58 protein-coding genes, 1 tRNA gene and 1 pseudogene (2 of these 60 only partly in view) are annotated in these 55,284 nt (G+C 61.2%); 41 read left to right on the top strand and 19 right to left on the bottom strand.

The genetic code is table 11. The features are described 5' to 3' along the window. The 4 genes in view from K3179_RS11415 to eno are tightly spaced (at most 44 nt apart) and all read right to left on the bottom strand, a layout consistent with a single transcriptional unit that may run on beyond the window. Positions 1–359, bottom strand: the start of a protein-coding gene (locus tag K3179_RS11415) for a lipocalin family protein (RefSeq protein WP_221565185.1). 733 nt of this gene lie to the left of the window's left edge; the window shows 359 of its 1,092 coding nt (coding positions 1–359); the start codon lies at positions 357–359; its stop codon lies off the left edge, out of view. Beyond that, positions 359–1,417 (bottom strand): phosphotransferase family protein, encoded by a 1,059-nt coding sequence (locus K3179_RS11410; protein ID WP_221565183.1) that lies wholly within the window; start codon positions 1,415–1,417, stop codon positions 359–361. Before K3179_RS11410 ends, K3179_RS11415 begins: the two co-directional genes overlap by 1 nt. A 44-nt stretch (positions 1,418–1,461) precedes the next feature. After that, positions 1,462–1,617, bottom strand: coding sequence for a hypothetical protein (locus K3179_RS11405; protein ID WP_221565181.1), 156 nt, complete (start codon positions 1,615–1,617; stop codon positions 1,462–1,464). Between the two features lie 44 nt (positions 1,618–1,661). Continuing rightward, positions 1,662–2,939 (bottom strand): phosphopyruvate hydratase, encoded by a 1,278-nt coding sequence (gene eno / locus K3179_RS11400; protein ID WP_221565169.1) that lies wholly within the window; start codon positions 2,937–2,939, stop codon positions 1,662–1,664. Between the two features lie 172 nt (positions 2,940–3,111). On the opposite strand from eno, the gene K3179_RS11395 reads away from it, so the two are divergent. From K3179_RS11395 to K3179_RS11370, 6 genes are all read left to right on the top strand, one after another. Continuing rightward, positions 3,112–3,750, top strand: a complete 639-nt coding sequence (locus K3179_RS11395) for a hypothetical protein (RefSeq protein ID WP_221565168.1) — start codon at positions 3,112–3,114, stop codon at positions 3,748–3,750. Positions 3,751–3,771: 21 nt separating this feature from the next. Next, a complete protein-coding gene (locus K3179_RS11390; protein ID WP_221565166.1) occupies positions 3,772–4,203 on the top strand; it encodes a phage holin family protein in 432 nt (143 codons plus the stop codon). Then, a complete protein-coding gene (locus tag K3179_RS11385; protein ID WP_221565164.1) occupies positions 4,196–4,507 on the top strand; it encodes a hypothetical protein in 312 nt (103 codons plus the stop codon). Before K3179_RS11390 ends, K3179_RS11385 begins: the two co-directional genes overlap by 8 nt. Before the next feature lie 60 nt (positions 4,508–4,567). Then, complete coding sequence (locus K3179_RS11380; RefSeq protein ID WP_221565162.1) at positions 4,568–5,077, top strand: hypothetical protein; 510 nt, start codon at positions 4,568–4,570, stop codon at positions 5,075–5,077. A 107-nt stretch (positions 5,078–5,184) separates the two neighbouring features. After that, positions 5,185–5,415: a DUF4170 domain-containing protein gene (locus tag K3179_RS11375; protein WP_100258911.1), complete on the top strand. Its 231-nt coding sequence runs from the start codon at positions 5,185–5,187 to the stop codon at positions 5,413–5,415. A 7-nt stretch (positions 5,416–5,422) separates the two neighbouring features. After that, complete coding sequence (locus K3179_RS11370; protein WP_221565160.1) at positions 5,423–5,899, top strand: GNAT family N-acetyltransferase; 477 nt, start codon at positions 5,423–5,425, stop codon at positions 5,897–5,899. A gap of 12 nt (positions 5,900–5,911) precedes the next feature. Here the strand turns inward: K3179_RS11370 and greA are convergent, their stop codons facing one another. The 4 genes from greA to carA all read right to left on the bottom strand — a co-directional run bounded on the left by greA (position 5,912) and on the right by carA (position 11,437). Beyond that, entirely contained in the window at positions 5,912–6,379 is a 468-nt protein-coding gene (gene greA / locus K3179_RS11365; RefSeq protein ID WP_221565158.1) for a transcription elongation factor GreA, read from the bottom strand. Between the two features lie 112 nt (positions 6,380–6,491). Continuing rightward, entirely contained in the window at positions 6,492–9,815 is a 3,324-nt protein-coding gene (gene carB, locus K3179_RS11360) for a carbamoyl-phosphate synthase large subunit (protein WP_221565155.1), read from the bottom strand. Beyond that, positions 9,816–10,262: a hypothetical protein gene (locus tag K3179_RS11355; RefSeq protein WP_221565144.1), complete on the bottom strand. Its 447-nt coding sequence runs from the start codon at positions 10,260–10,262 to the stop codon at positions 9,816–9,818. Further along, positions 10,262–11,437 carry a glutamine-hydrolyzing carbamoyl-phosphate synthase small subunit gene (gene carA, locus K3179_RS11350; RefSeq protein ID WP_221565142.1) on the bottom strand — a complete coding sequence of 392 codons (1,176 nt, stop codon included), beginning with the start codon at positions 11,435–11,437 and terminating at the stop codon, positions 10,262–10,264. The genes K3179_RS11355 and carA overlap by 1 nt, the downstream gene beginning before the upstream one ends. Before the next feature lie 152 nt (positions 11,438–11,589). On the opposite strand from carA, the gene K3179_RS11345 reads away from it, so the two are divergent. From K3179_RS11345 to K3179_RS11290, 13 genes and pseudogenes are all read left to right on the top strand, one after another. Then, positions 11,590–12,042, top strand: coding sequence for a GatB/YqeY domain-containing protein (locus K3179_RS11345; protein ID WP_221565129.1), 453 nt, complete (start codon positions 11,590–11,592; stop codon positions 12,040–12,042). Beyond that, the gene (locus K3179_RS11340; protein ID WP_221565127.1) at positions 12,039–12,722 is read left to right on the top strand and encodes a hypothetical protein; all 684 of its coding nucleotides are present in this window, start codon (positions 12,039–12,041) and stop codon (positions 12,720–12,722) included. Before K3179_RS11345 ends, K3179_RS11340 begins: the two co-directional genes overlap by 4 nt. Before the next feature lie 32 nt (positions 12,723–12,754). Next, positions 12,755–14,656, top strand: a complete 1,902-nt coding sequence (gene dnaG, locus K3179_RS11335; protein ID WP_221565125.1) for a DNA primase — start codon at positions 12,755–12,757, stop codon at positions 14,654–14,656. 9 nt (positions 14,657–14,665) lie between these two features. After that, entirely contained in the window at positions 14,666–16,672 is a 2,007-nt protein-coding gene (gene rpoD / locus K3179_RS11330; protein WP_221565123.1) for an RNA polymerase sigma factor RpoD, read from the top strand. Between the two features lie 238 nt (positions 16,673–16,910). Then, positions 16,911–17,225 (top strand): annotated as a pseudogene (locus tag K3179_RS13550) (PAS domain-containing protein); the annotation flags it as partial. 111 nt (positions 17,226–17,336) lie between these two features. Further along, positions 17,337–18,278, top strand: a complete 942-nt coding sequence (locus K3179_RS11325; protein ID WP_282098735.1) for a sensor histidine kinase — start codon at positions 17,337–17,339, stop codon at positions 18,276–18,278. A gap of 2 nt (positions 18,279–18,280) precedes the next feature. Beyond that, positions 18,281–18,631 carry a response regulator gene (locus K3179_RS11320; protein WP_221565107.1) on the top strand — a complete coding sequence of 117 codons (351 nt, stop codon included), beginning with the start codon at positions 18,281–18,283 and terminating at the stop codon, positions 18,629–18,631. Positions 18,632–18,699: 68 nt separating this feature from the next. Further along, a complete protein-coding gene (rpiB, locus tag K3179_RS11315) occupies positions 18,700–19,137 on the top strand; it encodes a ribose 5-phosphate isomerase B (protein WP_221565105.1) in 438 nt (145 codons plus the stop codon). A 2-nt stretch (positions 19,138–19,139) separates the two neighbouring features. After that, positions 19,140–20,453 carry a serine hydroxymethyltransferase gene (gene glyA, locus K3179_RS11310; RefSeq protein WP_282098721.1) on the top strand — a complete coding sequence of 438 codons (1,314 nt, stop codon included), beginning with the start codon at positions 19,140–19,142 and terminating at the stop codon, positions 20,451–20,453. A gap of 11 nt (positions 20,454–20,464) precedes the next feature. Next, complete coding sequence (locus K3179_RS11305) at positions 20,465–20,689, top strand: hypothetical protein (protein WP_090482930.1); 225 nt, start codon at positions 20,465–20,467, stop codon at positions 20,687–20,689. A gap of 1 nt (position 20,690) precedes the next feature. After that, complete coding sequence (nrdR, locus tag K3179_RS11300) at positions 20,691–21,161, top strand: transcriptional regulator NrdR (protein ID WP_090482927.1); 471 nt, start codon at positions 20,691–20,693, stop codon at positions 21,159–21,161. Then, positions 21,148–21,879, top strand: a complete 732-nt coding sequence (locus tag K3179_RS11295) for an RNA methyltransferase (RefSeq protein ID WP_221565103.1) — start codon at positions 21,148–21,150, stop codon at positions 21,877–21,879. Before nrdR ends, K3179_RS11295 begins: the two co-directional genes overlap by 14 nt. A 73-nt stretch (positions 21,880–21,952) precedes the next feature. After that, complete coding sequence (locus tag K3179_RS11290; RefSeq protein WP_221565643.1) at positions 21,953–22,177, top strand: hypothetical protein; 225 nt, start codon at positions 21,953–21,955, stop codon at positions 22,175–22,177. A gap of 15 nt (positions 22,178–22,192) precedes the next feature. Here the strand turns inward: K3179_RS11290 and K3179_RS11285 are convergent, their stop codons facing one another. Then, positions 22,193–22,516, bottom strand: coding sequence for a chorismate mutase (locus tag K3179_RS11285; RefSeq protein WP_221565100.1), 324 nt, complete (start codon positions 22,514–22,516; stop codon positions 22,193–22,195). Positions 22,517–22,607: 91 nt separating this feature from the next. On the opposite strand from K3179_RS11285, the gene trpB reads away from it, so the two are divergent. Genes trpB through K3179_RS11260 form a run of 5 tightly spaced genes read left to right on the top strand, consistent with a single transcriptional unit; the run spans position 22,608 to position 26,986 of the window. Then, positions 22,608–23,822 (top strand): tryptophan synthase subunit beta, encoded by a 1,215-nt coding sequence (trpB, locus tag K3179_RS11280; protein WP_221565089.1) that lies wholly within the window; start codon positions 22,608–22,610, stop codon positions 23,820–23,822. Then, on the top strand, positions 23,819–24,064 hold the full coding sequence (locus tag K3179_RS11275; protein ID WP_221565087.1) for a hypothetical protein: 246 nt from the start codon (positions 23,819–23,821) through the stop codon (positions 24,062–24,064). The genes trpB and K3179_RS11275 overlap by 4 nt, the downstream gene beginning before the upstream one ends. After that, positions 24,061–24,852: a tryptophan synthase subunit alpha gene (gene trpA / locus K3179_RS11270; protein ID WP_221565085.1), complete on the top strand. Its 792-nt coding sequence runs from the start codon at positions 24,061–24,063 to the stop codon at positions 24,850–24,852. The genes K3179_RS11275 and trpA overlap by 4 nt, the downstream gene beginning before the upstream one ends. Continuing rightward, the gene (accD, locus tag K3179_RS11265) at positions 24,849–25,697 is read left to right on the top strand and encodes an acetyl-CoA carboxylase, carboxyltransferase subunit beta (RefSeq protein WP_221565083.1); all 849 of its coding nucleotides are present in this window, start codon (positions 24,849–24,851) and stop codon (positions 25,695–25,697) included. Before trpA ends, accD begins: the two co-directional genes overlap by 4 nt. A gap of 8 nt (positions 25,698–25,705) precedes the next feature. Then, positions 25,706–26,986: a bifunctional folylpolyglutamate synthase/dihydrofolate synthase gene (locus K3179_RS11260; RefSeq protein ID WP_221565081.1), complete on the top strand. Its 1,281-nt coding sequence runs from the start codon at positions 25,706–25,708 to the stop codon at positions 26,984–26,986. On the opposite strand, the gene K3179_RS11255 is transcribed toward K3179_RS11260, so the two are convergent. Further along, a complete protein-coding gene (locus K3179_RS11255; protein WP_221565079.1) occupies positions 26,983–27,363 on the bottom strand; it encodes a hypothetical protein in 381 nt (126 codons plus the stop codon). The genes K3179_RS11260 and K3179_RS11255 overlap by 4 nt on opposite strands. Before the next feature lie 56 nt (positions 27,364–27,419). Further along, on the bottom strand, positions 27,420–29,174 hold the full coding sequence (locus tag K3179_RS11250) for an AmpG family muropeptide MFS transporter (protein ID WP_221565077.1): 1,755 nt from the start codon (positions 29,172–29,174) through the stop codon (positions 27,420–27,422). Between the two features lie 73 nt (positions 29,175–29,247). Between K3179_RS11250 and K3179_RS11245 the strand changes: the two genes are divergently transcribed. Genes K3179_RS11245 through rsmD form a run of 3 tightly spaced genes read left to right on the top strand, consistent with a single transcriptional unit; the run spans position 29,248 to position 31,737 of the window. After that, the gene (locus K3179_RS11245; RefSeq protein WP_221565075.1) at positions 29,248–30,411 is read left to right on the top strand and encodes an aromatic ring-hydroxylating oxygenase subunit alpha; all 1,164 of its coding nucleotides are present in this window, start codon (positions 29,248–29,250) and stop codon (positions 30,409–30,411) included. A 19-nt stretch (positions 30,412–30,430) separates the two neighbouring features. Further along, entirely contained in the window at positions 30,431–31,195 is a 765-nt protein-coding gene (locus K3179_RS11240) for a pseudouridine synthase (RefSeq protein ID WP_221565065.1), read from the top strand. Beyond that, positions 31,192–31,737, top strand: coding sequence for a 16S rRNA (guanine(966)-N(2))-methyltransferase RsmD (gene rsmD / locus K3179_RS11235; RefSeq protein WP_221565063.1), 546 nt, complete (start codon positions 31,192–31,194; stop codon positions 31,735–31,737). Before K3179_RS11240 ends, rsmD begins: the two co-directional genes overlap by 4 nt. 91 nt (positions 31,738–31,828) lie before the next feature. Here the strand turns inward: rsmD and K3179_RS13490 are convergent, their stop codons facing one another. Then, a complete protein-coding gene (locus K3179_RS13490; protein WP_247712952.1) occupies positions 31,829–32,422 on the bottom strand; it encodes a hypothetical protein in 594 nt (197 codons plus the stop codon). Between the two features lie 115 nt (positions 32,423–32,537). Between K3179_RS13490 and K3179_RS11225 the strand changes: the two genes are divergently transcribed. Then, positions 32,538–34,850, top strand: a complete 2,313-nt coding sequence (locus K3179_RS11225; RefSeq protein WP_221565060.1) for an ATP-dependent helicase — start codon at positions 32,538–32,540, stop codon at positions 34,848–34,850. On the opposite strand, the gene K3179_RS11220 is transcribed toward K3179_RS11225, so the two are convergent. The 3 genes from K3179_RS11220 to K3179_RS11210 form a co-directional block, all read right to left on the bottom strand. After that, on the bottom strand, positions 34,847–35,674 hold the full coding sequence (locus tag K3179_RS11220; RefSeq protein ID WP_221565049.1) for a sterol desaturase family protein: 828 nt from the start codon (positions 35,672–35,674) through the stop codon (positions 34,847–34,849). The two genes, K3179_RS11225 and K3179_RS11220, sit on opposite strands and share 4 nt — an antisense overlap. Before the next feature lie 43 nt (positions 35,675–35,717). Next, positions 35,718–37,082, bottom strand: coding sequence for a DEAD/DEAH box helicase (locus K3179_RS11215; protein ID WP_221565047.1), 1,365 nt, complete (start codon positions 37,080–37,082; stop codon positions 35,718–35,720). Between the two features lie 110 nt (positions 37,083–37,192). Further along, complete coding sequence (locus K3179_RS11210) at positions 37,193–37,780, bottom strand: hypothetical protein (RefSeq protein ID WP_221565045.1); 588 nt, start codon at positions 37,778–37,780, stop codon at positions 37,193–37,195. Between the two features lie 159 nt (positions 37,781–37,939). Between K3179_RS11210 and K3179_RS11205 the strand changes: the two genes are divergently transcribed. The 3 genes from K3179_RS11205 (at position 37,940) to K3179_RS11195 (ending at position 41,248) form a co-directional block, all read left to right on the top strand. Continuing rightward, the gene (locus tag K3179_RS11205) at positions 37,940–39,382 is read left to right on the top strand and encodes an FAD-binding oxidoreductase (RefSeq protein ID WP_425594759.1); all 1,443 of its coding nucleotides are present in this window, start codon (positions 37,940–37,942) and stop codon (positions 39,380–39,382) included. Positions 39,383–39,465: 83 nt separating this feature from the next. Then, positions 39,466–40,254, top strand: coding sequence for a SapC family protein (locus K3179_RS11200; RefSeq protein ID WP_221565040.1), 789 nt, complete (start codon positions 39,466–39,468; stop codon positions 40,252–40,254). A gap of 4 nt (positions 40,255–40,258) precedes the next feature. After that, entirely contained in the window at positions 40,259–41,248 is a 990-nt protein-coding gene (locus K3179_RS11195; RefSeq protein WP_221565038.1) for a PDZ domain-containing protein, read from the top strand. Between the two features lie 24 nt (positions 41,249–41,272). On the opposite strand, the gene K3179_RS11190 is transcribed toward K3179_RS11195, so the two are convergent. Next, positions 41,273–42,205: an N-formylglutamate amidohydrolase gene (locus tag K3179_RS11190; protein WP_221565037.1), complete on the bottom strand. Its 933-nt coding sequence runs from the start codon at positions 42,203–42,205 to the stop codon at positions 41,273–41,275. A 112-nt stretch (positions 42,206–42,317) separates the two neighbouring features. On the opposite strand from K3179_RS11190, the gene cpdR reads away from it, so the two are divergent. The 4 genes from cpdR (at position 42,318) to K3179_RS11170 (ending at position 45,109) form a co-directional block, all read left to right on the top strand. After that, entirely contained in the window at positions 42,318–42,710 is a 393-nt protein-coding gene (gene cpdR, locus K3179_RS11185; RefSeq protein WP_221565035.1) for a cell cycle two-component system response regulator CpdR, read from the top strand. Between the two features lie 85 nt (positions 42,711–42,795). Continuing rightward, positions 42,796–42,870: transfer RNA gene (locus K3179_RS11180), tRNA-Val, on the top strand. A 212-nt stretch (positions 42,871–43,082) separates the two neighbouring features. Then, positions 43,083–44,144: a GDP-mannose 4,6-dehydratase gene (gene gmd, locus K3179_RS11175; protein WP_247712950.1), complete on the top strand. Its 1,062-nt coding sequence runs from the start codon at positions 43,083–43,085 to the stop codon at positions 44,142–44,144. Beyond that, positions 44,141–45,109, top strand: coding sequence for a GDP-L-fucose synthase family protein (locus K3179_RS11170; RefSeq protein WP_221565031.1), 969 nt, complete (start codon positions 44,141–44,143; stop codon positions 45,107–45,109). Before gmd ends, K3179_RS11170 begins: the two co-directional genes overlap by 4 nt. Here the strand turns inward: K3179_RS11170 and K3179_RS11165 are convergent. After that, on the bottom strand, positions 45,070–46,179 hold the full coding sequence (locus K3179_RS11165; protein ID WP_221565029.1) for a DUF1972 domain-containing protein: 1,110 nt from the start codon (positions 46,177–46,179) through the stop codon (positions 45,070–45,072). The genes K3179_RS11170 and K3179_RS11165 overlap by 40 nt on opposite strands. A gap of 169 nt (positions 46,180–46,348) precedes the next feature. On the opposite strand from K3179_RS11165, the gene K3179_RS11160 reads away from it, so the two are divergent. The 6 genes from K3179_RS11160 (at position 46,349) to K3179_RS11135 (ending at position 54,057) form a co-directional block, all read left to right on the top strand. Next, complete coding sequence (locus K3179_RS11160; protein ID WP_221565027.1) at positions 46,349–47,725, top strand: O-antigen ligase family protein; 1,377 nt, start codon at positions 46,349–46,351, stop codon at positions 47,723–47,725. A 3-nt stretch (positions 47,726–47,728) separates the two neighbouring features. Beyond that, positions 47,729–49,042, top strand: coding sequence for an oligosaccharide flippase family protein (locus K3179_RS11155; protein WP_221565025.1), 1,314 nt, complete (start codon positions 47,729–47,731; stop codon positions 49,040–49,042). A gap of 385 nt (positions 49,043–49,427) precedes the next feature. Then, a complete protein-coding gene (locus K3179_RS11150) occupies positions 49,428–50,597 on the top strand; it encodes a polysaccharide pyruvyl transferase family protein (RefSeq protein WP_221565023.1) in 1,170 nt (389 codons plus the stop codon). Further along, complete coding sequence (locus tag K3179_RS11145; RefSeq protein WP_221565020.1) at positions 50,594–51,793, top strand: Coenzyme F420 hydrogenase/dehydrogenase, beta subunit C-terminal domain; 1,200 nt, start codon at positions 50,594–50,596, stop codon at positions 51,791–51,793. The genes K3179_RS11150 and K3179_RS11145 overlap by 4 nt, the downstream gene beginning before the upstream one ends. 36 nt (positions 51,794–51,829) lie before the next feature. Beyond that, positions 51,830–52,849: a glycosyltransferase family 2 protein gene (locus tag K3179_RS11140; RefSeq protein WP_221565018.1), complete on the top strand. Its 1,020-nt coding sequence runs from the start codon at positions 51,830–51,832 to the stop codon at positions 52,847–52,849. Further along, a complete protein-coding gene (locus tag K3179_RS11135; protein ID WP_221565016.1) occupies positions 52,846–54,057 on the top strand; it encodes a glycosyltransferase in 1,212 nt (403 codons plus the stop codon). Before K3179_RS11140 ends, K3179_RS11135 begins: the two co-directional genes overlap by 4 nt. Before the next feature lie 44 nt (positions 54,058–54,101). On the opposite strand, the gene K3179_RS11130 is transcribed toward K3179_RS11135, so the two are convergent. Together K3179_RS11130 and K3179_RS13630 are read right to left on the bottom strand one after the other, a co-directional pair. Further along, the gene (locus K3179_RS11130) at positions 54,102–55,163 is read right to left on the bottom strand and encodes a glycosyltransferase family 4 protein (RefSeq protein ID WP_221565014.1); all 1,062 of its coding nucleotides are present in this window, start codon (positions 55,161–55,163) and stop codon (positions 54,102–54,104) included. Positions 55,164–55,206: 43 nt separating this feature from the next. After that, positions 55,207–55,284, bottom strand: the 3' portion of a protein-coding gene (locus K3179_RS13630) for an SGNH/GDSL hydrolase family protein (protein WP_425594753.1). It continues 675 nt past the right edge of the window; 78 of the gene's 753 nt are visible here — the last part of the coding sequence; the start codon falls outside the window, past its right edge; its stop codon occupies positions 55,207–55,209.

Genomic DNA, 55,284 nt, shown 5'->3' with positions numbered 1-55,284 from the left:
CGGCCAGTGAAGACGAACTCGGCCGCGATGCCTTCGCTTTCCTCGACGGTCACCTTTAGCGCGTGCAGCGGCTCGACGATTTCGATGGATATCGGCCCGCAACGCAATTCCATGCGTTCCATGCCCATTTCGGCCGAAGCATGGATACAATGCTGTGTATCGCCCCTGACAAAACTGAAATGGGCGTCGACGATATCGAGTTGCGGATAGACACCGAATGCCAGCGCGAAAAAGCCGCTGCCATCGGGGGCATAGCCGTTGAAGAAATACCGGTCATAGAAATTCCTGTCCGTGCCTGAATAGGCGATCGGTTCGGCCGTCTGATGGATCGGATAATCGTCCCCACGCGATAAAACCATCAGCACTCCTCCTTCAACGCACCTATGCTGTCATGCCGCAGGGCCATGGCGCAAGCGCCGCGCGCCATCGACAGGAAATTGGCGTCGCCACGCTCCGTGCGTTCGACGAATGCCGCGCTGAAAACTGCGGTCGAAACACCATGAAGGATGCCCGTCCGCAAATCGGCGTCAATTTCCGCGCGAGTCAAATCCACGCCGCGGGCCTTCATCTCGTAGAGATACAGGTCGAGCAGTTCGTCCTCGTGCTCAAGGCCCAGATCGCCGATCCCGCAGCCCAAGAAATAACCGATGTCGGTCATTGCCTTGCCAATGGTGACTGTCTGCCAGTCCAGGATCGCGACCGCCTCAGCACCGCCGTGGATGTCGAACAGCATGTTGTCGAGACGGAAATCCCCGTGGACCAGGCACTGGGGATCCCCGTTCCTCTGGTGGTACTGCGTCGTCATTTCTGCAAGTTCATCGCAGACCGCCATGTATTCAGGCTCGAGCTGCGCCGCGTAGCGCTCCCGGAACACCGCCTGCGCTTGCGGGTACATGGCGGCAATCTTTTCTCCGAGATCGGGTGCCGGCTGTATCCATTGCGCAGAAAGCAGGTCGCTGTTCCGCCAGCTGGGCGCGTGAATTGCAGCCGCCTGCCTCATCGCCGCTTTCGCGTCCGAGAGCGAGCAACCCTTGATCTGGTCGCCCTGCCGCGCCGGTCCGAGATCTTCGAAGATGAGACAGAACCGCTGCCCGTCGTCGCACACGTCCGCGAAATGCACTGTCGGCACCCGCACATCCAGCTTGGGCGCGGCCTCGCGGTAGAAGTGGACTTCCTTGCGATAGAGCCCGAACAGCGCAGCGGTGGCGCGGCTGGTGTCGTCGGCGGCAGGAAACTTGGCCGCGAGGGTTCGCGGTACCCGCCCGCCCACTTCCGGTCCTTGCAAGGTAATCCGGACGCTGTCGCCGACCTGTCCGGTGCCGATCGGTGTCCAGCTAAGATCGGTTACTTCCGCCCCGAGCAACTCACCCAGCCAGGCCGCAGTAATGTCGTCCGGGTGACCCGGAATATGGTCCATGCGAAAACTGCCCTCTCCCTAGGTAGGAAAGGCTAGCCAGACCATCACCGCATGGCAATGCACATCGAAATATTGCCAACGCCGCCATGCAAGATGCGACGCACGACCGGCAGATCGCCGTTATTCTCGAACAGCTTGAGCACTGCTTGATCCAGCTCGACGCTTTGGGCGTGCGCCAGGCGGCCCTGCGGCTCGATCACGCTATCGAGGAATTGCGCCGCGCCAGAAGGCGCGACCTAACGCCTCAGCCGAAGCAGGAGCGCCCGGCGTAGACTGCGCTGTCGCCCAACTCTTCCTCGATCCGGATGAGCTGGTTGTACTTGGCGAGCCGGTCCGAACGGGCGAGCGAGCCGGTCTTGATCTGTCCGCAGTTGGTGGCGACCGCCAGATCCGCGATCGTCGCATCTTCCGTTTCGCCGGAACGGTGCGACATGACGGCAGTGTAGCCGGCGCGGTTGGCGATGCTGACAGCATCCAGCGTTTCGGAAAGCGTGCCGATCTGGTTGACCTTCACCAGCAGCGAATTGGCCAGGCCCTGTTCGATGCCATCGGTCAGGCGCCGGGGGTTGGTAACGAAGAGATCGTCGCCGACCAGCTGCACCTTGTCGCCGACAAGGTCGGTCAGAGCCTTCCAGCCGGCAAAGTCGTCTTCACCCATCCCGTCCTCGATCGAGCGGATGGGGTAATCGGCACACAGCTTCGCAAGATACTCGGCCATCTCATCACCCGTCAGCGCGAGGTTCTCGCCCGAGATCATGTATTTGCCGTCCTTGAAGAATTCGGTCGAGGCGCAGTCGAGCGCCAGGACGACATCGTCACCGGGCGTGAAGCCGGCCTGCTGGATCGACCCCATGATGAAATCTAGCGCATCGCGCGTGCTCGCGAGATCAGGGGCGAATCCGCCCTCGTCGCCAACCGCCGTCGCGAGACCCTTTTGCGACAGGTTCTTCTTCAGCGTGTGGAAGATCTCCGCGCCCCAGCGCACTGCTTCTGCAAGGCTGTCGGCGCCGACCGGCATGACCATGAATTCCTGGATGTCGATCGGGTTGTCGGCGTGTTCGCCGCCATTGATGATGTTCATCATCGGTACGGGCAGCACATGAGCCGAGACACCCCCGATGTAGGAATAAAGCGGCAGGCCGCGGGCATTGGCGGCTGCCTTGGCCACCGCCATGCTGGTGCCGAGGATGGCATTCGCGCCGAGGCGACCCTTGTTAGGCGTATCGTCCAGCGCGATCATGGCGAGGTCGATGTCGCGCTGGTCTTCGGCATCGAAATTGCCGATGAGCAAATCGCTGATCTCGCCATTGGTGGCGTCCACTGCCTTGAGGACGCCCTTGCCCAGGTAACGGTCCTTGTCGCCATCGCGCAGTTCCACCGCTTCGTGCGCGCCGGTCGATGCGCCGGAAGGCACCGCCGCACGGCCGAAACTGCCGTCTTCGAGCAGCACATCCACTTCGACCGTGGGGTTGCCACGGCTGTCAAGAATCTCGCGGGCGTGGATGTCGATGATGGCGGTCATTTCGGAACAAACTCCTCGGCGGGGTGTTGTAATGGTATAGGACACCACTAGATCGGTGTATGAGCAGCGCTCTATTCGCCGGAACATGTCGGCGCAAGCGACGTTGCAAAAAGGAATACCGGGCCTCGTCTGCAGTCCCGGATGAATACGAATTGACGGGAAGGACGAGGCTATGGCCGAAGAAAACACATCCAAAGGCTCGAAGAAGCGAGCCACTACCGCATCCAAGAAATCCACCACCCGAAAGGCGCCCGTGAAAACCGTGGCCAAGAAGGGTGCAGCAAAGGAGAAAACTCCCGTGACCAACACTGCGACCAGCAACACCACTGAAACCACCAACCCGCACCGCGCGGAAGCCAAGAGCCGCTTCAACGCTGCGCTCGAAGAAGCCAAGGCTGGCGCGGCAGCGCTTCGTGCCGAAGGCAAGGAGCGCGCCACAGCAGTGCGTGGCCAAGCAGCCGGTAAGCGCGAAGACTGGGTCGGTGAGGCCAAGACTTATGGCGCGGAAGCGCGCGTAAAGGGCAAGGAACTCGCCACCGAAGGCAAGGTCAAGACCAGTGAAGGTCTGCGCGCCCTCAGCCGCACCATCAGCGACAACGCCTATCAGGTCGACGAAAAGCTTGGCGCCAAGTACGGCGAATATGCTCGTTCGGCTTCGACCGCGCTCGAAGATTACGCCGGCAAGCTCGACGAAAAGAACGTCGACGATCTCGTCGAAGACGGCCGCGAATTCGTCCGCAAGAGCCCTGGCCTTGCAATCGGCATTGCCGCTGCGGCAGGCTTCGTGCTCTCGCGCATTTTCCGTCGCTGATCGGTGAGCAAGGGGGGCTCGATGCTCGAAGAAGAAGAGCGCGGGAACGCGCCGTATCAAAGCCCGGTCGATTTGCCGGACGAGTATGAGCCCGAAGAAGACGGCGCCGATTCACCCGGCCCTTCCCTTGTAGACGATGTCCTCGCCCTTCTGGACGATGGCAAGACCTATGCCGAGGCCGAAATGGCCTACCAGAAAAGCCGTGCGGGCTTTGCGGCAAACAGGATCAAAGGCGTCGTAGCTTACGGGCTCGGCGCCTTTGGTGTGCTTCACCTGGCCCTGATCGCGATGACAGTAGGATTGGTGATCGCTTTGGCTCCGCTGGTGGGGCCATGGATCGCAACGGCCATCGTGACCCTCGCGCTTGTTGCTCTCGGCATCTTGTTTCTCAATCTTCTGAAATCGCGCATCGACGAAATTCGGGAAGCATTCTCGGAGGATGGCAATGAGTGATCGCAAGGCTCAGATGCTGGCCGACCGTCACCTGCGAAACTCCGCGCGAGCACTGGTCGATGCCGACATCGAAAATCTGAAGGCGACGTTCAGCGGAAAATCCTTGGGCGAACGCGCATTCGATCGGGTCCGCGAAGGCGCCGTCGACGTTTACGAAGAAGCGGTGGAAGTCGCGGAAAATAACAAGGGCGCGCTGGCGGCACTTCTCGCAGCTGTCGTGGTCTGGTTTGCGCGCAACCCGATCCTATCGATCTTCGGCCTCGAGCCCGAAGTCGACGAAGAGACAGCGCAAGACGACGAGTAGGCGGAACGTCCGGCCCCCTCGAACCGTTGACTCCACGAACACAAATTCCGGAGAAAAAACATGGCAGACAACGCCACCACAAACGTCACCCCCATCAGCGCCGACAGCCAGCTCAGCGACGAGCAGAAGCGCGAGCGCCTGCGCAAGCGGATCGAAGCTGGCGAGAAGCGCAATGAAGAACGCAGCTTCGCTGACCAGGCGAAGGACGTAGCAGACAGCGCGGTCGACTTTGCCAAGAAGCACCCGGTCGCAACCGTCGCCGGTGCAGTCGTAGTCGGTCTCGCCATCGGCGCGATGACTCGCAGGGGCCGCGAACTCGGTCGCCGCGGCGGCTCGCTCGCAACCTATGCAGCGGACGCAGCCCTCGCTTACGGCCTCTCGATCATCGACGAAGTCGGCGACAAGTTCGAAGATTACACCGATGCCGCCGGCACGCAGGCCCGTAGGCTCAAGCGTGATGCGGCTTATCGCGCCGATTCGCTCGGTGATGCGCTCAGGTCCAGCGGCCGCAAGGCGAGCCGCAAGTCGTCACGCACTGTGCGCGACCTCAAGGCGCGCGTCGGTCGCTAAGACATAAGTAGCAGTTGAGTGCCAAAGCGGCGCGACGGGTTTTCCTGTCGCGCCGCTTTCGCTATGGGCGTCGCAAATCTCCTCCCCAAGATCGGAAAACAGACATCATGGAAGAAAAAGAGAGCAAGCAGACGCTCTACCTCGTCATGGGCGGCCGGGTGACCGATCCGCGCAGCGTGACGTTCAGCGATCCCGAGAGCATCCACGTCGCGGGCGTCTATTCCACTTATGAAGACGCCGAAAGCGCATGGCGCGGCAATGCGCAGCGCACGGTCGACGATGCCGAAATGAAATACGTCATCGTCCACCTGCATAAGCTGCTCGATCCGGAGGCCTGACAAGGTCGTGGCCTACTCGATCCGGCCCTACCAGGATTCGGATGCAGAGGCCTTGGCCTCGGTCTGCAGGGCCGCGATCAAGGGCATTGGACCCGAAGCCTATTCGGACGAGCAGGTGGATGTCTGGCTATCGCGGCACCCGGGTGCGGCGCTCTATCGCGAGCGCGTGAGCAATGGCGCGACGATCTTCGTCGCCGCCGACGAGGACGACGCCCCGGTCGCCTATGCGCTGCTGGAGCCGGACGGGCATCTGGATCATCTCTACAATGATCCGGCGCACACCCGCAAAGGCCTAGCGCTGAACCTGCTGGCGACCGCATCGCTCTATGCCAAGCATCACGGCATCACCCGCCTCTACACCGAGGCGAGTGACCTCGCCCGCCCCTCTTTCGAGGAAGCGGGTTACGTGGCTACGGAAAAACGCGAATTCGAAATCGACGGGGTGCCGATTCACAACTGGGCGATGGAAAAAGCCATCGACTGATGGCATTTTGCCTCAGATGAATTCGATCTTGTCGATCAGGTAGAACTTGTCGCCCGAGGGTACGGTCACCTCGACCTCTTCCTCTACCTGCTTGCCGATCAGCGCGCGCGCGATCGGCGAGGTGTAGGAAATCCGGCCCTTGGAAGCATCCGCTTCGGTCTGGCCGACGATCTGGTACTTCACCGGCTTATCGTCTTCGTCGAGCAGGGTCACGGTCGCGCCGAAGACGACCTTGTCGCCCGAAAGCGTGCTCGGGTCGATGATCTGCGCGCGGCTGATCTTGTCTTCCAAGTCGCCGATCATGGCTTCCACCTGGCCCTGACGCTCTTTCGCGGCGTGGTATTCGGCGTTTTCCGAAAGGTCGCCGTGCGCGCGAGCTTCCTCGATCGCGTCGACGATCCTCGGCCTTTCGGCACGCAGCACCTTCAGATCGGCAGTGAGCTTCTCGTAGCCCTCGGCCAGCATCGGCACTTTATCCATGGAACCCCAAATCCTTCCTGCTTGCCCTGCCTCCCGGGACAATTCGAACCCACCCGCAGGAAAAGCGGGCCTTGGAATGTTCGTATGTCGGGAAAATGGGCGTGTGTTCTTGTCAGCTATAATAGTCTTGCAATGAACGCACTTCAAGCTGCTCGGTGGAAACCTCCGCAATCGCCCGCGCAGCAGCCAGGCTGGCCGCAGCGGTCGTATAGTACGGGACCTTCTTTTCGAGTGCCGCCACACGGATCGACTGGCTGTCCAGAAGCGACTGCCAACCCTCGGTCGTGTTGAAGATCAGGTCCACTTCGCCATCGATGATCGCATCGACGATGTGCGGGCGACCTTCGGCCACCTTGTTGACCGGTTCGACGTTCAGGCCCTGCTCTGCGAGGAACCGCTGTGTCCCGCCCGTCGCGATGACACGGAAGCCCTGCTCCAGCACGGTTGCGACCGCGGAGAGAATGACTTCCTTGTCGCTATCCTTGACCGATACGAAAAGCGTGCCGCCCTCGGGAAGGATCATGCCCGCTCCCAGCTGCGACTTCAGGAACGCTGCCGGGAAATCGCGGTCGATCCCCATCACTTCGCCGGTGCTCTTCATCTCGGGCGAAAGGACCGGATCGGAGCCGGGAAAACGGCTGAACGGGAAGACGGCTTCCTTCACTGCCATGTGGTCGGGCCGCAGGTTGAACGGCTCGAAATTCGAAAGCGGTTCGCCCGCCATCACGCGCGCGGCGACCTTGGCGACGGGCTGGCCGATGGCCTTGGCGACGAAGGGTACGGTGCGACTGGCGCGTGGATTGACCTCGATGAGATAAACCTCGCCATGCTTCACCGCGAACTGGACATTCATAAGCCCGCGCACGTCGAGCGCCTCTGCCAGGGCAGTCGCCTGGCGCTCCATCTCTTCGACGATGTCGTCGGGCAGGCTGTAAGGCGGCAGGGTGCAGGCACTGTCTCCCGAGTGGACACCGGCTTCCTCGATATGCTGCATGACGCCCGCGATGCGCACTTCATTGCCATCGGCAATCACATCGACGTCGCATTCCACCGCATCGCGCAGGTACTGGTCGACCAGCACGGGGCTGTCACCGGACACATTCACAGCCGTGTTGATGTAGTCATCGAGCTGCGCTTCGCTGTCGACGATCTCCATGGCGCGGCCGCCGAGGACGTAGCTCGGGCGCAACAGGACCGGGTATCCGATTCGCGCGGCGACGGCTGCGGCCTCGTCCCGGCTTTTGGCAATGCCATTCTCCGGCTGCATGAGGTTAAGCTTCGAAACCAGCTTGGCGAAACGCTCGCGGTCTTCGGCAAGGTCGATCGCATCGGGTGAGGTGCCGAGGATAGGGATGCCTTCGCGTTCGAGCGCAGCGGCCAGCTTGAGCGGGGTCTGCCCGCCGAACTGGACGATCACGCCCACGACTTCGCCCCTGGACATTTCGACGCGCAGGATTTCCAGCACGTCCTCCTCCGTCAACGGCTCGAAATAGAGGCGGTCGGAAGTGTCGTAATCGGTCGAAACGGTCTCGGGGTTGCAGTTGACCATGATGGTCTCGAACCCGGCTTCGGCAAGCGCAAAGCAGGCGTGGACGCAGCAATAGTCGAACTCGATGCCCTGCCCGATCCGGTTGGGACCGCCGCCGAGGATCACGATCTTCTTGCGATCGCTCGGCTTCGCCTCGTCCTCAGGCTCCCCGAAGCTGGGCGCTTCATAGGTCGAGTACATATAGGGCGTAACCGCCTCGAACTCGGCCGCGCAGCTGTCGATCCGCTTGAAAACGGGGTTCACGCCGAGCTTCTGGCGCAGCTTGCGCACTTCCTGCTCGCTGGTGGCGCCGGCCATGGCGCGCAGGGCGTCGTGCAGGAGCCCGGAACGGCGGGCCTGCGTTTCCGCCATGCCGCCGGCAACGCCGACCGAGCGGACCGCCAGCGTGGCGAGGCGCTTGTCGGAGAAGCCCATGGCCTTGAGGCGGCGCATTTCTTCGGCATCGCGCGGCAGGCCGTTGTGGCCGAGCATCTGCTCTTCGTAGATGATCGCTTCGATCTGGCGCAGGAACCACGGATCGAACCCGGTGATCGGCTGGATTTCATCGACGGTGAGGCCTTCGCGGAAGGCCTGCGCGATCTTGAGGATACGATCGGGCGTGCGCTGCGAGAGCGCCGCGGTGATCTTGTCGCGGCTCACGCCTTCCAGTTCGGGGACGCGGTTGAACCCGTCGAGGCCGGTTTCAAGGCCGCGCAGCGCTTTCTGCATGCTCTCGGCAAAGCAGCGACCGATCGCCATGACTTCGCCCACCGACTTCATGGCCGTGGCGAGTTCAGCCTTCGCTCCCTTGAACTTCTCGAATGCGAAGCGCGGGATCTTGGTGACGACATAATCGATGGTCGGTTCGAAAGAGGCAGGCGTCGCGCCGGTGATCTCGTTCTGGATTTCGTCGAGCGTATAACCCACCGCCAGCTTTGCCGCGACGCGCGCGATCGGGAAACCGGTCGCCTTCGATGCCAGCGCCGAGGAGCGCGAGACACGCGGGTTCATCTCGATCACGATCAGGCGGCCATCCTTGGGATTGACTGCGAACTGTACGTTCGAACCGCCTGTTTCCACACCGATTTCACGCAAGACCTCGATCGAGGCGGTGCGCATGATCTGGTATTCCTTGTCGGTCAGCGTCAGCGCCGGTGCGACGGTGATGGAATCGCCCGTGTGGACGCCCATCGGATCGACGTTTTCGATCGAACAGATGATGATGCAATTGTCCTTGCGGTCGCGCACCACCTCCATCTCGTATTCTTTCCAGCCGAGGAGCGATTCCTCGATCAGGACTTCGGTGGTGGGCGATGCGTCGAGGCCTTCTCGCACGATCCGCTCGAATTCGGCCTTGTTGTAGGCGATGCCCCCGCCCGTCCCGCCGAGCGTGAAGCTGGGCCGGATGATCGAGGGCAGACCGGTGCGTTCGAGCACCGCAAAGGCCTCGTCCACCGTGTTCGCAATACCGCTGCGCGCGCTTTCCAGGCCGATCTTGTCCATCGCCTCGCGGAAACGCTGGCGGTTTTCCGCCTTGTCGATGGCGTCAGCCTTGGCGCCGATCATCTGGACGCCGTACTTCTCCAGCACGCCCAGCTCGTCGAGCTTGAGCGCACAGTTCAATGCCGTCTGCCCGCCCATCGTGGGCAGCACCGCGTCGGGGCGCTCTTTCTCGATGATCTTGGTGACAATTTCCGGAGTGATCGGCTCGACATAGGTAGCATCGGCCATTTCCGGATCGGTCATGATCGTAGCGGGGTTGGAGTTGACCAGGATGACCCGGTAGCCCTCTTCCTTCAGCGCCTTGATCGCCTGCGTGCCGGAATAGTCGAACTCGCAGGCCTGGCCGATGATGATCGGACCGGCGCCAATAACGAGGATCGAGGAGATGTCGGTTCTTTTGGGCATTTAATTGCTTTCGTCCGGTGCCGCAGTCGGTTTCAGGAGGATCAGTTTGGCTTCCGAAGGCAATGCCGCGCACACTGCCTCAAGTGAATCTTGGGTTGGCGGAGAACGGTACAGAACCAATCCCTCCTCGTCCGTGTAGAGCGTGCCTGCGGGATGGATTCCGCTTTCGATAAAGCGCTGGCGCCCCGCATCGAAATCTGCGGACTGTATCCACTGACTGGGAGCACCCCACCCGTCGGTCACTTCGGTATCCCGGTAGCGGGCGACGGTCGAAGCGGGTGCAGCGCTAAGATCGATGAAGGCAACTTTCCATTCGCTCTCCGCGGCTTCAGCCGTTCCCCCGTCAAAGCACAGATCCTGGTCCAGATCGGTTTCGTTCGCGCAGGCCGACAGTAGGGCCACGCAAAGAATTGGAAACGCGAAGGTTTTCCGATCCGGTGAGAACATCAAAGCATCCCCACGAATTTCTCGAACAGATAGAAGCTGTCCTGCGGGCCGGGGCTGGCCTCGGGGTGATACTGCACGCCGAACGCCTTCTTGCCCTTGATCGAAATGCCGCAGTTCGTCCCGTCGAACAGCGAGACGTGGGTCTGCTCCACACCGTCCGGCAGCGTGTCCACATCGACCGCGAAACCGTGGTTCATGCTGGTGATCTCGACGAGGCCTTCGCTGTCGCCCCACTCGCCGCCGACGCGCTGGACGGGGTGGTTGGCGCCGCGGTGGCCTTGGAACATCTTGGCGGTCTTCGCGCCAGCCGCGAGGCCGAGCATCTGGTGGCCGAGGCAAATGCCGAACAGCGGCACGTCGGCGTCCAGCAGGCCCTTGATCACCGGCACGGCATACTCGCCGGTTGCCGCCGGATCGCCCGGTCCGTTCGAAAGGAACACGCCATCAGGCCTCAGCGCCATCACCTCGTCCAGCGAGGTGCGCGCGGGCACGACGGTAACCTTAGCCCCTGCCTTCACGAGGTTGCGGAAAATATTGTCCTTCGCCCCGTAATCGATAGCGACGACGTGCGGCTTGTCGGCGGTCCCTTCGGCATAGCCGAAGCCGAGCTGCCAGTGGCCGCCCTTCCAGTCTTCCTGCCCATCGCGGGTCACGCCGGGAACCAGGTCGAGGCCTTCCAGCCCGCTCCACTCTGCGGCCTGCTTCTTCAGCGCCTTCATGTCGAACTCACCGCGTGGATTGTGCGCGATGACTGCGTTCGGTGCGCCGTTGAGGCGGATGCGGCGGGTGAGCGCGCGAGTGTCGACGCCCGAAAGGCCGATCTTGCCGTGGGCGGTCATCCAGTCGACGAATTCCTGCTGTGCGCGGAAATTGGACTGCGGCGTCACTTCCTGCCGCACGACGCAGCCGACGGCACCAAGGCCGCGGCTTTCGTGGTCTTCCTCGTTCGCGCCGACATTGCCGATATGCGGGAAAGTGAAGGTGACGATCTGGCTGTCATAGGAGGGATCGGTCATCACCTCCTGGTATCCGGTCATCGCCGTATTGAAGCACACTTCGCCGACGGCCGATCCGGAAGCGCCGAAGCCCTTGCCCCAGATGCAGGTACCGTCCGCGAAGACGAGGACTCCCGTCGCGCTTTTGGGTTGCGCGTGCGAGAATGCGGGCAGGGCCATGGGGGCTCTCCGAGTCAGGGGTTTCCGGCGATGTCGCTAAGCCATGGCCGCTATAGGTGCAGCGCGCGCCCGTCAAGCGGAACACTTGGCTTTGCGGCAGCTTGCCTTACATGGGACCCGAACCATCCACAGATTAGCGTTTACGAGGCCTCATGCTCCGCGAAAAGATCCAGACCGAAACCGTCACCGCCATGAAGGCCAAGGACAAGGAGCGCACCGCCGCGCTCCGCCTGATCGGTGCGAAGATCAAGGATCGCGATATCGAACTGCGCACTGCGGACAAAAAGCCTGAAGACGACGAGCTCGTCACCGACGTGCTGATGAAAATGGCCAAGCAGCGCCGCGAATCGATCGCCATGTACGAAGACGGCGGGCGGCAGGAACTGGCCGACAAGGAGAAGGCCGAACTCGTCGTGATCGAGGAGTTCCTCCCCAAGCAGATGAGCGAGGACGAAACCCGCGCGGCCATCGCCCAGATCAAGGCCGATACCGGTGCCGAGGGCATGAAGGACATGGGCAAGGTTATGGGCGAACTGAAAGCCCGTCACGGCGCGACGCTAGACATGAGCAAGGCCAGTGGCCTCGTGAAGGAGGCCCTTTCGTGAAGCGTATCCTGCTGATCGCCGCGCCGTTCGCCCTTGCCGCCTGCGGTTCGAGCGAGCCCGAACCTGCGCCGACGCCCACGCAAACGCCTGCGCAGCCGCGCACGCTGGTCGCGGCCGATCTCGACCTGTCGACGCTGGGTGCGAAGATCGTCGGTCCGCAAGGGCCCGAGGTCGAAACGGTCCTGAGCGCAGGCAGCGCACAGATCGGCACAATGGTCAGCTTCGTCGCGTGCCCCGAAGGCGTCGAAACCTGCGAGCCGGGCCAGATGCCGGAAGATACGATTTATACGTACGTCCACCAGGTGACGCTCGACGGCGTAAGTACTGCGCAACCCGAAGCCGGTCCCGAAGTGGTCGAAGCGCCGCCTACCCTGTTCAGGACGACCGAGCGCGCCCACGGCTTCAACGGCTCGCTGGGCTATTCGCGCAGCCAGGCGCAGGCCGCTTTCGGTAGCGAGGATGCAATCGGCGTGACGATCGACGATGGCCGTCTCATCTGGAGAGTTATCGACGGGCAGAATTGGCGGGAAAACGCAACCGTCACTGTTTGGTGGCAGTCGACTGAGCCTCCCGCTGGTCCTTCCGATGCGTTCTTGCTGGAAGTCCTGGGCAATCAGGCTGTCGCGCGGGGGCCGTTCCCGGCAGAGGAAAAACCGGCAACGGACACGCCCGCCAACTAGCGGCTTTCGCCTTCAGGCAGTAGGGAGAGGAGATGGCCCTCTCACCCCAATGGCTGGACGAATTGCGCATGCGGACTACTCTGTCCGCTGTGATCGGCCGCACCGTGCGCCTGACGAAGGCGGGGCGCGAGTTCAAGGCCTGCTGCCCGTTCCACAACGAGAAGACGCCAAGCTTCTACGTCAATGACGAGAAGGGCTTCTACCACTGCTTCGGGTGCGAGGCGCATGGCGATGCCATCCGTTGGCTGACCGACCAGCGCGGCATGCCCTTCATGGATGCGGTCAAGGAACTGGCGGCGGAAGCGGGCATGGAAGTCCCTGCCCCCGACCCACAGGCCGCCAAGCGCGCCGAAAAGCGCGCCAGCCTGCACGACGTCACGGCAGCGGCGCAGGACTGGTTCGAAGCGAACCTAAGGGGTGCAGACGGGGCAGCAGCACGTGCCTACCTCTCGCGCAGGGGTTTCTCCGAGAAAACGGTGCGTGAATTCGGTTTCGGTTACGCTCCCCAGGACAGGCAGGCATCGAAAGCCGCCCTCTCGCGGTTCGACGAGAAGATGCTGATCGAAGCAGGTATGCGGATCGAGGTCGAGGGCAAGGATCCCTACGACCGCTTTCGGGCGCGACTGATGCTCCCGATCCACGATGCCCGCGGCCGGGTCATCGCTTTCGGCGGACGCATTCTAGATAGCGACAGCAATCCCAATGCGCCGAAATATCTCAACTCGCCCGACACCCCGCTCTTCGACAAGGGCCGCACCCTTTACAACTTGCACCGCGCCGCACCCGCGTCTCGCCAGACCGGGCGGATTATTGTCGTCGAGGGGTACATGGACGCGATCGCACTGGCGAACGCCGGTATAGCGGAAGCGGTGGCGCCACTCGGTACGGCCCTGACCGAGAACCAGATCGAGCTTCTCTGGCGACAGGTCGAGCGACCGATCCTGTGTTTCGACGGTGACAATGCTGGGCAACGCGCCGCCATGCGCGCCATCGAACGTGCCCTCCCCATGCTGCGTCCCGGGCACTCGCTCTCGATCGTCAGGCTGCCTGCCGGAATGGACCCCGATGACCTGATCCGCGAAAAGGGCGTGTCGGCCATCGAAGAGTTGCTCTCCAGCCCGGCGAGCCTCCTCGACACCCTGTGGGAATTCGAAAAGGCGGCCGCGCCCCTCACTTCACCGGAAGAGAAAGCCGGGTTGAAAGCGCGCCTGATGCATCACGTCGAGGCCATCGAGCATCCCGACATCAGGGCGCTCTACAAGCGCGAACTGACCCAGCGCTTTTCCGACTTCGCCTTCCCGCCCCGCCCCCAGCGCGAATTCAAACCGCGTGGGGAATGGAAAAAGGGGGGCTTCAAAGCACCTTCTCCCCAACTTTCGGCCGAAGCCGAGCGGCGCTTGAAAAGAGCGATCGAAGGCGGGTCGCGTGATACGCTGGCGAGTGCCGTAATCCACGGAATGCTGCGCCATCCGGGCGAGATCGCCCGCCACGAAGCCGCCCTCGCCCGCGTCGCTCAGAGTGACCGAAATGTCGGCGCGGCCATAGATTCGCTGCTTGCCGCTGCGGAAACGCTTGATTCGCACGCGCAATCGCCCATATCGCTACCCGAAGGCCTACCCGCCCCACCGGCAAACATCCGCTTCGCCTTTCTCGATGAAGGCACCGACCCGGTAGATGCGCGCGAGGAATTGGCCGAAGCCGTGTCTCTGCTGGTCGAAAGGCCGGCACTCGAAGCCGCGTTGGCAGCAGCGACCGCGCGTTTCGAGAGCGACCCCGAAGGGGCTTTCGTCGAGCAGCAGCAGTTGCTGAAACGGAAGCTGGAATTCGAGGCGCGACTCGGGCAAATGGCAAGCCGCAAGGCCGCTTCGGCGACCGCAAAAGATTCAGATGCCGCTCAGGACACGGGACCTGGCAGCGGCGCAAGTACGGACTGATTGCTCTTTATGGCCACCAAGACCAAGTCGGGCGACAAAGACGACGCACCGCTGATCGATCTCAACGAAGCGTCGGTCAAAAAGCTTCTAAGCAAGGCGAAGAAAAAGGGTTACGTCACCTATGACGAGCTCAACGACGCCTTGCCCCAGGGCGAAATGAGCTCCGACCAGATCGAGGATATCCAGTCGGCCCTGTCCGAAATGGGCGTCCAGATCGTCGAAAACGACGAAGACGCCGAACAGGACGACGAAGTCGAGGAAATCGCTCCGGCGCCGTCTTCCAGCGAGAAAGAGCCTGCCAAGAAGCCGACCGGCCCCAAGAAGCTGGCCGCGGGCGAGCGTACAGACGACCCGGTCCGCATGTACCTGCGCGAAATGGGCGCGGTCGAATTGCTCAGCCGCGAAGGCGAAATCGCCATCGCCAAGCGCATCGAGTCCGGCCGTGACATGATGATCATGGGCTTGTGCCAGAGCCCGATCACCTTCCACGCCATCATCCAGTGGTCCGAAGCGCTCAACGCCGAGGAAATGCAGCTGCGCGAGATTCTCGATCTCGACGCCATGCTGTCCAAGGAACCCCCGGCGGATAAGCTGAACGACGACGCAGAAGACGATGACGACGACGGCGAAATCTCCGAAGAAACCGCCGGTCCGACCATTCGCGACGAAGACGACGACGATTCCGAGGAATCGGAAGACGAAGACGGCGAAGAAGGTTCGAAGAAGGACGACGAAGAGGAAGAGGACAACACTATGTCCCTTGCTCAGATGGAAGCCGCGCTCAAGCCGGACGCCATCGAACGCTTCGCGCGTATCGCCGACCTGTTCGGCAAGTTCGAAAAACTCCAGGCAGAGCGCGTCGAAGTCCTCGGCCGCGGCGACGATTTCCCCGCCGCCAAGGAAAAGAAGTACGAAGCGCTTTCGGAACAGCTCACCGCGGAAGTGGAGAGCGTCCAGTTCCACGCGACCAAGATCGAATTCCTGGTCGACAACCTCTATGCTTTCAACCGTCGCCTGACCGCTCTCGGCGGCCAGATGTTGCGCCTGGCCGAACGCCACAAGGTCAAGCGTGTCGATTTCCTCGATTCCTACATCGGAAACGAGCTGGACGACACGTGGATGCAAGACAAGGTCAAGAAGGACAAGAAGTGGGCCGCCTTCGCCGAGAAGGAAGCCGACGCGATCGACCGCATCCGCGCGGAAATTGCGGACATCGCCAGCGCCACCGGCATGGCCCTGCCCGAATTCCGTCGCATCGTGAACATGGTCCAGAAGGGCGAGCGCGAGGCGCGTATCGCCAAGAAGGAAATGGTCGAAGCGAACCTGCGCCTCGTGATCTCGATCGCGAAGAAGTACACCAACCGCGGCCTGCAGTTCCTCGACCTGATCCAGGAAGGCAACATCGGCTTGATGAAGGCGGTCGACAAGTTCGAATACCGCCGCGGCTACAAGTTCAGCACATACGCAACCTGGTGGATTCGCCAGGCAATCACCCGCTCGATTGCCGACCAGGCGCGCACGATCCGCATCCCGGTCCACATGATCGAGACGATCAACAAGCTGGTCCGCTGTTCGCGCCAGTTCCTGCACGACCAGGGCCGCGAACCGACGCCCGAAGAGATGGCGGAAAAGCTCTCCATGCCGCTCGAGAAGGTGCGCAAGGTGATGAAAATCGCTAAGGAACCGATCAGCCTCGAAACGCCGATCGGCGACGAGGAAGATTCGCACCTTGGCGATTTCATCGAGGACAAGAACGCGATCATCCCGGTCGATGCAGCGATCCAGGCCAACCTCAAGGAAACGGTCACTCGCGTCCTTGCCAGCCTGACGCCGCGCGAAGAGCGCGTGCTGCGCATGCGCTTCGGCATCGGCATGAACACGGACCACACTCTGGAAGAAGTCGGCCAGCAGTTCTCTGTTACGCGCGAACGCATCCGCCAGATCGAGGCGAAGGCGCTGCGCAAGCTCAAGCACCCGAGCCGCAGTCGGAAAATGCGCTCTTTCCTTGACCAGTAAATTTGAACACCGCCGGGTTTTCCTTCTAGGTGATTGACCGGCGGGTAAAATAACGCTGGCAATTGGCGAAATTCCCGCAACTTCGGGAACCATGCTGTATTGCAATGATTGCGAGCGGTAAGAGGGTGTCCGAGCTGGTCTTGTGACCGGGCGCGCCCTCGCGAGGGTTGGTCTGATACCGCATCACATTTCAGATATCGATTTCAAGGAGTTGCTCGCCAGCTAACCAAACCCCTATGTCCTTCTAAACCGTAATCTCGAACTTGCGTGGATGAACGATGCCTACCTCCACGTCACAATGCGCGAACGAGAGGACATTCTTGGGCGACCGCTGTTCGAGGCATTCCCAAGCGAAGGCGAGAGTTACAGGCAGTTGAGGGAATCACTCGACCGCGTGCTCAGGACGGGCCAAGCCGACGAAATCGCGCACATCCGGTACGACATCGCCAATCCCGACGGCTCATTCGATACGCACTACTGGAGCGCCACACACACGCCCTTGAAAGGCGATGACGGCGAGGTCCGCTATATCCTCCAGCATACGGTGAACATCACTGAACTGGAAAACCTTCGTCGCGCCATCGATGAAGCGAGCGTCGTCGAACGAGCGAAGAAAGTCGAAGAGCGATACCGTCTGGCTTCCGCGGAACTCGATCGTATCCGGATGCTGCTGGAGCAGGCGCCCGGCTTCGTCGCGGTCATCTCCGGTCCGGAACATACTTTCGTTATGGCGAATGCCGCCTACCGCCGCCTTCTGGGAGGGCGCAAGCTGATCGGGCTGACTGTCGCTGAAGCTTTGCCCGAGGTGGTCGAGCAAGGCTTCGTCAAGATACTCGACGAGGTCAGGACCACCGCCGAGCCGTATTTCGGCAATCGCGAGCTGGTCGCCCTGGTCGACCCTGAAACCGGCGTCACCACGGAATCCTACCTGGAATTCATCTTCCAGCCGATCAGCGAGGAAACCGGCGAAGTCAGCGGCATCCTGATCCAGGGGTACGATGTCAGCGAGGAAGTCGAAGCCGAAGAGCGGCAGCAGTTGCTGATCAACGAGCTCAACCACCGGGTCAAGAACACGCTCGCCATCGTTCAAGGCCTCGCCCAGCAGTCCTTTAAATCCGACACCGGACATGCAGGCTTGGAAGTTTTCTTCGCCCGCATCGCCGCGCTTGCCAGTGCGCACGATCTTCTCACCGAGAACACCTGGAGAAAGGCCGATGTCGAGAAAATCGTCAGAGCCTCCCTCGAAGCGACTGCCGGGACGCAATCCGGAAGATATTCGCTGGACGGCCCGAAGGTTACGCTGGACCCGCAATCCGCCGTGGCCTTGGCTATGGTGGTCCACGAGCTGGCGACCAATGCGCTGAAGTATGGCGCTCTGTCCGAGGAAGAAGGCCGCCTGGCCATTACCTGGGGCCGTGAAGCTGGAGAAGACGGGGCGCGCCTGATCTTCGATTGGCGGGAAAGCGGAGGACCGAAAATCAGTGAGCCAACGCGCCGGGGTTTCGGATCGCGGCTGATCTCCCGTGCATTCGGTAATCGCGGGGATTCCTGCGAGCTGACGTATCATCCCGATGGACTGCGCTGTCGCCTGGAGACCAAACTGTGACCATGGATGGACTGCATTTTTTCATTCTCGAAGATGAACCGATCATCGCCTTCGGGCTGGAGGATCTCTTGCTGGAAGAAGGCGCCAAGGTCTCGCTCGCCACTGCGCTCGACGAAGCGGCGGAGGTCATCGAGGGGGCCTCCTTCGATTTTGCGATACTCGACGTGAATGTTCGCGGAGAGAAAAGCTACGGCATTGCAAGGACTTTGCTGGACCGGGACGTACCGATCATGTTCGCCACAGGTTATGGCGACAGCGCGCATTCGGAAGGCTTCGAGAACGTGCCGACGGTGACCAAGCCCTACTCGATGCACCAAATCAAAGATGCCATGAACCGATTGAGCCGCGTTTGATTGCGATCCGCCGTGGATGACGGGATAAGGCGGTAGATTGCTCACCGCGAAATGCGTATGGCCGCACCATGCGTATCGCCATTGCTTCAGACCACGCCGCGATCGACCTCAAGGCCGAACTGCGCGATTGGCTTATCGAACAGGGACACGAGGTCGCCGACCTTGGCCCGGACACGACCGACAGCGTCGATTATCCCGACTTCGGCTATAAGCTGGCCAGCGTCGTAGCCGATGGCACGGCAGAGCGCGGCATTGCGCTGTGCGGATCGGGCATCGGGATTTCGATGTCCGTCAATCGCAATCCCGCCGTGCGCTGCGCGCTTGTGTCAGAGCCTCTCTCGGCTAGCCTCGCTCGCGAGCACAATGACGCCAATTGCATCGCGATGGGCGCGCGCCTCACAGGTAGCGATATGGCCAAGGCCTGCGTGACCGCATTCCTCGAAACCGAATTCGCAGGCGGGCGTCACCAGCGCCGCGTCGACAAGCTCTCCAACCCGGAAGACTGATCATGGCAACCCAGGCAGCACACACCCAACGCGACCCGATGGACCGTTTCTGGCACGACACGCTGGAACAGGCGGATCCTCAAGTTCACGCAGCGATCCGCAACGAACTGGCCCGCCAACAGGACAAGATCGAGCTGATCGCAAGCGAGAACATCGCCTCGACGGCAGTGCTCGAAGCGACCGGCAGTGTCTTCACCAACAAGTATGCCGAAGGCTACCCGGGAAAGCGCTATTACGGCGGGTGCGATTATGCCGATGTCGTAGAAACGCTGGCAATAGAGCGTGCCAAGCAATTGTTCGGCTGCAACTTTGCCAATGTTCAGCCCAATTCGGGCAGTCAGATGAACCAGGCCGTTTTCCTGGCTCTGCTGCAGCCCGGCGACACATTCATGGGCCTGGACCTCAACTCGGGCGGGCACCTCACCCATGGCTCGCCGGTCAACATGAGCGGCAAGTGGTTCAATCCGGTCAGCTACGGCGTTCGCAAGGACGACGAACTGATCGACATGGACGAGGTGATGGCGACGGCGAAGGAGCATAAGCCCAAGCTCATCATCGCAGGCGGCACAGCATATTCGCGCGTCTGGGACTGGGAAGCATTCCGCAAGGTGGCCGATGAAGTCGGCGCGATCCTGATGGTCGACATGAGCCACATCTCCGGCCTCGTCGCCGGCGGCGCGCACCCATCGCCCTTCCCCCATGCCGATGTCGTCACTACGACCACCCACAAGAGCCTGCGTGGCCCGCGTTCCGGCGTCATCTTGTGGAACAATGAAGAGCTGACAAAGCCGCTCAACATGGCCGTGTTCCCGGGCATGCAGGGAGGCCCGCTGATGCACGTGGTCGCAGCCAAGGCGGTCGCGTTCGGCGAAGCCCTGCGCCCCGACTTCAAGGACTACGCGCACCGCGTCGTCGAAAATGCCCGCGCTCTAGCACGCGGCATCGAGGCGAACGGCCTGCGTGTCGTTTCCGGCGGCACGGACAACCACTCCATGCTGGTCGACCTCACCGCCAAGGATGTCACCGGGAAGGCAGCCGAAGCCGGTCTCGACCGCGCCTGGCTCACCTGCAACAAGAACGGCATTCCCTACGACACGCGCAGCCCCTTCGTGACCAGCGGCATCCGCCTCGGCACGCCGGCAGGCACTACGCGCGGCTTCGGACCGGCGGAATTCGAAACCATCGGCAAGCTGATCTGCGAGGTCGTCGACGGCCTTTCGCGCAACGGTCCGGAAGGCGACGGCCAGGTCGAGGAAAGCGTGCGCGCCCGCGTGTCCGAACTGTGTGCGCAATTCCCGGTCTATCCGGGCCGCTGAGGATACAGACGATGGACGACAAGGAACCCAAGCACCAGGACCATGACCTGCTCCCCGACGCGCGGGACGAGCTCAAGGCAATGATGAAGGAAGGGGTCGATCATCCTTCGACCGCGCCCGTTCTGACCGGGGCGGCCATCGGTGCCGTTGCCGGATGGGTCCTGCCTGTGGTCGGACCGGTCATCGGCGGCGTCGCGGGTGCCGGGCTGATGCTCTACAAGCGCCTGAGACCGTAAGATGCGCTGCCCTTTCTGCGCTTTCGACGACACCCAGGTAAAGGACAGTCGTCCGACCGAGGATTCGACCTCGATCCGCCGTCGCCGCCAGTGTTCCAGCTGTGGCGCCCGTTTCACTACCTTCGAACGGGTGCAACTGCGCGAAGTCACCGTGGTCAAATCCGGAGACCGGCGCGAAGCGTTCGAACGCGCGAAGCTCGAACAATCGATCTCGCTCGCCTGCCGCAAGCGCGATGTCGCGCCCGAACGGATCGACCAGCTGGTCTCCGGCATCCAGCGCCAGGTCGAAACCGCCGGCGAAGCCGAAATCGCATCCCAGCGGATCGGCGAGATGGTCATGGACGGCCTGCGCCAGCTGGATTCGGTCGCCTATATCCGCTTCGCCTCGGTCTATCGCGACTTCAGCGAGGCCCGCGATTTCGAAGAATTCGCCAGCACGGTGCAGGAAGCCGCAGCCAATGAGCGAGGCTGACCTGCGCAAACCGGTCATCGTTCTCGTCCGTCCCCAGCTTGGCGAGAACATTGGCAAAGCGGCGCGCGCCATGCTCAATTTCGGGCTCAGCGAGCTGCGTCTCGTCGAACCGCGCGACGGTTGGCCCAACCCTTCGGCCGGCCCCGCCGCATCGGGTGCCGATGCCGTGCTCGAAAATGCGCAGGTCTATGCGACCACGGCAGAGGCCGTTGCGGATTGCGCCCATGTCTATGCTACCACCGTCCGCAAGCGCGGAGTGACGAAGCCGGTCGTGACGCCGGAGGAAGCTGCCTCGCAGATGGCGGTTGCTTCAGGTCGCAGCGCGATCCTCTTCGGGCCCGAACGCTCGGGACTGGAGACCGAGGATGTGGCGCTGGCGCGCGCGATCCTGACCGTTCCGATCAACCCCGATTTCGGATCGCTCAATCTCGCCCAGGCCGTGATCCTTTGCGCCTACGAATGGAGCAAGCACGAGACGCTTGCCCAGCCGACGCAGGAAGATCTCTTGCCCCCTGCCCCGCAGGAGGAACTGGAGGGGCTGATCGGCCATCTCGAAAGCATGCTGGAACCGAACGGGTATTTCCTCCCTGAAGCGCGTGCCGATTCCACGCGCCGTACCTTGCGCGGCGTGCTGACGAAGCCGGGCTGGAATCACCTGGAGGTTCGCACCCTTCGTGGAGTGCTGTCATCGCTTCAGCGAAAACCGCGCGGGGATTGATCGCAAGCCTGTCGACACTACACTGGCAAGCCGTTAGGCGCAGCGCGAAATCCATTCAACTCAAGGAATTACCATGCGTTTAGCCGCGATCGCCGCTGGCCTCACCATCCTCGCCGCTCCCGCTTTCGCGGGCCAGCAGGAAGTGCCCGCAGAGACCCGTGCGGATGCTCCCAAACCAGAGGCGAAAGAGGAAGCTGAAAAAGTCTGCAAGTATATTCGTGCCGACATGAGCAGCCGCCGCAAGCAGAAGGTCTGCATGACCGAAGCGGAATGGATCGAATTCAACCGCGGCAACTGATCCGCGGACTTCGGATCAGCCCCTGAGGCGGTCCCACTCACCCAATTCGTAAGCGATCGAGGTTTCGACCAGATCGTCCCAGATTTGCGCGATCTTCCCGGCCGGAAGGTCGCGCTTTTCTGCATCCGCGCGCGCGTTTTCGATAACTTCGGTCTTGCGCGCCTCGTCCCGGACCACGTTGCGATCGGTCTTGATGCGCGCCGCCGCCCGCATGTAGCCGAAGCGGCGGTCGAGCAATTCCATCAGTTCGCGGTCGGTCGTATCGACGCCGATGCGCACTTCGCGCATGTTTTGGCAGTCTTCGGGCAGTTTGAAATCGGCAGGCTTTGACGTGTCCATGGCCGCGCCGAATGGCGAAGCCAGACGCACTTGTCGAGCGCAAACCAAACCCTCTCTCGACATTGGCAATTCTCCCCGTCATGGAGGCGCCATGGCAAGCACGGCAAACACCTTCCGCAACCAACCCGACGAGCGCGGGCATTTCGGCGATTACGGCGGCCGCTACGTGGCGGAAACGCTCATGCCGCTGGTCCTCGATCTCGAGCGCGAATATCGCAAGGCGCAGGCCGATCCGGAATTCCAGCGCGAGTTCGACGACCTGCTGGAGCATTACGTCGGCCGCCCCTCCCCGCTTTATCACGCGGAACGCCTGACAGAGGCGCTGGGCGGTGCGCAGGTCTGGTTCAAGCGCGATGAGCTCAATCATACGGGCGCGCACAAGATCAACAATTGCATCGGGCAGATCCTGCTTGCGATCCGCATGGGCAAGACCCGCATCATCGCGGAAACCGGCGCGGGACAGCATGGCGTCGCAACGGCGACCGTCTGTGCGCGTTTCGGCCTGCCATGTGTGATCTACATGGGTGCGGAAGACGTGCGGCGGCAGTCGCCCAATGTCTTCCGGATGAAGTTGCTCGGTGCGGAAATCGTACCTGTCACGAGCGGGCGCGGCACGCTGAAAGATGCCATGAACGAGGGCCTGCGCGACTGGGTCGCGAATGTGGAAGACACCTTCTACATCATCGGCACTGCGGCCGGTCCCCACCCCTATCCGGAAATGGTCCGCGACTTCCAGAGCATCATCGGCAAGGAAGCGCGCGCGCAGATGCTCGACCGTATCGGACGCCTGCCGAATCTCGCCGTGGCCTGCATCGGCGGCGGATCGAACGCGCTCGGCCTGTTCCACCCCTTCCTCGACGACCGCGAGGTCAAACTCTTGGGTGTCGAAGCGGCAGGTCACGGCCTCGATGGCGACGAACACGCCGCGAGCCTCCTCGGCGGCTTCCCTGGCGTGCTCCACGGCAACAAGACCTACCTGTTGCAAGACGAGGATGGCCAGATCACCGAAGGCCATTCGATCAGCGCCGGTCTCGATTATCCGGGCATCGGTCCCGAACATGCATGGCTCAAGGACACGGGCCGCGTGGAATATACCGCCGTCACCGACGAGGAGGCGCTTGAGGCCTTCCAGCTCCTCTGCCGCACCGAGGGCATCATCCCGGCGCTGGAGCCCAGCCACGCCATTGCGGCGGTGGCCAAGCGGGCGAAGGAAATGCCGAAGGACAGCGTGATCCTCGCAAATCTGTGCGGTCGTGGAGACAAGGACATCTTCACCGTGGCTGAAAAGCTGGGAGTGGAGATGTGAGCGAAGGTGACCGCGAATATCTTAAAGATTACATCGTGGGTTGGCGAAGGATGGACGCTTGGGAGGCAACGCAACGTGCCTTTATGATTCTTGGGATCGCTATGATTGCGTCGGTTGCTTGGGACTGGTTAGTGCGAAGCGATGTCACATACGATAAGGCATTCTGGTTCAGTCTAATGTTCTCAATTGCCTTCGCCGTGTGCTCAATGATCTTCAAGATTCGTCCTGTATTCCGCAAATGACCCGCCTCACCAACGCCTTCTCCAAATCCCACCCCGCGCTCGTCTGCTTCGTTACCGCAGGCGATGGCGACACGGCGGCGAATCTCGACGCACTGGTCGAGGGCGGCGCGGATGTGATCGAGCTGGGCATGCCCTTCACCGATCCCATGGCCGATGGTCCAGCTATCCAGGCGGGGAATATCCGGTCGCTCAACGCAGGGACCACGACCGCCGACGTGCTGCGTATCGCACGCAAGTTCCGCGAACGGCACCCCGAGGTTCCGCTGGTCCTCATGGGATACGCCAACCCCATGATCAGGCGCGGGCCGGACTGGTTCGCCAATGCGGCGAAGGAAGCGGGCGTGGATGGCGTGATCTGCGTCGACATCCCCCCGGAAGAAGACGATGCGCTCGGGCCGCAATTGCGCGATGCAGGCATCTCCCCCATCCGCCTCGCGACGCCCACGACCGATGCAAAGCGCCTGCCGCAGGTCCTCGAAGGATCGTCGGGCTTTCTCTACTACGTCGCAGTCGCCGGAATCACCGGCATGCAGCAAGCCGCCATCGAATCCATCGAGGCGAATGTCAGCCGCATCAAGCAATCGACCGATATCCCGGTGGCCGTCGGCTTTGGCGTGCGAACTCCCGAGCAAGCTGCAGAGATTGCAGAGGTCGCCGATGGCGTCGTCGTGGGCTCGGCGCTTGTCGAACTGGTCGGAGAACATGGCGCAGATGCTCCCGCCAAGCTGCGCGAGCTTACCGCAGGGCTTGCCAAGGCGGTCCATTCGGCGGCAAAGGGCGCTGCATGAGCTGGTTCACACGCGTCCGTAACTCGATCTCCTGGCTGCCCAAGCGCAGCACAGATGAAAACCTCTGGGTAAAATGCCCCAGCTGCCAGCAGATGGTTTTCGCGCAGGAATACCAGGAAAACGCCTACGTCTGCCCGCGCTGCGACCATCACGGCCGCATCGGCGCAAACGAGCGGCTGCGCCAATTGCTCGACGAGGGTTTCGAAACGCTGCCCGTGCCGGAGGTTCGCGAAGACCCGCTGAAATTCAAGGATTCGCAAAAGTATACGGAACGCCTGAAAAAGGCGCGCGCCAAGAGCCCGCATCGCGATGCATTCATCGTCGGATCGGGTGCGATCGAGGGCAAGCCTGCCGTCGTCGGCGTGCAGGACTTCACCTTCATGGGCGGCTCGATGGGCATGGCTGTCGGTACCGCATTCTGCCAGGGGGCCGAGCGTGCCCTCACCCGCCGCGCTCCCTATATCGTCGTGACCGCCGCTGGCGGCGCGCGCATGCAGGAAGGCATCCTCAGCCTGATGCAGATGCCCAAGGCGACGGTGATGACCCGGCGCCTGAAAGAAGCGGGTCTGCCCTACATTGTCGTGCTGACCGACCCGACCACGGGCGGCGTTACGGCAAGCTATGCGATGCTTGGCGATGTCCACATTGCGGAACCGGGCGCCTTGATCGGCTTCGCCGGACAGCGCGTCATCCAGGACACCATTCGCGAACAGCTTCCCGACGGGTTCCAGCGGGCCGAATACCTGCACAAGCACGGCATGGTCGACATGGTCGTCCACCGCCATGACCTGAAGGACACGATCGCGACGCTGCTGGATTACCTGGCACCCGCCGAGGCGGCCTGACCCCTTCCATGCGGGACTTTGCCCGCTCCGAAAGCGCTGCCGTGCAGGCCCAGCTGGACCGCCTGGCGCGCCTCAGCGTGCCCGATGGTCGGCTCGGGCTCGAAACGATCCGCGCCTTGCTTGGACGTCTTGGCAATCCGCACCGCCGCGTACCGCCCGTTTTCCACGTCGCAGGAACCAACGGGAAGGGTTCGACCTGCGCGTTCCTGCGCGCGATGCTGGAGGCGCAAGGTTACTCGGTCCACATGACAACCAGCCCCCATCTGGTTCACTATAATGAACGCATCCGGGTAGCGAGCGAGTTGATCCTCGATGAGAGGCTGGCGGAATTGCTGGCCGAGGTGCTGGATGCGAGCGAGGATCTGAACCCCAGCTTCTTCGAAGTCACGATCGCAGCCGCCTTCACCGAGTTTGCGCGCGTTCCGGCCGATGCCTGCGTCGTCGAGGTGGGACTTGGGGGACGGTTCGATGCTACGAATGTGCTCGAACCGGAAGTGCTGGCAGCCTGCGGTATCGCAGCGCTCGGCATCGACCATGAACGTTTCCTGCTCGCTCCAGAAGAGGGCGTGCCATCGGAGCCAATTGCCCGGATCGCGTTCGAAAAGGCAGGCATTGCGAAGGCGGGCGTGCCGCTCGCAGTCATAGCTGAGAGCAATCCGCCAGAAGCGGAGGCAATGATCGAAAGCGTAACCAGCAAAGTGGGCGCGCAGCTGATTATGGCAAACTCGTATGGAAATGGGGCTATCGACCCGGAGGCGCAGGATTATCCCGAGCCGGGTATTCGCGGCCCGCACCAGGAGCGCAACGCCGCCCTCGCCCATGCAATGCTTCGTAGCCAAAACCGCATTTTAGTAGACGAAGCCGCGATTGAAAAAGGCATTGCACACGCAAGTTGGCCTGCGCGCATGCAGCTTTTGCAGAAAGGCCCGCTCACCGACTTGGCGGGCGAGCGCCAGGTCTGGCTCGACGGTGGGCACAATCGCAATGCGGGTGATGCCGTCGCAAAGGCATTCCCGGGGCCGCTGCATCTCGTCTTGGGAATGCTGGACAACAAGGATCCACGCGCACTGATCGAGCCGCTCGGAAACAGGCTTCGTTCGGTGACCATTGTGCCGGTCCCGGGACATGACGCCCATCCCGTCGAAGCATTTGCGGAGAATGCACTGGGTGCCGATGGAGTCGAGGAAGCTCTGCGCAATCTGCCAACAGATGATTGCCCGGTGCTAATCGCAGGCTCGCTCTACTTGGCGGGAGAGGTCTTGCGCATAAACGAAGAGATGCCGGATTAGGTGCCTTGATTACCCTGGACGAAGTCGCGGGCGATCGCGCCTAGGTAGGCGCTGTCGTTGCGCCAGATGCGCGGGGCCATCTCACGCGTTTTCTTGATGATCACCGGCCGCAGCGGGACATCGAATACAAGGCCCAGCTCGTCACCTTCGCGCCGACCGATCGACGCATAGGTATCGAAGCCCAGCCAGACGAGAACGCAGTCCTTGATGTTTTCGACCGGCGCTAAAAGCTTCACGCGCGCACCGCCTTGCGACAGGTCGATAATCTCGACCTTCTTGCGGCCTTCCAGAGTCTCGATATGCGCGAGCACGCCGAGTTCGAGGCGCAGGTAATCCCTCCGACCCTCCTCACTCGATGATTGTCGCATAGTGGTCATAATGAGTCACGTAAGGTGAAATAGTTGCGCATTCGCTAACCACTGGGGCGCGCTTGTCAGGCGGCTTGTTCTCCCAATTCCGGTGCGACCACACCTGCCGCCGCTTTTCCCCGGCTTTCGCGATACCATTCGGCCAGGCACAGGATGACCGCGATGACACCGATCAGCGTGGTGAAGATGAAAACAAAGTAGTACCCCCGCTCCTCGATCATCTGCCCCAGCGCGCCGCGGCCCAGCGTGCCGACCAGCAGCGTCAGCGATGCGAGAAGCGCATATTGGACGGCCGCGTATTTTTTCGCGACGATGCTCGACAACCAGGCGATATAGGCCGCTCCGGCGATACCGATCGCGAGGTTTTCCCAGAAGATTGTGAAGGTCAGGCGCGCCAGCCCTTCGATCTCGGACATCTGGAAGACACCGGCGATGAAGTTGACGAGCGCGGTAAACCCGATGGCGTCGCTTCCCGCCTGCATGAGCTCTCCGCCGATGGCGAGATCGGCATAGAGCAGGTTCGTCGCTGCAGCGAGCGCGGCGCCCAGCGTCAGCGTGAACATTCGTCCGAACTGGGTAATGATCCAGCCGCCAAGCGCCAGTCCCAGGATGATTGCAAATACTCCGAAGAACTTGGAAGCGAATGCCACCTGGTCGCCGGAATAGTTCAATTCGCCGAGATAGAACGGGTAGGCGAACACGCCCCAAATCGAGTCGCAAATGCGATATGTCAGCACCAGCGCGAGGATCAGCACCAGCGACCAGCCCATGCGGCCCACGAACTCGACCAGCGGCAGGACGAGCGCACGATACAGGTGGTCGGTGAACTTGACGCGATGCCCTGCGCCAACGCCCGGAGCCGACACGATGACATTCCTTCCGACCTGCTTCTGCTTGGCGATCCAGGCAGCGATGAACGCCGGCAGGACCACGGTAGCAATCACGACCAGGGGACCGAATGTCGTGGTGAATTCCGTCACATCGGGGCGGTTTTCAGGAGTAGCGGTCATCGAGCGGACCATGAAGACCACGACCGTCGCGATTGCCCAGCCCCACAGCAATCCGACTGCCAGCAACGCCCGATTGCGAACCTTCTCGGTAACCTCGCCCGCATTGTAGAGTTCGGCAACTTCGTCCTCGTTCGCGGCAACCGTCGCGGCAGAGCGTTTTTCGACGCTGGCATCGGGCGCAAACAGCCCTGCGATGCCGATGCCGAGCATGATCGCGCCCATAATGACATAGGTCTGCGGCCAGCCGATCCGTTCCGCGATAATGAGGCCCAGAGCACCGCCGATCAGCGCGGCCAGACGGAAGCCCATCTGCGTAATGGTCGACAGGATATCGAGGGTCGCCGTTTCGTCGGCGACGTCGATGCGCCATGCATTTATCGCAATATCCTGCGTTGCGCTGGCGAAAGCGCCGATCGCGGCGAGCAGGCTGAACCAGCCCAGCGCGCTCTTGGGATCTAGTAAGCTCATGATCAGTAAGGCAATGCCCACGATCAACTGCATCGGCGCGATCCATTGCTTGCGCTTGCCGAGCTTGCGCAAGCCCGGAATATCGACCTTGTCGAGCAGCGGGGACCACAGGAACTGGAAGGCATAGGCCAAGCCGACGAGCGAAAAGACGCCCATCGTTTCGAGGTCGACTTCCGCCTCGCTCAACCACGCATAAAGGGTGCCTAAAAAGAGTGCCGGCGGCAGGCCCTGGGCGAAACCGAACAGCGCCATAAAGCCGCTTTTCCGGTTCGAAAGTGCCAGGCCTAGAGCGCGCCAGGTCGATATTTTCTTTTTCTTTTCGTCGGCAACCGCTTCGGCCATTCCCTAGCGTCCTTTTGTTATGGTCTGTTTTTTGCGACACTAGCCGCGAGAGAAGGAGAAAGGAACAGGTCCGATGGGTGTTCCGAACACACTGGCGACAGGTCGGCGACCAACCGACGGAATGCTGCGACTGGCGCGCGATATCGCCGAGAATCGCAAGCAGGAAAACCTGCGCCAATCGAGCGTGCCGGCGAGCGTCTATACCGATCCGGAGCACTGGCAGCGCGAGAAGGCTGCGATCTATGACCGGCTGCCGCAGATCCTGTGCCCCAGCGCGGTCCTGCCCGACCCCGGGATGGCCCTCCCCCATGACGCGACCGGCCGCCCCCTGCTCATCACCCGCGATGCAGAGGGCAAGGCACACGTCTTCCTCAACGTCTGCCGCCATCGCGGGACGAGGCTGGTTGAGGGCGCTGACGTGGCATGCACGAAAAAACTCGTCTGCCCCTATCACGCATGGACGTACTCGGTGGACGGACGCCTCCTCGCGCTGCCGCGACCCGATTCTTTCCCCGAGCTCGACAAGGGCGAGATGGGGCTGGTCGAACTGCCATCGAAGGAAACCGGCGGTCTCATCTGGTTCTGCCCGCAGGAAGCGACCGCCGATTTCGGTCATGCCGACAAGATCGGCGAGGATTTCGACGCGCTTGGCTTGGGTGAACACGTGCTGTTCCGCCGCAAGACCCACGATGTGGCCGGCAACTGGAAGCTTATCATGGATGCTTTCCTCGAAAGCTATCACGTCACGCGTCTACATGCGCAGACCATCGGGCCCTTCTTCAAGGACGGGGTCACCAGCGGCGACATGATCGGTCCCTTCGCCCGCAGCGCCGTCGGCAGGCTGGAGGAGATGGAAGGCGTAGACCTGGAAGACATGGACCAGTTGCGGCGTGTGGTCACGTTCGCCTACCAGCTGCTGCCGGGCGCCCTGATCATCCCAAGTCCGGACTATATCAACGTGATGGTGATGATGCCGCAGGCGCATAACCGCACGCTCGTCGAGGACTTCATGCTGATCCCCGAGCATCCGAGCACCGACAAGGCGCGCGATCACTGGGAGCGTAGCTGGGCATTGCTGGACGGTGGGGTTTTCGCGAGCGAGGATTTCCGCGCTGCGGAGCTCGGCCAGCAGGGGCTGGAGACAGGCGCGGTCCCCGAACTGACGCTCGGCACGATGGAGGGCGGAATCCGCCGCTATCACGAGACGGTCGAGGAAGCCTTGCGCGCCGCCAACTGAGCGCCTAACCGCGCGGGTTATGTCCGACAATCGACTTCCGGAAGAAGGCGACCGTATCGCCAAGCTGCTCGCACGGGCTGGTGTCGCCAGCCGTCGCGAGGTTGAACGCATGATCGCGGACGGCCGCGTTTCGCTCGACGGGAAAGTGCTCGACACGCCAGCAGTCAAACTGACCTCGCTCAAGGGCGTCAGTGTCGATGGCAAGCCGGTCGGCAAGGCCGAAGCCACCCGCCTGTTCGCCTTCCACAAGCCGTCGGGCCTCATCACGGCGGAACGCGACCCCGCGGGCAGGCCGACAATCTATGCAGCGCTGCGCAATGCGCTGCCGAAATCGGCCGGACGGGTCATGCCGGTGGGCAGGCTGGACTTCAACACCGAAGGCCTGTTGCTGCTCACCAATGATGGCGAGTTGAAGCGGGCGATGGAACTGCCGTCTTCCGGCGTGCCGCGTAGCTATCGTGCGCGTGCATTCGGGGATGTCACGCAGGCCATGCTCGACGATCTGATCGAAGGTGTCGAGATCGACGGCATTCGCTACGGGCGTATCGAAGCCGATCTCGAGCGGGGCAGCGGCATGAATCGCTGGATCCAGATGACGTTGACCGAAGGCAAGAACCGCGAAGTCCGCCGCGTGCTCGAACACCTTGGCCTGCAGGTGAACCGCCTGATGCGTATCTCCTACGGTCCGTTCGAACTGGCCGATCTGCCGCGCGGCCAAGCGGCCGAAATTAATCGTGAGGCGGTCGAGCAATTCCGCAAGCAATTGCTCCGAGATATCAAGTGAGGGTCATCGCCGGAGATTGGCGTGGCAGGAAATTGGTGGCCCCCAAGGGTGAAGGCACTCGCCCCACCGCCGACCGCACCCGCGAAACGCTGTTCAATATGCTGAATAGCCGGCTGGGAAGCTTCGAAGGTCTCTCCGTTCTCGATCTTTTCGCAGGGTCCGGCGCGCTTGGCATAGAAGCCTTGTCGCGCGGCGCGGAACACTGCCTCTTCGTCGAACAGGACGCGGAAGCGGTAAAGGCGATCAAGGCGAACATCGCGGCGCTCGATGCCCGCAAGCGATCAACCGTGCAGGCCGGTTCGGTCATGAGCCTTGGCCCTGCCAAGGCGACGCATGACCTCATCCTGCTCGATCCGCCGTACGATACCGGTGCAGGACAAGTCGCGCTCGACCGGATGCTGAGGCTGGGCTGGATAGGCCCTGCCACATGGATCGCTCTCGAAACGCACAAGCGCGAAGAGATAAAGTTGCACGGTCTTGCGATCGAGGCCGAGCGCGCGGTCGGCAAGGCCAAGCTTACCATTCTTCGCCTCGCCGACTGAGCGCATAGGAAAGGGGCAAGGTCACCATGGCAACCTTGCCCCCTCCAAGCGTCTCCGCCGGTTCAAACGGCAGGGACGAAATTATCGTAACTTAGTCGTCACGCGTGGCCGGAAGCGGTCCGTCGATCTCGCTGGCCGGACGTCCGGGCCAGTATTCGAGCGGACGGTTCACACCGGGGCCGCGCTTGCCAGCTTCCCAAGCGTTGATGCAGTTGTCCTGCGCATCGCTGGAACAGATCGGCAGTTCGCCGTCCGGCGGTCCAGCATCGGCGGGAGTGGTCTGGACCACTTCGCTGCGTACGAACCGCGGACCGGTCGTGGCCGAGCTCGATGCCGTTCGCGCTGCGGTCGACGTGGCATTCGAATTCTGCATCTGGGCTGCGATCGCGGTCCAGGCCTGCGCGCGCTGTTCCGTGTTCATTTCGTAGATGCGTACGCGCTGGGCGTCGTTGAGCACCCACCAACCGGCTTCCTGTTCCGGTTCGAGAGTCCAGTAATATTCCTGGGCCCCAGCCGGCCACGCGTCGTAAATGCTGCGGCGGTCACCCGGCCAGCTATCATAGGTCGACTGCTGGTCGGCAGTCAGCACATAGGCCGTGGCTTCGCCATCCATATGATCGTCGGCGATAGCGGGAGCGGCGGTAAAAGCGAGCGCTGCGGCGCTGGCAAAAATGAACCTTTTCAAGGGACTTCTCCTTTTGTCTTCATTGCCGACACTACGCAAAGAGAGTGTGCAAGGTTCCGAAACAGTCAACCGCCCCCTTGTGCTGAGGCCCCGCGTTCCCTAGCTGTTCTGGCAGATGACTACACCCCCTTCCCCGCAAGATCTAACGGAAAATCGCGACATTCCGGCCTATGCCGCGATGTTGAACGAGCCGCAGCGCCAGGCCGTCCTGACCACCGAAGGACCGGTGCTTATGCTTGCGGGTGCGGGCACGGGAAAGACCGCAGCGCTCACAGCCCGGTTGGCTCACCTGATTGCTACACGCAGGGCCTGGCCGTCGGAAATCCTGTGCGTCACCTTCACCAACAAGGCAGCGCGCGAAATGCGCGAGCGGGTCGGCCGGCATATCGGTGACGCGGTGGAAGGTATGCCATGGCTTGGCACCTTTCACTCCATTGGTGCGAAAATGCTCCGCCGCCATGCCGAACTGGTCGGCCTGAAGTCGAACTACACAATTCTCGATACCGACGACCAGCTTCGTCTCTTGAAGCAGCTTATCCGTGATCAGGAACTGGACGAGAAGCGCTGGCCAGCCCGCCAGCTCGCCGCGCTGATCGATCGCTGGAAGAACCGCGGTCTCAATCCCGGCGATCTCGATGCGGTTGAGAACGAGGCTTATGCCAATGGCCGCGGGACGCAGTTCTACAAGCTGTACCAGGAGCGACTGAAGGCGCTCAACGCGTGCGATTTCGGCGATCTTCTGCTGCATATGCTGAACATTTTCCGCCAGCACCACGATGTGCTCGCGCAGTACCAAAAGCGCTTCAAATACATCCTCGTGGACGAATATCAGGATACCAACCAGGTCCAGTACCTGTGGCTGCGCCTGCTCGCGCAGGAGCGCAAGAATATCTGCGTGGTGGGTGACGACGACCAGTCGATCTACTCCTGGCGCGGCGCGGAAGTCGCGAATATCCTGAAGTTCGAAAAGGACTTTCCCGGCGCTGCGGTCGTCAAGCTGGAGCAGAATTACCGATCGACGCCGCAAATCCTTGCTGCGGCATCGGGGCTCATCAACGCCAATAGCGAACGGCTCGGCAAGACTCTCTGGACCGAACTTCCCGCAGGCGAGAAGGTCCGCGTTGTCGGTGTCTGGGACGGTCCGGAAGAAGCGCGCCGCGTCGGCGAAGCGATCGAACGGCTCGAATCCGAAGGCGCCCCGCTCGACGAAATCGCCATACTCGTGCGCGCCCAATACCAGACACGCGAGTTCGAGGACCGCTTTATCCAGATCGGCCTCAACTACCGGATCGTCGGCGGCTTCCGGTTTTACGAACGCGCCGAAATCCGCGATATGCTCGCCTATCTGAGGGTCATTTCGCAGCCTGCTGACGATCTCGCTTTCGAGCGTATCTACAATCAACCAAAGCGCGGCCTGGGTGCCAAGACGCTGGAGATGATGCAGCGCCATGCCCGCCGGACGCAGGCACCGTTGGCCGCTGCATCGCTGGACCTCGCCGAAACGGACGAACTCCCTGCCCGTGCCCGTAATACGCTGGTCGGATTGCTTTCGCAGTTCGTGCATTGGCGCGAACAATCCGAAAAAGTCACGCCTTCCGAGCTCCTGCGCATGGTCGTGGCGGAAAGCGGCTATGAGGAGATGCTGCAGAAGGATCGCAGTGCCGAGAGTGCCGGCCGGTTGGAGAACCTCACCGAACTTGCGCGCGCGATGGAAGACTACGAGACGCTCGGCGACTTCCTGGAGCATGTCGGGCTCGTGATGGACAACGATCGGGCCAATGACGGTGAAAAGGTCACCATCATGACGATGCACGCCGCCAAGGGGCTGGAGTTCAATCACGTCTTCCTGCCCGGGTGGGAGGAAGGCGTCTTCCCGAGCCAGCGCGCAATCGACGAGGGCGGCCTCGCCAGCCTCGAAGAGGAAAGGCGCCTTGCCTACGTGGCGATCACCCGCGCGAAACGGCGCTGCACGATCTACCATGCCGCCAATCGGCGCATTTACGGGCAGTGGACCAGCTCCATTCCCAGCCGCTTCATCGAGGAACTGCCCGACGACTATGTCGAGAGCGAAACCACGATGAGCGGCGGTGCGTCCCTGTGGCGCGCGAACTGGACGGAGAACGAGGATCCCTTCGCCCATGTATCCAGTAATCGACCCGGACGCTCTTCAGCGCGCGGTCCCGGGTGGCAGCGCGCACTTGCTTCGGGCTACGACACCACGCCCAAGCGGCTCGCCGAACCCGGCAAGAGCGCCGCGAGCTTCGCCGCCAAGCCGCGAACCGACGTGGCGGTCGGTGCACGCGTGTTTCACGACAAGTTCGGGTACGGATATGTGATGGACCAGGAAGGCAACAAGCTGACCATCGAATTCGAAACTTCCGGCGAGAAACGGGTCCTCGACAGCTTCGTAAAGCCGGTGTCCGATTAGGCGACGGCTTCCCTTTCCTCTTCTCTCGCGACGGGTTTGCGGCGCCAATAGCGTTTCTCGAAGGGGCGTGCGAGCTCACCGGCAATGCCGCGCGTCCCTTCCTCGATCCCCGTTTCGCAACCAACGTAGGGCGTTGGATCGCAAAACGTCCCGAACATCCGGTCCCAGGCGGTCAGCGTATTGCCGAAATTCGTACCCATCAGGCGTTCGTCGCGGATGTGATGGAGGCGGTGAGCAGCCGGTGAAATGAGCCAGTGGCGCAGCGGGCCGAATGTCCAGTCGACGTCGCAGTGAACCAGGAATCCCCAGAAGGTAATCCCGAGGCCGGCAGTCCCGATCGCCCATTCGGGGATACCCATGAGCAGCAAGAGGCTGAGATCGACGCACACGCTGAGCAGCTTGCTCAACGGGTGCTTCCTCTGCACCGACAGCCAAGACAGGGCCGTGTCGGCATGATGCGTGGCATGGATGCGCCACAGCAGGGGCGAATGCTCGAACCGGTGGCGCCAGTAGATCACGAAATCGAACGCCACGAAGGCGATGATTACGGTCAACCACCCGGGCACGTCGTCCCAGAAGCCGGCGAAGTTTTCTGACATGCCGATGAAATCGCGAACCGCTCCGCTGGGTAGAGCGAGAAACGGCGCGAGGATCACCAGATTGACGAAAGTCAGCGCGAGGTTGGTGGTGAATTCCCTGCGACCGCGCTTCATCGCATCGAAGATCCTGCCGCGCTTCATGATGAGCGCCAGCGTTCCAAAGAACAGCCCCGCCAAAAGCAGCAGGCTGACCATATACCTGAATGGTTCTTCGAAGCTTTCCATCACGTCCCCATCACTACGAGATTGTAGTTAGGGAGACGTTAAGTCAACACGCCGAAACGTCGAGGAATCCCGGGACCGGACCGTTCCATTCGCCCGCGTCTTCGGCGGCGTGATCCGCCTTTGGCCTGGGAGCTTTGGATTTGGCAGGTTTTTCAGACTGATCGGCCTTTTTGGCGCGCTTCTCCGGCTTTGCCTTGTCGGCGGCCTTCCTTGGCTCCGAATTTTTACCGGAACCGCCGCGATCAGTCTTGGCCTTCGATTTCGAATCCGGCTCGACGAGTTCGACGCGCACATCTTTCTTGCCGAATACCGGAATTTCCGACTTGGTCAGCTTCTCGACATTGGCGATCGCTTCGGCATCGTCACCGGCGACGAGTGTAAACGCGCGACCCTTCGCCCCCGCGCGGCCGGTCCGACCGATCCGGTGGACGTAATCGTCGGGGTGCCATGGCGTGTCGAAATTGAATACGTGGCTGACGCCCTTGATGTCGAGGCCGCGTGCCGCGACATCGCTGGCCACAAGGATGTTAATATCGCCGGACTTGAACCGGTCCAGCTCCTTGATGCGGCTGGACTGGTCCATATCGCCGTGGATTTCACCACTGGCGAAACCATGGCTCTGCAAGCTCTTGTTGAGCTCGCGTACGGTGGTCTTGCGATTGGCGAAGATGATAGCCGTTTCGACCTGGTCGTGGCGGAGCAGCCAGCGCAGGGTCTCGCGCTTCTGGCGCTGCTGCACCGGGATCTTGAAGGCGGTGATATCCTTGTTCGTCGTCGCCGCACGGCTGACTTCGATGCGCTTGGGGTTCTTGAGGAATTTCTTCGCCAGCTTTTCAATCGGCGGCGGCATCGTCGCCGAGAACAGCATCGTCTGTCGGCTTTCGGGCAGCTTGTCGCAGATGAATTCGATGTCGGGGATGAAGCCCATGTCGAGCATCCGGTCCGCTTCGTCGATGACCAGAAGTTCGCAGCCGTTGAGCAGGATCTTCCCACGCTCGAACAGGTCCATGAGGCGGCCCGGCGTGGCGATCAACACGTCGACGCCCTCGTTCAGGGCCTTGACCTGGTCACCCATCTGCACACCGCCGATAAGCAGCGCGAGCTTGAGGTCATGGTTCTTGCCGTACTTTTCGAAGTTTTCGGCCACCTGCGCTGCCAGTTCGCGTGTCGGCGCGAGGATGAGCGAGCGCGGCATCAGCGCGCGGCGACGACCGCTGGCCATGACATCGATCATGGGAAGCACGAAGCTTGCGGTCTTCCCCGTGCCGGTCTGCGCAATACCGATGATGTCCTTCATCATCAGAACGGGAGGAATGGCCTGCGCCTGGATCGGCGTCGGCTCCGTATAGCCGGCATCGGCGACGGCTTTGAGCAGGTCAGGTGAAAGGCCGAGATCGGCAAAGTTCATGCGAGTTCCGGGTGCCCCAAGAATTAGGAAAAAGGAAAGCGCCGCGAGATGCAGCTTTTTCCGGTTGCGCCCTTTGACGGTTTGCCCTGAACAGTCAAGGAAAAGCGCGGTTATTCGACCGTTTCGAGCACCATCTGATGCAAGCGTGCAACCTTGCACTTGGCCCCCGAGCGGCTCATCAGCCGGTCGCGGTTGACGCACAAGAGGCCATCCTCGGACGGCTCCATGTAAAAGCCCTGGTAGAATTCGCGCGGGCTGCAGCCCTTTTCAAGCTGGGCGGCAAGCATCCTCCGGTCGCGCAGGAACAGCATCAACCGGCTGCCCTGGTCGGCGACACCGCCGATGCGCTTGGCGTCGATGCAGTTCCCGAACGGGCGTTCGACAAGCTGGCGACGCTGCGGCTCGACGCTTTCGGCCATCAGGCTTTGCCGGGCTGGCGCACGCGCAGGGGAAACACGCAGGATCACCCTGCTCTCGATCCTTACCTGGTTCGCTTGCGGCGGTCGGGGCGCATCGAAAATGGAATTCCACGCATCGCCGCTGGCGGACAATGGCAGGGGTGTCGATGAGGACCGGTCGGAGCGCGCCTGCTGCCATACCGGCGCATCGCACGTCGCGCGTCCAGCCGTTTCTTCCTGCGCCGAAGTGGGCGCAAGCAACAGCGCCAGCGGCGCGGTCAGTGAAAACAAGCTGGGCATCGGGGCGATAGGTTTCCTCGTGTCCACGCCGATCGAGCAGCGACGTGTGTGCGCCCCTTTGCCCTCCGACAATTGAATACCGGCTTAATTGTATCGCGAGCGATGGCAATAGCTGGTGACTTAGCTATCCAGTGTGGCATGGATGCATCGATGAATACGATGGCACTTTCCTTTGTCGACGAGGCTGCAGCCCTTCTCGGCTCGCGCGGGTTCACGCAGGACTCCGAGTTGATCGAGCCATGGCTCACGGACTGGCGCGGACGTTATACCGGGGCAGCCCTCGGTCTTGCATCTCCGGTGACGACCGAAGAGGTTTCCCGTCTCGTCGGCCTATGTGCCAAGCATGGCGTTCCGATCGTACCGCAGGGTGGCAACAGCGGAATGTCGGGCGGCGCGACGCCGGACGAAAGTGGCAGGGCGCTCATCCTTTCCCTGCGTCGCATGAATGCGATCAGGGGCCTCGACGAACAATCGCGGCAGGTAACCTGTGAGGCTGGCACCGTCCTCCAGACTTTGCACGAAGAGGCAGCGAAGCATCGGTTGCGCTTCCCCCTTACGCTTGGCGGAAAGGGTTCGGCGACCATCGGCGGACTTATCTCCACCAATGCCGGGGGCACCCAGGTCCTGCGACATGGAACCATGCGCGCCCAGGTGCTGGGGCTGGAAGCGGTGATGGCCGATGGCAGCGTCATGGATACGCTGACCCCGCTCAAGAAGGACAACCGCGGGTTCGACCTCAAACAGCTGCTGATCGGGTCGGAGGGCACGCTCGGAATCGTGACGGCGGCGACATTGCGCCTTCTTCCGGAGATCGGCGGCCGATGTGTAATATGGGCTGGTTTGGCTTCGCTGATCCAGGCCCGCGAACTGTTGCTGCATTGCGAGGCTTTGGCGGCGGACGAACTGGAAGGCTTCGAGGTCATACCCTCGCATTGTCTCGATGCCGTCCTCGATTATTTGCCCGATGCCCGCGAGCCCCTCGGGGGCCGACACCCGTGGCACGCCCTGATCGAACTGGTCGCCGAGCCGGATAGGGTCGACGGTCTCCAGCCGCTGGCCGAGACCATGCTCGCCGCAGCAATGGAAAAGGAACTGCTCGAAGACGCGGCAATCGCGTCGAACGAAAGCCAGGCCGATGCTTTCTGGCTCCTGCGCGATTCGATTTCACCGGCCGAACGCGCGATCGGACCCGCGATGCAGCATGATATCTCGGTCCCCGTCGCGACCATGGCGCAATTCGTGGAGCACGCCTCCCCTCTCATAGAGGCGAGGTTCCCCGGCACACGGGCCGTTGCTTTCGGGCACCTGGGCGACGGGAACGTCCATTTCCATGTCCTCGCGCCGAAGGATGCGGTGCGCGGAGAATGGGAGGAGGGTCAGGGCAAGGAGATCAGCGCCTTCGTCCATGACCTCGTGACACAATGGCGTGGTTCGATCAGTGCAGAGCACGGCATAGGACAGATGAAGCGCGACGAACTGGGCCGGCTCGGCGATCCGGTTTCCCTGTCGCTGATGCAGGCGATCAAGCACGCTCTCGACCCCCGGGGATTGCTCAATCCGGGCAAGCTGGTCCCGCTTGCGAAAGGCGATTCGAACGCCTAAAGCCCCACTCGAGGGCGCATGCGGGTTCACCACGAACCTGCGTCTCATCCCAAATATATCAAAACGACTTTCGGAGAAATTTCATGGCGAGCGCGCCGCAGCAGCCTCAACTGCCCCTTTTCTTTAATGATCTCATGCCGCTGAACAGCAAGGATCACGCGAATTACAAGTCGCGTTCGGTGGATTCGGCTCCCTGGCTGTCGAAGGCCCATGCGATCCCGCTGACCGTGGAAGAGTTCGTCCAGGCCCAGCGCAATTTTCCGATCGTCTTTTCGACCGGCGAAGCTCCCCTGCCCCTCGCCCTGATGGGCCTCAACGAAGGCGTGAACACCTTTGTCGACGCCGAGGGCAAGGTTACCGATCCCGTCTACATCCCGGCGTATATTCGCCGCTACCCTTTCATGCTCGCGCGTCTCCAGAAGGATAGCGACCAGCTGTCGCTGTGTTTCGACCCGACCAGCGATGCCGTGGGTGAATTCGACGAAGGGCGTCCGCTGTTCGAAAACGGCGAAGCCGCCGAAGCGACCCAGCAGATCCTCGACTTCTGCCAGAACTTCGAAAGCGCAGCCCAGCGCACGCAGTCCTTCATTGGCCAGCTTATCGAAAACGACCTGCTCATGGACGGCGAAGTTTCGATCCAGACCGACGGTTCGGACAAGCCCTTCCTCTATCGCGGCTTCAAGATGGTGGACCAGGACAAGGTTCGCGAATTGCCTGCCGCCAAGGTCGAGGAATTCAACAAGAACGGCCTGTTGATGCTGATCCACGCACACCTGTTCTCGCTCGACAACATGCGCACGATCTTCTCGCGTCAGGTCCAGCAGGGCTGGAAACCGGAAGCAATTTCGGAAAACGGTGCCGCAAACGTCTAATCGCATGCTTGCGTGGCCGGGCCGCCTTCGCGCGCTCGGCCACGCAATTTTGTTCGTCTGCGCGGCGACCCTGCCCGTTTCTGCATTTGCGGAAACGAGCGACGCCCCTTCCCCGCTCGACATTTTCCAGCAGCAGGAAGATCTTCTCTTCCAGACCGGATACCGCCTCGCAAAGGAGAACGCTCCCTTCTGCGACAGGCGGACCTTCAGCCTCGGATTGCTGGTCCACGATGCTGCGTCCTATGGACAGCCAGAGGCGGTCCGAGCGCATTTCGACCTTCTGGGCGACATCGGCGTGCAATCGGTCGCTATGGGGTCCCCTGCCGAAGCAGCCGGAATCCGGCAGAACGACACTCTCCTTTCCGTCTCCGGACAGGAGGTGGAGAGCCTAGCAAGGCACGGTGACGAGGCATGGGCTCGCGCCGCGCGCATCGCCAAATTGCTGGAATCACCGGCGATCGATGGAAAGCTGCGTGTTTCTTTCCGAAACGCGCAGGTTGAAAAGTCGCAAATCGAACTGGCTCCGGTCGAACTGTGCTCTTCCCGGTTCGAACTTCGCAGCGGCACCTCGAAGGCAAGCGCGGACGGCGAGCGTGTTCTGATCGGGGATTCCTTCCCGGCATTCTCCTATTCGACGCCAAAGTTTGCGGCGGCCCTCGCCCATGAGATGGCGCACAATCTGCTTGGCCATCTCGACTATCTCGAACGGTATGGTCGGGGCGGCGGTCGCGTCCGCGCTAGCGAGCGGGATGCAGACAGGTTAATGCCCTGGCTCTTGTTCAATGCAGGTTACGACCCGCAGGCCGCAGTCGAATTCATGGAGGAATGGGGTCCCAGGCACGGCGGCGGCATATTGCGTAAGCGGAGCCATGACGGGTGGGATGAAAGGGTCGAATTCATCGCGGCCGAACTGCCGAAAATCGAAGCTGTTGCAGTTGATGGCAAGGCGGATTGGCGAAGCCATTTCCAGCCGCTCCTCATCGAGAAAGAATAACCTGGCCCGTCAAGGCCTGGCCCTTTACTCGGCGGCCTCGGCGAATTGGCCGCCCGGCCTCATCGTCGCGACTTCGCTCCCCAGTATTCTGACCATTCCGGCGATCAGGCGCGCAATCCCGGCAAGGCGCGCGCTTGGAAGGTCCAGACGCGCATCGAGATAGATCGACCTGCACACCTCCAGTTGAAGCGCGTGCAATCCTCGCTTCGGCATTCCGTGGCGATCGAGAACATACCCGCCCGAATAAGGGCGGTTATGGGTCGCCAGCCTCCCGTTTTGGGAAAAATAGCTCAACGCGGCAGCCGAAAGCCTGCCACTACAGCTCGTAACGAACCGGTCTCCGATGACGAACTCCGGCTGCGCGCCGCCATAGGCCTTGGCGCTCAGGGGCGGCATCGAGTGCAAATCGACGAGCAGTGCCGCACCCCATTGGTCTCGCAAGGTTTCCAGCGCCCTTCCCAGTTCGGCGTGATAGGGCCGATGCACGGTTTCTATCCGGCGATCGAGCTCGGTGCGCTCGATCGGCTCCTTCCATATCTCCCCGAGACCCGGCAATCGCCGCGGGACCAGACCAAGGCCGCTACGCGCGCGCCGGTTCGCGAGGGAATGCGGCAGGTTGCGCTCCTTGTTCCCGGAAACCATTCCCCAATCCACGTCGTCAGGCGCGCGGTTGAGATCGATTTCCGCGCGCGGAGCCCGGGCGATCAGCAGTGCTGCGCCGCTCATTTCGGCAACGCTTTCAGCTAATACATCGACATAACGATCTTCGAGCCGCACCTTGGACCCGGGATCACGAAACTGGCTGTCCAGTGCCGGTGGATATTCCCTGCCGCCATGCGGCGCTGCAATCAGCACCGGGATCGTAGGTTGCAAGGGCATCGATAGCTCGAACGCGGCCGAATTACCCTTGGCCTGCCCCGAATCCTGCCTTCCGGCCTTGCCCTTTTGCGATGTCATGGCGTCAGGGATGGCCGACCGCATTAGACAAGTCAAAAGCGACTGCGCCAAACAGGGACACGAACGAAATCGCATCAAGATTTGTTAAGCGATTTCGGTTAGGACGATTGGCATGAGTGAGGCGAACCACCAGAGAATCCTGCTTGCAGAAGATGACGACGCGATGCGCACCTATCTGGAGCGTGCCCTCGAGAATGCGGGCTATGTCGTCGATTCGGTAGATCGCGGGACTGCCGCGGTGCCGCTTCTGGAAGCCAATGACTACGATCTCCTTCTGTCCGACATCGTGATGCCCGAAATGGACGGCATCGAACTGGCGCAGCGTTGTAACGAGATCAGCCCTGGCACGAAGGTCATGTTCATTACCGGGTTTGCCGCAGTCACGCTGAAGGCAAGCGCAGAGCAGCCTAACGCGAAGGTCCTGTCGAAGCCTTTCCACCTGCGCGATCTCGTTCTCGAAGTGGAGCGGGTGCTAGGCGGGCAGGTCAGCGCGCAACTTTTGTAAAGCTGGACCGATTTGCCCCTTGCGCGGCCCGATAGGCCCCGCTAATGGGCGCGCCTGCCGGTTATCCCGGCACGTTCGATAGCGTGGGCGTATAGCTCAGTGGTAGAGCACTATGTTGACATCGTAGGGGTCCCAAGTTCGAACCTTGGTACGCCCACCATCGAACCCCCGATAACCAAATATTGAAACGACAAGGCCCAGCGGGGTCTCCTTCGGTTTGGCTGACCACCAGGAAAACTGGTCAAAACAGCCTGAAATCGACACTGCATCCGATTGCCAAGGTTGCGTTCGGCGCGTTTGGTTTCCATGGCTGACGCGTACCGGCAAAGTCGGACGCATCCATTCGGTGTCGCAAACCAGGGACTAAGTGCTTTGACCAAACGGGCTCTGATAACTGGCATCACGGGTCAGGACGGTGCCTATCTGGCGCGGCTCCTCTTGGAAAAAGGCTACGAGGTCCACGGCCTCAAAAGGCGGTCCTCCTCGTTCAACACTGCGCGTATTGAGGACATTTACGAAGATCCGCATGCGCCGGATCCCAGCCTTTTCCTGCATTACGGTGACATGACGGATGCGACCAACCTCATCCGCTTGATGCAGGAAATCCAGCCGGATGAAATCTACAACCTGGCTGCCCAGAGCCATGTGCGCGTCAGCTTCGAAACACCCGAATACACGGCAAATGCCGATGCCACCGGCACTCTGCGCCTGCTCGAGGCAATGCGCATCCTTGGCCTCGAACAGAAGAGCCGCTTTTTCCAGGCATCGACCAGCGAAATGTACGGCAAGGTCGCCGAGTGTCCGCAGAACGAAGACACCCCTTTCCGCCCGCGCAGCCCCTACGCGGTTGCGAAACTCTATGCTTTCTGGATCACCGTAAATTACCGGGAGGCGTACGGCATGCACGCGTCCAACGGCATAGCTTTCAACCACGAAAGCCCCTTGCGCGGCGAGACATTCGTCACCCGCAAGATCACGCGCGCAGCAGCCGCGATTGCGCTGGGGCGCCAGGACAAGCTGTTCCTCGGCAATCTGGACGCCTCGCGCGACTGGGGTCACGCCCGCGAGTATGCGCGCGCCATGTGGCTCATGCTTCAACAGGACACGCCCGACGACTTTGTGCTGGCGACAGGTAAAACCACCAAGGTGCGTGAATTCGCCCGCTGGGCTTTCGAAGATGCAGGCGTACCGATCGATTTCATTGGCGAAGGGCTGGATGAAAAGGGGGTCGCGCAGTCCGACGGGCGTACGCTGATCGAGATCGATCCGCGCTATTTCCGCCCGACCGAAGTCGACAACCTTCTCGGGGATGCCAGCAAGGCGGAACGCATCTTGGGCTGGAAGCACGAGACCGAAGTCCGCGAACTCGCCCGTCAGATGGTCGAAAGCGATCTGGCTGCGATGAAAGCCCGGCCGGGCGACTTTCGCCCATGAGCGCCAATGGTTTCGACCTCACCGGCAAGCGCGTCTATGTAGCGGGACATGGAGGAATGGTCGGAGGGGCGCTGGTCCGCAGGCTAGAGCGGGAGCCCTGCCATGTGTTGACGGCACCCCGCTCCCTCGATTTGCGCGACCAGGCAGGCACGGAGACCTGGTTTGCTGAAAACCGCCCGGACGTCGTTCTCCTGGCGGCTGCCAAGGTCGGGGGCATCCTCGCCAACGACACCTACCCCGGCCAATTCATTTACGACAATCTGATGATCTCGGCGAACGTCATCGAAGCAGCGCGCAAAACGGCCGTCGCAAAGCTCGTCTACCTGGGTTCTTCCTGCATCTACCCGCGGCTAGCCAGCCAGCCCATCACCGAGGATCGCCTCCTGACCGGCCCACTCGAGCCTACGAACGAGGCCTATGCCATCGCGAAGATCGCGGGTGTTAAACTGTGCGAGGCCTACCGCCGGCAATACGGCTGCGACTTCATCAGTGTAATGCCAACCAATCTGTACGGGCCCGGCGACAATTATCATCCCGAAAACAGCCACGTATTGGCCGCCCTTCTCGCGAAAGTGGCACAAGCACGGGAAAGTGGCGCAAGGTCGATCGAGGTCTGGGGCAGCGGGTCACCCATGCGGGAATTCCTTCATGTCGACGATCTCGCAGATGCCTGCCTGTTTCTCCTCAGCAACTACTCGGGCGCCGACCCGATCAATGTCGGGTCCGGTGAAGAAATTGCGATTGGCGAGCTTGCGAGGTTGATCATCGATGTTGCCGGCATCGAGGCCGAAATCGAATTCGACAGGTCGAAGCCCGATGGCGCGCCGCGCAAACTGCTCGATTCCAGCCGCATCAATGCCATGGGCTGGCACGCGCAGATCGGTCTGGAAGATGGTATCCGCGCAGCCTTGGCCGCCCTGCCCCCTCAGGCTTTGGATGCAAGTTCGACCAGTACCCGTTCGTAAGCCGACAGCACCTTTTCCCAAGTGAATTCCTGGGCATGGCGTTCACGCGAGGCCTGTCGTGCAGTGATCAGCGCTGCCTCACCCTCGTTGGCGATCCGATCGAGTATCGACTTCAGGCCGTCGATGTCTGCGAAATAGAACTGGTCCTGCCCCGCCACCCAGCGATTGAAGCGGTTGTCATGCGCAATGACAGCATTGCCTGCGCCCATGGCTTCCACGAGCGACGGATTGGTGCCGCCGACGGTGTGCCCGTGCATGTAGGCACGCGCGTGGAAGCGGATCGCCTGTACGACCGGCTGGTCGTAGATCGCTCCGGGGAAGATGACCTCCGTGCTCGCGGCCGATCGGATGCGGCGGTGGTACCCGTTTGAATCGTCGAGCTTGCCGAGAACCGCCAGTTTCATGCCCCGCGTCGCGGAAGAGAAAGCCTCTACGATCTCGAGGATCGAGTTTTCGGGTTCGATGCGGGCAATGGAAACGCAGTAACGGTCCGGCTCGAGGCCAAGGTCTTTGACCAGCTGGGCCGGTGCGTCGGTCACCACGTCGGAACCGTACGGGATCATTACCGCCTTTCGGAATGTCCTGCGCGACACGTGCCTGGCGATTTCCGGATGATCGGCAATCGGCAGGTCGCAAAGGTTGGCCCCGGCAATTTCGTTCATGAAGAACCATGCCTTGGCCGGCAGGCTCCACTTGTCCCGCTTCCATTCGATCCCGTCCATATTCATGGCTATGCGACGCCCCTTGAGGCGCTCGGCAGCGTTGAAAATGGCGGTGTTGTAACCGAGAACGAGATCGATGCCGGGACGCTTGACCACGTCGCGCACGCAGGCGGCATCGAATTCCATGGTCCCCACTGCGCCTTGCCGCTTCGGGGCGAAATGGACACGGTGGATGCCATGCCAGTCGTCTTGCCAAGCAGTTTCGCCGCCGCGTGGCTCATCGGCCTGGCAATATACCAGCACTGTATGTCCTTGATCCCGCATATAGGGGGCAAAGCGCGCGGCAAAACTTTCAAAGCCGCCGTGTGCGGCTGGAATGCCGCGAATTCCAAGGATATTTAGATGCATGGGGTCCTTTCCGTTGCGGCGCGTCCGTAACGAACGTAGAGGCAATTTGCGAGGCACATATTTTGCTTCCTCGTATTACTCGGCTCTAAAAATAGCCGTTCGGCTCGGCAGCTCGAGAACTCCGCGCGGATAGTCAGTCAATTTAAGGTTTAAGGGTTCGTAATCCACAATGCGCAGCGGCATCGGAGCATTCTCTAGAGTTTTCTTGATCGTGGTTGTGATCTCGTTCCTCTGGCCGCGGTACTTTTTCCTTAGTGTTGGGGGTGTCGGTATAAGTGGCTTCACGCTAGGCACCATCGCCCTTCTGGGGCTTGGGATCGTGTATATTTCGGTGTCGCGTTACGAGCAGCAGAATTTTTTAAGTGGTTTGGCCCGAGCAATCATTCCTTTGACCGCCATGCTAATGCTGCTCGGCTGGGAAATCCTTACCGCGTTCAACAGTCGTTACCCTTCTGAATCCGTAAAATTTGTGCTTCAGGCAACACTGTTTGGCCACGCGTGGATAATCATCGCTGCTTTATATTTGTCCAACCGAGACGCATCTCGCTTGCTTCCTATCGTGACTATTGCATGCGGCTTCGGAGCTTTTCTCTTCGGAATTTTCGAGTTTGTGACGCAGCAACCACTTTTGGATGGGCTCGGTCTCACCAACCTTGCAGCCGGAGATCGCGAAGACCTAGATGCAATTGCCTTCGCTTCATCAGACACAGCATCTCTTAGGATTAAATCGGTATTCGTCCACCCGATCATTTTTGGCCAAGTTATGGCGCTGCTCTCTCCTTTGGCGCTTCACCTGATTGTGAACAACAAAGGCTTTCGGCGGCTGATCGGGGCCAGCTTCCTGGTTGCAACGATAGTAAGCATTTATCTTTGTCAGTCGCGGTCTCCGTTGGTCGTAATGTTCGCTGCAATGGGCATTTATGCGGCCGTTTTCTATCTTGATCTGAGGTCCCCAAGACGTCTTAGCGTTTTTGTCGCCGGAGCGGTCTTAGGCATGGCCGCACTTCCCCCCGCAGTAAGTGCCATTCTTGATGTCGCCGTTGGTGAAAGCAAACGCGATCAGCAGAGTAACAATGTTCGCAAGGTGCAGTTGGCAAAAGCTCGTTCAGCCCTTGAATATAAACCAATCTTGGGATTTGGTGCAGGAACCGCAGTCGCGATTGCTGGGGTGGATGGACGCAAAGGTGTTCGCACGCTGGACAGCTTTTATATCAAAACGGCTGTCGAAACGGGCTATGTCGGCTTGGCGCTCTTCGTATTAATGCAAATCTCGCTGATCATCTTTTCGGTGCGCCAAGCATTGTCATCAGCATCAACGACCGAGCGTGGCCTGTTAGCATCCACAACCGCAATGTTAGTCGCTGCAAACGTCGGCCTTTTAATTATTTCAAGCACCGATGCATACTTCTTCGCTCTCTTGTTCTCAGGCTATGCAGTTGCAATTGCAGGTCGTCGCGCAATTGAGCAGAAAATCCCCAAGCGTCTCCACAATAACGGTACAAACCGTCTCCCTGCCAGCAAGGGCGGCGGGATGATCAGGACTTAAGCCGTGGCGGTGAGCCTCCAAGGAGGAGTTAAAACTTCCGACAAGTTCTACATGCTTGTCGCGACGGGCGCTCGCATGGTCCTCTCGCTCGCGACGTTCGTTGTCATCGTCAGATATCTCGGGCCGGCCAATTTCGGCTTCTACGCAGCATGCATCGCGGTCGCGAGCGTAATTGCGGCGCTCACCGATTTCGGGCTGGCCACCAGTTCCCTGCGTGCGGCCTCCATGGATCGTGCCCGTAGCGCGGAGATTGTCGGCGACGCGCTGGCCCTCAAGGTCGGATTCAGCCTGCTGGCGACGCTGATTGCAGGTGGCTCTGCCCTGCTCGTCGTCAGCGGGGACGAGTGGCTGGTCTTCCTGCTGCTGCTGGTCGGCATGATCGCTTACTCGCTGGCCGACCTCGCGATGGTCGCAGCGCGGGTGAACAGGCAGTTCTTTCTGGAGGCACGGATCGTGGTGCTGACCGGCATCGCGATGTTCGGGGTGGTGGCAGCGGTTGCTGCGGCTACCAAGAGCCTGCTGGCCGTGGCAATCGCCTTCGCCGCGACAAGGCTCGGTTACCTCGTGTTCGCGCGCTTCGAACTGCGCCGCTTGCTGCAACCTCTCAAGCAATTCGGCAGATCGCTATCCGACCTTGTTCGAACGCTACGAAGCGCCGGGGCCTATGCACTGGACAGCATACTGACCATGGTCAGCAGCCAGATCGATGTGATAGTGTTTGCAACCATGCTCACCCTGGCAGAGCTCGGCACCTATCAGGCGGGCGCACGCTTGGTTCAGGTCATAGTGCCATTTTCAGTCATGCTATCGAGCGTTTACCTTCCCGCTCTTTCTGCATCCCGTGTCAACTCCAATCCGCATCGTGAATTCCGGTCACTCTCCGGAAGGATGACAATAGAGTTTTCACTGCTAGCGTTGATAGGAAGCCTGATGTTCCTACTCCTCGGCCCACTGGTGACACAATATATCTACGGTCCGGAGTTCGGGGCGCTTAACCAACTATGGCCAGCGTTTGCTTTTTATGTCCTGCATCGATTTATTGCTTCGGGATTCGGCATCCAATTGGTCGCTCTCGGTCGGATCCGCACGCGCATTTACAGCCAAGTTATAGCTATGACTGCCTTTTTCATCGCCGCGTTCATCTTGATACCTTTGTATGGCTTCAACGCCGCATCCACTGTTATGGCGGCAATGGGGTTGAGCTCGTTTATCGCCCTCGGTATCGGCCTCTTACGCGAGGTGGACCGACATCCGGTCGTGATTCTGTCCTTTTTCGGAATTCCGCTCATCGCCTCTGTCGGTATGCTAATCGGGTAACCAGCAAAATGATTCGACCGGCAAGACCATCGATGCGGGAGCTTAACGGAGAAACTACACGGGTAAACCAGTCGATCGGCGAAGCTTTGATCGAAAAGTACGACAACAAGGCAATGATAAACGGGCGCTACAGAAACGTTTCCTTTCTATCCACCTGTATCGTATGACGGCTCCGAGCCGGTTCCCACCTGTGCCATCATTGCCGACACCTCGCTCAGGTCCCCATCACAATTTAGAAGATCCCGTCATTGTGCAAAGTGAAGCGATTCAGTGGCCGACCAAGGTACCGCGCGAAATCGTCAAAGCTTATCCAGAGCTCGTTTCGTCCCGCCCTCTCACCTTTCAGACCGCTCTGGAATAAGCAAATCCAATCCTTTCTGAGATCATGACAAAAGAACATCTACAAATCGCACTGCCTTGGCACGCGCTGGGGCACGGCAATCTGGGTATCGACGCTCTGACCCGTTCGAACATCGCCATCGTCGAAAGCGCCGCACAGCGCGTAGGGGTGACAGTCGACTTCACGACCCTTTGTGCAGATGTTTGTCCGGACCCTGCGACCGTTCCCGCAAACGTCGAGATCGGTCCGATGCCGAGTCTGAAGCAAATGCTGCGCGGCAATTCCGAATTCCTTGCCTTCCTAAGAAAAGCAGATCTCGTCATCGACATCGGGGAAGGCGATAGTTGGGCCGATATCTACGGCGGCACCCGTTTCCTTTTTCACGCCGGGACCAAGATTGCGGCGCATTTGCTAGGCAAGCCGCTTGTACTCGCGCCTCAAACGATCGGGCCGTTCGATAATATCCTGCGGCGACGTGCCGCCGTTGCGATCATGAACCGCGCCCGCGCAGTATTCGCGCGCGACGACTTGTCGTTCCGGTTCCTCGAGGACAAGGCGATCAAGGCAGAGATTGACGAGTTTATCGATGTAGCCTTCCGCCTCCCATACGATCGGCAAGACCGGGCACAAGACAGGACACAGGTCGGCATCAACGTTTCTGGCCTCCTTTATCAAGGCGGCTATACCGGGCGGAACGAATTCGGCCTCACAATCGACTACAAGGAATTGACGCATCGCCTGATCGAACACTGGCAAGGTGTCGGCTATGAGGTGCACTTGCTGCCGCATGTGGTTGGCCGGGCCGGTAATGATGGCGACCTCGCTGTCGTGCCCGCATTACTGGATCGCTATCCAGACCTCGTCATGCCAACAGTATTTGCCAGCGCATCGGAAGCGAAAAGCTACATTTCCGGCCTCGATTTCGTGACCGGTGGGCGCATGCATGCTTGTATCGGTGCTTTCTCGTCCCACACTCCGGTTGTGCCGATTGCCTATAGCCGCAAATTCAACGGGTTGTTCGGGACGCTGGACTATCCCCATTTTGTAGACGGAAAGACAGCTTCGACCGACGAGGCCTTTGCCACTATCACCGAAGCCTGTGAAAAGCGCGCCGAGCTATCCAATGCGATGGTGCGCGGATCGAAAATTGCCGATTCCAGGCTCGATGCCTACGAGGACACCCTCGCACGTATCATCGGCGAGATTGCGCGATGACAGACACGCTCGAGCAGATCGTTGAACTTGGCCTCTGCCACGGGTGCGGCGCCTGCGCATCGGCGCTTCCGGAAGTCCGCATGGAGCTTCAAAAACCCGGATTTCTGCGCCCGGAAACAAAGGATAGCAAAGCCATCCAAGAAGGCGCTGCCCAAGCCTTCTGTTCAGGGATCGCACTGGAACACGACCGGGTTGAGGCAGACTACCATCCGCTGTGGGGTCCGATCCGCAGGCTGGCGACGGGGCACGCAACTGATCCCGAAACCCGCTATCGCGGATCTTCGGGCGGCGTTCTTTCCGCCCTGCAGATTTTTCTCGTCGAGCGAGGCGAAGTCGATTTCGTCCTGTCGACCAGCTCCGATCCTCACGATCCCATCGGCACGGCGACGACAACGCGTGCGGAGCGCAAGGACATTCTTGGCGCGGCCGGTTCGCGCTACGCCCCCTCTTCCCCGCTTGCCGATCTCGAAAGGCATCTGGCGAGGGGCAAGAGGTTCGCATTCATCGGGAAACCGTGCGACGTCGCGTCCTTGCGCCGCATGGCCCGCCACGATCCGCGGATCGACCGCCTAATCCCCTACAAGCTCGCCTTTTTCTGTGCGGGCGTGCCGAGCCGCAAGGGAACAGTCGAAGTACTCTCTTCGCTCGAAACCCGCGAAGAGGATGTCGAGCGCTTCCAGTATCGCGGCGACGGATGGCCGGGCATGGCGCGAGTGGTGCGCAAGGACGGCAGCGATGCCAGCATGACCTACAACGACAGCTGGGGCAAAATTCTCAATCGCCACCTCCAGTTCCGCTGCAAGATCTGCCCGGACGGGACTGGCGAGTTTTCCGACATAGCCTGTGCCGACGCTTGGTACGGCAAGGACGGCTACCCGGACTTTACCGAACGCGATGGTCGCAGCCTGATCGTGGCGCGTACCGAGGCCGGGGAAAGGCTGCTCGAACTCGCAGAGCAAGCCGGAGCACTGGCCACCGAGCCGCTGGCCGTCGAGGAAATCGAGGCGATGCAGCCCTATCAGGCGAACAGGAAGCGCAACTCCCTGGCGCGCTCTTCCGCGCTCTGGGCGAAGCGCGGCAACGGACCGCGTTTCTCGGGCCTCAAGCTACCAGCGCTTTCGTTGCGGACCTCGCCGGTCGAACTCGCGCGCAATTTCTGGGGTACGTTCAAGCGGATCAAGAGGCCGCGGGGCTAAGCTGGCCGAGGCTCCGGCGAAAGAAATAGACTGACCATGATCGCCATCATCCTCGTGAACTGGAACGGCTGGCAGGACACCGTCGACTGCGTCCGCACCTGCCTCGCCCTCGAAGGCGTCGAGGCACGGATCGTGGTGTGCGACAACGCCTCCGCTGACGGTTCGGTCGAAAAGATCGCCGCCTGGGCGAGAGGCGATTTATCCGTCCCGGCCGATCCCGACAGTCCCGTGCCCCTTTCCGAAGAGCTTCTCCCGAAAAGTGTAGCAATCCTGGACCGTGCCGAGGCCGAGGCGGGCGAAGATGGCGCAAACGCACAACTGGTCATAGTGCGCACCGAGGCGAACCTCGGCTTTGCGGGGGGCAACAATGTGGGACTGCGCTGGGCTCTGAAGCGGGGCGCGAGCCATGCGTGGCTGCTCAATAACGATACCGTCGTCCCGCCGGATTCGCTGGCGCAGATGGTTGGCTTCATGGCGTCCCATCCCAATGTCGGCCTGTGCGGGTCGGTCATGGCGGTTTACGGGCAGCCCTCTATGTTGCAGGCTTATGCTGGCGCGCTCGATCGCACGACATTCGGGGCCCGTCACCTTGCCGAAGGCATGCCGAGCGACAGCCCCGAACAGGCCATGTGCGCCGATCCCCCGAAGAGCGACGAGGTCCTCTATCCAGTCGGCGCATCCATGCTCGCCAGCAGGGCGTTCCTCGAACAGGTAGGCCTGATGGAGGAGGACTATTTCCTTTATTACGAGGAAGCCGACTGGGTGCTGCGCGCCGAAGGACAGTTCGACGTCGCCATCGCTCCGCAAAGCGTAGTCTATCACAAGGTCGGAGCAAGTGCCGGCTCGCTTACGGAAGGCGTTTCCGCCTTTTCTGCAGGTCTCCTTTATCGCAGCCGCATCAAGCTTGCCGAACGGTTCGGCCGGCGTGGTTCGCGCTCTCTTCGACTGACGATCGCCAAGGATTTCCTGCGCGCGATCGTCCGCGGACGCTTCGGGCAAGCGAAAGGCATTCTCATGGCGGCGACCGGTCTGGTAAGGATCCCCGGCTCCTCATGAAGCTTCTCGCGGTCCTTGTCGAACTTCCGTATCCCGCCAACCACGGGGCGCGCTGCGATATTTCCCGGCGGCTGGAAGCATTCCAGGAGCTTGGCTGGGACGTACACGCGATAACATGGACCGGCGGCAGGCTTGAGGCGCCCATTCGCGAGGCAGACATCGCCCGCATGAATTCCGTCGTCGCCGATCTCGAACTTCTGAAGCTCGATCGAGGCGCGAGGCGCGTCCTGAACATGCTCCGCTGGCCCTCGCAAGCAGCCGGCCGCTGGCCCTCACGCGCTGAGCGAGAGCGGCTGCTTCAGAAATACCGGTCTGCGAGTCCCGGATTCGAGGCGATCTGGATTGATGGCATTCATGCCGCGCCGCTCGGCCGATGGCTGGCCGACCAACTCGGCGTTCCGTATTTCTACCGCTCGCACAATATCGAGTATCGCTACAATGCAGAGCAAGCCAGTCTCGCCACCGGGTTGAACAAGCTCTCGGTGATGGGAAATCTGGCCGGGCTCAAGCGGTTGGAGACGAGTGTGCTGCGCGACGCAGCCCTGTTCTACGACATCTCCTTCGAAGACCTTGCCACCTGGCGTGCTGCGGGCTTCGACAATGGCCGTCTTCTCTCCACCATGGCCGACAGGGAGATGCTTGACCTTGCCAAGCGCGGCACCGACAGACTTGTCCCTTCCGATATTGCCTTTACCGGAAGCCTCTCGCTGCCGAACAATGTCGCGGCTCTCGAGTGGTATTTGTCACAGGTCCATCCCAACGTGATCGCCAAGCGTCCGCAGACGACGCTCGTCGTAGCCGGGCGAAACCCGTCGAGCGACCTTTCCTGTCGCGTAACTGCAGCCGGCGGAGAACTTATCGCCAACCCCGAGCATATGGAGCCGATCCTCCTCGGCTGCGAAGTCGCCATCAACCCGATCCTGCACGGCTCGGGCGTGAACGTGAAAATGATCGACATGCTCGCATCGGGGCGGCGTGTCGTGTCCACTTTAATCGGCACTCGGGGCTTACCGCCCGAGATCGTGGAGCTGCTGGCAATTGCGGATGACGCAGACGGCATGGCGCAAGCTATCGTGACAAGCCTTGCCGAACCGGAAGCCGAGGCCGCGCGCGACCGGCGGATCGCCACGGTCTCCCGTCATTTCGGACTGGAAGGTTTTCGCCGGTCGCTGGCCGAGGCGGAAACAATCGTGGCTCCGGCCTCCTGAGCTCCTGGCTGGAGGGGGCATGCCCCTTCCCCATGCCCGCAACCTCAGGCGAGCGCAGCGAACCAGCGGGAAAGGGTGTCGCGCAGCGATTGCGCCATCGATCGCGAAGAGAAGGTTTCGTCGAAACGCCGAAGCGAAGCATCGCCCCGCTTCCGAACCTGCGCAGGATCAGCCAGCGCAGCGGCTATGGCAACGGCCAGCGCGGAAGCATTGTCGGGTTCGATCAGCCATCCCGTTTCCCCGTCGACCACGATCTCCACCGGTCCGCCGTGGGCGGATGCGATGACCGTACGAGCCTCCGCCATCGCCTCGATCGCGACCATGCCGAACGATTCCGGCAGGCGCGAGGGGATCACGCAGATATCCGCCCAGCGATAGACCTCGAGAGGATCATCCGTAAACGGTTCGAGAGTGACGACGCCCTCCAGCCCCGCTTCGCGGATTTGCGCTTCGAGTTCGCGCACGGGCTCTTCACGGTCGAGATAGGCACTGCCCACTATGCGCAGGCGGAGCCGTGCGGCGTCATCCTTCGGCAAGAGAGCGATGGCGTCGATCAGGAGGTCCTGCGCCTTCTGGTTGCTCAGCCGGCCCAACATTGCGAGCCGCAAGGGACGTTCCTGCGTAAACACGCCGGGCAGTTTTAGAGCTTGTGGGTTCTCGACCGCCGCAGCGCCGTTATAGACCAGGGCCGTAGCCTGCCTATCCGGAAGGGCCAGCGCCGTTCCAGTGGCGCGCGAATTCATGATGACATGCGCCCGGCTCCACTTCAGCAAGGAGCGGATGACAGGCATCGCGCGTCGCTTGGGTATCTCGTGCGCGTGGACGACGCAGCGATCGCGAAAGAAACGCGCTGCGATCTGGAAATCCGCAATCACGGTCGTATTGATATACGCGACATCTGCTGCCGCGATGTCCATCGCGGCCTTGCCCGCGAAGTAGGGCAGCCCCAGCGTCATCTTGAAGAGCGTGAGCAAAGGGTTCGCCAGGCGGAGAACTCCCAGTGGTCGCACTACGACTTCATCCGCGGGCCCTTCCAGAAGGCCGCGCAAAGGCCCGTCGGCAGCCAGAACGACCTTGATCGAAGCATGGGGCCAGGCGTCCCGCATGGCTTCGACGCTTTGCAGGAAAGTGCGATCCGACCCGTAGAGTTCACCCCCTTGGTGAACACACAGGATTCGCGGGTTTTCTGACAAGACGTGGCCTCCGGTTGCGTCGGCCTGCTGCTAG

This window comes from Qipengyuania intermedia (assembly GCF_019711615.1).
GTDB lineage: Bacteria > Pseudomonadota > Alphaproteobacteria > Sphingomonadales > Sphingomonadaceae > Qipengyuania > Qipengyuania intermedia.
This window is presented reverse-complemented; position numbering and strand designations above follow the sequence as displayed.

Excerpts from the sequence above, each read along its gene's own strand:
- K3179_RS11410 (WP_221565183.1), bottom strand. The coding sequence starts at position 1,417 with ATGGACCATATTCCGGGTCACCCGGACGACATTACTGCGGCCTGGCTG.
- eno (WP_221565169.1), bottom strand. The coding sequence starts at position 2,939 with ATGACCGCCATCATCGACATCCACGCCCGCGAGATTCTTGACAGCCGT.
- K3179_RS11395 (WP_221565168.1), top strand. The coding sequence starts at position 3,112 with ATGGCCGAAGAAAACACATCCAAAGGCTCGAAGAAGCGAGCCACTACC.
- K3179_RS11390 (WP_221565166.1), top strand. The coding sequence starts at position 3,772 with ATGCTCGAAGAAGAAGAGCGCGGGAACGCGCCGTATCAAAGCCCGGTC.
- K3179_RS11385 (WP_221565164.1), top strand. The coding sequence starts at position 4,196 with ATGAGTGATCGCAAGGCTCAGATGCTGGCCGACCGTCACCTGCGAAAC.
- K3179_RS11380 (WP_221565162.1), top strand. The coding sequence starts at position 4,568 with ATGGCAGACAACGCCACCACAAACGTCACCCCCATCAGCGCCGACAGC.
- K3179_RS11375 (WP_100258911.1), top strand. The coding sequence starts at position 5,185 with ATGGAAGAAAAAGAGAGCAAGCAGACGCTCTACCTCGTCATGGGCGGC.
- greA (WP_221565158.1), bottom strand. The coding sequence starts at position 6,379 with ATGGATAAAGTGCCGATGCTGGCCGAGGGCTACGAGAAGCTCACTGCC.
- carB (WP_221565155.1), bottom strand. The coding sequence starts at position 9,815 with ATGCCCAAAAGAACCGACATCTCCTCGATCCTCGTTATTGGCGCCGGT.
- K3179_RS11355 (WP_221565144.1), bottom strand. The coding sequence starts at position 10,262 with ATGTTCTCACCGGATCGGAAAACCTTCGCGTTTCCAATTCTTTGCGTG.
- carA (WP_221565142.1), bottom strand. The coding sequence starts at position 11,437 with ATGGCCCTGCCCGCATTCTCGCACGCGCAACCCAAAAGCGCGACGGGA.
- K3179_RS11345 (WP_221565129.1), top strand. The coding sequence starts at position 11,590 with ATGCTCCGCGAAAAGATCCAGACCGAAACCGTCACCGCCATGAAGGCC.
- dnaG (WP_221565125.1), top strand. The coding sequence starts at position 12,755 with ATGGCCCTCTCACCCCAATGGCTGGACGAATTGCGCATGCGGACTACT.
- rpoD (WP_221565123.1), top strand. The coding sequence starts at position 14,666 with ATGGCCACCAAGACCAAGTCGGGCGACAAAGACGACGCACCGCTGATC.
- K3179_RS11325 (WP_282098735.1), top strand. The coding sequence starts at position 17,337 with ATGCTGCTGGAGCAGGCGCCCGGCTTCGTCGCGGTCATCTCCGGTCCG.
- K3179_RS11320 (WP_221565107.1), top strand. The coding sequence starts at position 18,281 with ATGGATGGACTGCATTTTTTCATTCTCGAAGATGAACCGATCATCGCC.
- rpiB (WP_221565105.1), top strand. The coding sequence starts at position 18,700 with ATGCGTATCGCCATTGCTTCAGACCACGCCGCGATCGACCTCAAGGCC.
- glyA (WP_282098721.1), top strand. The coding sequence starts at position 19,140 with ATGGCAACCCAGGCAGCACACACCCAACGCGACCCGATGGACCGTTTC.
- K3179_RS11305 (WP_090482930.1), top strand. The coding sequence starts at position 20,465 with ATGGACGACAAGGAACCCAAGCACCAGGACCATGACCTGCTCCCCGAC.
- nrdR (WP_090482927.1), top strand. The coding sequence starts at position 20,691 with ATGCGCTGCCCTTTCTGCGCTTTCGACGACACCCAGGTAAAGGACAGT.
- K3179_RS11295 (WP_221565103.1), top strand. The coding sequence starts at position 21,148 with ATGAGCGAGGCTGACCTGCGCAAACCGGTCATCGTTCTCGTCCGTCCC.
- K3179_RS11290 (WP_221565643.1), top strand. The coding sequence starts at position 21,953 with ATGCGTTTAGCCGCGATCGCCGCTGGCCTCACCATCCTCGCCGCTCCC.
- K3179_RS11285 (WP_221565100.1), bottom strand. The coding sequence starts at position 22,516 with ATGGACACGTCAAAGCCTGCCGATTTCAAACTGCCCGAAGACTGCCAA.
- trpB (WP_221565089.1), top strand. The coding sequence starts at position 22,608 with ATGGCAAGCACGGCAAACACCTTCCGCAACCAACCCGACGAGCGCGGG.
- trpA (WP_221565085.1), top strand. The coding sequence starts at position 24,061 with ATGACCCGCCTCACCAACGCCTTCTCCAAATCCCACCCCGCGCTCGTC.
- accD (WP_221565083.1), top strand. The coding sequence starts at position 24,849 with ATGAGCTGGTTCACACGCGTCCGTAACTCGATCTCCTGGCTGCCCAAG.
- K3179_RS11260 (WP_221565081.1), top strand. The coding sequence starts at position 25,706 with ATGCGGGACTTTGCCCGCTCCGAAAGCGCTGCCGTGCAGGCCCAGCTG.
- K3179_RS11255 (WP_221565079.1), bottom strand. The coding sequence starts at position 27,363 with ATGACCACTATGCGACAATCATCGAGTGAGGAGGGTCGGAGGGATTAC.
- K3179_RS11250 (WP_221565077.1), bottom strand. The coding sequence starts at position 29,174 with ATGGCCGAAGCGGTTGCCGACGAAAAGAAAAAGAAAATATCGACCTGG.
- K3179_RS11245 (WP_221565075.1), top strand. The coding sequence starts at position 29,248 with ATGGGTGTTCCGAACACACTGGCGACAGGTCGGCGACCAACCGACGGA.
- K3179_RS11240 (WP_221565065.1), top strand. The coding sequence starts at position 30,431 with ATGTCCGACAATCGACTTCCGGAAGAAGGCGACCGTATCGCCAAGCTG.
- K3179_RS11225 (WP_221565060.1), top strand. The coding sequence starts at position 32,538 with ATGACTACACCCCCTTCCCCGCAAGATCTAACGGAAAATCGCGACATT.
- K3179_RS11220 (WP_221565049.1), bottom strand. The coding sequence starts at position 35,674 with ATGGAAAGCTTCGAAGAACCATTCAGGTATATGGTCAGCCTGCTGCTT.
- K3179_RS11215 (WP_221565047.1), bottom strand. The coding sequence starts at position 37,082 with ATGAACTTTGCCGATCTCGGCCTTTCACCTGACCTGCTCAAAGCCGTC.
- K3179_RS11210 (WP_221565045.1), bottom strand. The coding sequence starts at position 37,780 with ATGCCCAGCTTGTTTTCACTGACCGCGCCGCTGGCGCTGTTGCTTGCG.
- K3179_RS11205 (WP_425594759.1), top strand. The coding sequence starts at position 37,940 with ATGGCACTTTCCTTTGTCGACGAGGCTGCAGCCCTTCTCGGCTCGCGC.
- K3179_RS11200 (WP_221565040.1), top strand. The coding sequence starts at position 39,466 with ATGGCGAGCGCGCCGCAGCAGCCTCAACTGCCCCTTTTCTTTAATGAT.
- K3179_RS11195 (WP_221565038.1), top strand. The coding sequence starts at position 40,259 with ATGCTTGCGTGGCCGGGCCGCCTTCGCGCGCTCGGCCACGCAATTTTG.
- K3179_RS11190 (WP_221565037.1), bottom strand. The coding sequence starts at position 42,205 with ATGACATCGCAAAAGGGCAAGGCCGGAAGGCAGGATTCGGGGCAGGCC.
- cpdR (WP_221565035.1), top strand. The coding sequence starts at position 42,318 with ATGAGTGAGGCGAACCACCAGAGAATCCTGCTTGCAGAAGATGACGAC.
- K3179_RS11170 (WP_221565031.1), top strand. The coding sequence starts at position 44,141 with ATGAGCGCCAATGGTTTCGACCTCACCGGCAAGCGCGTCTATGTAGCG.
- K3179_RS11165 (WP_221565029.1), bottom strand. The coding sequence starts at position 46,179 with ATGCATCTAAATATCCTTGGAATTCGCGGCATTCCAGCCGCACACGGC.
- K3179_RS11160 (WP_221565027.1), top strand. The coding sequence starts at position 46,349 with ATGCGCAGCGGCATCGGAGCATTCTCTAGAGTTTTCTTGATCGTGGTT.
- K3179_RS11150 (WP_221565023.1), top strand. The coding sequence starts at position 49,428 with ATGACAAAAGAACATCTACAAATCGCACTGCCTTGGCACGCGCTGGGG.
- K3179_RS11145 (WP_221565020.1), top strand. The coding sequence starts at position 50,594 with ATGACAGACACGCTCGAGCAGATCGTTGAACTTGGCCTCTGCCACGGG.
- K3179_RS11140 (WP_221565018.1), top strand. The coding sequence starts at position 51,830 with ATGATCGCCATCATCCTCGTGAACTGGAACGGCTGGCAGGACACCGTC.
- K3179_RS11135 (WP_221565016.1), top strand. The coding sequence starts at position 52,846 with ATGAAGCTTCTCGCGGTCCTTGTCGAACTTCCGTATCCCGCCAACCAC.
- K3179_RS11130 (WP_221565014.1), bottom strand. The coding sequence starts at position 55,163 with ATGCGGGACGCCTGGCCCCATGCTTCGATCAAGGTCGTTCTGGCTGCC.